Annotated in this window: 52 protein-coding genes (2 of these 52 cut by a window edge); 31 read left to right on the top strand and 21 right to left on the bottom strand. The window is 54.0% G+C overall.

What is annotated here, in order from left to right:
- Together prlC and FE845_RS09130 are read left to right on the top strand one after the other, a co-directional pair.
- Positions 1-1,087 carry the 3' portion of an oligopeptidase A gene (gene prlC / locus FE845_RS09135; protein WP_200363668.1) on the top strand. Its footprint begins 959 nt before the window's first position, so 1,087 of the gene's 2,046 nt are visible here — the last part of the coding sequence; its start codon lies off the left edge, out of view; its stop codon occupies positions 1,085-1,087.
- 56 nt (positions 1,088-1,143) lie between these two features.
- On the top strand, positions 1,144-1,395 hold the full coding sequence (locus tag FE845_RS09130; RefSeq protein WP_200363666.1) for a YheV family putative zinc ribbon protein: 252 nt from the start codon (positions 1,144-1,146) through the stop codon (positions 1,393-1,395).
- A 169-nt stretch (positions 1,396-1,564) separates the two neighbouring features.
- Here FE845_RS09130 and FE845_RS09125 read toward each other — a convergent pair whose 3' ends face one another.
- From FE845_RS09125 to FE845_RS09090, 8 genes are all read right to left on the bottom strand, one after another.
- On the bottom strand, positions 1,565-2,887 hold the full coding sequence (locus FE845_RS09125) for a Na+/H+ antiporter family protein (RefSeq protein ID WP_200363664.1): 1,323 nt from the start codon (positions 2,885-2,887) through the stop codon (positions 1,565-1,567).
- A 115-nt stretch (positions 2,888-3,002) separates the two neighbouring features.
- Positions 3,003-3,233, bottom strand: coding sequence for a DUF1653 domain-containing protein (locus FE845_RS09120; RefSeq protein ID WP_200363662.1), 231 nt, complete (start codon positions 3,231-3,233; stop codon positions 3,003-3,005).
- Positions 3,234-3,280: 47 nt separating this feature from the next.
- Positions 3,281-3,724, bottom strand: a complete 444-nt coding sequence (locus tag FE845_RS09115; protein WP_200363660.1) for a group I truncated hemoglobin — start codon at positions 3,722-3,724, stop codon at positions 3,281-3,283.
- 2 nt (positions 3,725-3,726) lie between these two features.
- A complete protein-coding gene (locus FE845_RS09110) occupies positions 3,727-4,638 on the bottom strand; it encodes a DUF3034 family protein (protein ID WP_200363658.1) in 912 nt (303 codons plus the stop codon).
- Positions 4,635-6,992, bottom strand: a complete 2,358-nt coding sequence (locus FE845_RS09105; RefSeq protein ID WP_200363656.1) for a putative bifunctional diguanylate cyclase/phosphodiesterase — start codon at positions 6,990-6,992, stop codon at positions 4,635-4,637. The genes FE845_RS09110 and FE845_RS09105 overlap by 4 nt, the downstream gene beginning before the upstream one ends.
- Entirely contained in the window at positions 6,992-7,657 is a 666-nt protein-coding gene (locus FE845_RS09100) for a methylamine utilization protein (protein WP_200363654.1), read from the bottom strand. The genes FE845_RS09105 and FE845_RS09100 overlap by 1 nt, the downstream gene beginning before the upstream one ends.
- A gap of 64 nt (positions 7,658-7,721) precedes the next feature.
- Positions 7,722-8,372, bottom strand: coding sequence for a hypothetical protein (locus FE845_RS09095; RefSeq protein ID WP_200363652.1), 651 nt, complete (start codon positions 8,370-8,372; stop codon positions 7,722-7,724).
- 198 nt (positions 8,373-8,570) lie between these two features.
- Complete coding sequence (locus FE845_RS09090) at positions 8,571-9,899, bottom strand: MATE family efflux transporter (protein ID WP_200363650.1); 1,329 nt, start codon at positions 9,897-9,899, stop codon at positions 8,571-8,573.
- A gap of 206 nt (positions 9,900-10,105) precedes the next feature.
- Here FE845_RS09090 and coxB point away from each other — a divergent pair, with 206 nt between their 5' ends.
- From coxB to FE845_RS09070, 4 genes are read left to right on the top strand one after another with little or no spacing between them, the layout of a single operon-like run.
- Entirely contained in the window at positions 10,106-11,230 is a 1,125-nt protein-coding gene (gene coxB, locus FE845_RS09085; protein ID WP_200363648.1) for a cytochrome c oxidase subunit II, read from the top strand.
- Between the two features lie 57 nt (positions 11,231-11,287).
- A complete protein-coding gene (gene ctaD / locus FE845_RS09080) occupies positions 11,288-12,871 on the top strand; it encodes a cytochrome c oxidase subunit I (protein WP_200363646.1) in 1,584 nt (527 codons plus the stop codon).
- 12 nt (positions 12,872-12,883) lie between these two features.
- Positions 12,884-13,483, top strand: a complete 600-nt coding sequence (locus FE845_RS09075; protein WP_200363644.1) for a cytochrome c oxidase assembly protein — start codon at positions 12,884-12,886, stop codon at positions 13,481-13,483.
- A 16-nt stretch (positions 13,484-13,499) separates the two neighbouring features.
- Positions 13,500-14,387, top strand: coding sequence for a cytochrome c oxidase subunit 3 (locus FE845_RS09070; protein ID WP_200363642.1), 888 nt, complete (start codon positions 13,500-13,502; stop codon positions 14,385-14,387).
- Positions 14,388-14,406: 19 nt separating this feature from the next.
- On the opposite strand, the gene FE845_RS09065 is transcribed toward FE845_RS09070, so the two are convergent.
- Positions 14,407-14,610: a twin transmembrane helix small protein gene (locus FE845_RS09065; protein ID WP_200363640.1), complete on the bottom strand. Its 204-nt coding sequence runs from the start codon at positions 14,608-14,610 to the stop codon at positions 14,407-14,409.
- Positions 14,611-14,663: 53 nt separating this feature from the next.
- On the opposite strand from FE845_RS09065, the gene FE845_RS09060 reads away from it, so the two are divergent.
- From FE845_RS09060 to FE845_RS09040, 5 genes are all read left to right on the top strand, one after another.
- The gene (locus FE845_RS09060; RefSeq protein WP_200363638.1) at positions 14,664-15,401 is read left to right on the top strand and encodes an SURF1 family protein; all 738 of its coding nucleotides are present in this window, start codon (positions 14,664-14,666) and stop codon (positions 15,399-15,401) included.
- The gene (locus FE845_RS09055) at positions 15,382-16,032 is read left to right on the top strand and encodes a hypothetical protein (RefSeq protein ID WP_227714199.1); all 651 of its coding nucleotides are present in this window, start codon (positions 15,382-15,384) and stop codon (positions 16,030-16,032) included. The genes FE845_RS09060 and FE845_RS09055 overlap by 20 nt, the downstream gene beginning before the upstream one ends.
- A gap of 64 nt (positions 16,033-16,096) precedes the next feature.
- Positions 16,097-17,188: a COX15/CtaA family protein gene (locus tag FE845_RS09050; protein ID WP_200363982.1), complete on the top strand. Its 1,092-nt coding sequence runs from the start codon at positions 16,097-16,099 to the stop codon at positions 17,186-17,188.
- The gene (cyoE, locus tag FE845_RS09045; protein ID WP_200363636.1) at positions 17,185-18,105 is read left to right on the top strand and encodes a heme o synthase; all 921 of its coding nucleotides are present in this window, start codon (positions 17,185-17,187) and stop codon (positions 18,103-18,105) included. Before FE845_RS09050 ends, cyoE begins: the two co-directional genes overlap by 4 nt.
- A 142-nt stretch (positions 18,106-18,247) precedes the next feature.
- Positions 18,248-18,907 (top strand): SCO family protein, encoded by a 660-nt coding sequence (locus FE845_RS09040; protein WP_200363634.1) that lies wholly within the window; start codon positions 18,248-18,250, stop codon positions 18,905-18,907.
- A 206-nt stretch (positions 18,908-19,113) separates the two neighbouring features.
- On the opposite strand, the gene FE845_RS09035 is transcribed toward FE845_RS09040, so the two are convergent.
- The gene (locus FE845_RS09035) at positions 19,114-19,995 is read right to left on the bottom strand and encodes a hypothetical protein (RefSeq protein WP_200363632.1); all 882 of its coding nucleotides are present in this window, start codon (positions 19,993-19,995) and stop codon (positions 19,114-19,116) included.
- A gap of 542 nt (positions 19,996-20,537) precedes the next feature.
- On the opposite strand from FE845_RS09035, the gene FE845_RS09030 reads away from it, so the two are divergent.
- The 3 genes from FE845_RS09030 to hrpB all read left to right on the top strand — a co-directional run bounded on the left by FE845_RS09030 (position 20,538) and on the right by hrpB (position 24,719).
- The gene (locus tag FE845_RS09030; protein ID WP_200363630.1) at positions 20,538-20,864 is read left to right on the top strand and encodes an antibiotic biosynthesis monooxygenase family protein; all 327 of its coding nucleotides are present in this window, start codon (positions 20,538-20,540) and stop codon (positions 20,862-20,864) included.
- A gap of 142 nt (positions 20,865-21,006) precedes the next feature.
- Positions 21,007-22,221 (top strand): YbfB/YjiJ family MFS transporter, encoded by a 1,215-nt coding sequence (locus FE845_RS09025; protein WP_200363628.1) that lies wholly within the window; start codon positions 21,007-21,009, stop codon positions 22,219-22,221.
- 8 nt (positions 22,222-22,229) lie between these two features.
- Positions 22,230-24,719 (top strand): ATP-dependent helicase HrpB, encoded by a 2,490-nt coding sequence (hrpB, locus tag FE845_RS09020; protein ID WP_200363980.1) that lies wholly within the window; start codon positions 22,230-22,232, stop codon positions 24,717-24,719.
- A gap of 9 nt (positions 24,720-24,728) precedes the next feature.
- On the opposite strand, the gene FE845_RS09015 is transcribed toward hrpB, so the two are convergent.
- Positions 24,729-25,097 carry a DUF6746 family protein gene (locus FE845_RS09015; RefSeq protein ID WP_200363626.1) on the bottom strand — a complete coding sequence of 123 codons (369 nt, stop codon included), beginning with the start codon at positions 25,095-25,097 and terminating at the stop codon, positions 24,729-24,731.
- A gap of 158 nt (positions 25,098-25,255) precedes the next feature.
- Between FE845_RS09015 and FE845_RS09010 the strand changes: the two genes are divergently transcribed.
- Positions 25,256-26,074 carry an ATP-grasp domain-containing protein gene (locus FE845_RS09010; RefSeq protein ID WP_200363624.1) on the top strand — a complete coding sequence of 273 codons (819 nt, stop codon included), beginning with the start codon at positions 25,256-25,258 and terminating at the stop codon, positions 26,072-26,074.
- A gap of 24 nt (positions 26,075-26,098) precedes the next feature.
- On the opposite strand, the gene FE845_RS09005 is transcribed toward FE845_RS09010, so the two are convergent.
- Complete coding sequence (locus FE845_RS09005) at positions 26,099-28,453, bottom strand: fatty acid cis/trans isomerase (protein ID WP_200363622.1); 2,355 nt, start codon at positions 28,451-28,453, stop codon at positions 26,099-26,101.
- Between the two features lie 249 nt (positions 28,454-28,702).
- Here FE845_RS09005 and FE845_RS09000 point away from each other — a divergent pair, with 249 nt between their 5' ends.
- The gene (locus FE845_RS09000; RefSeq protein WP_200363620.1) at positions 28,703-29,878 is read left to right on the top strand and encodes a type III PLP-dependent enzyme; all 1,176 of its coding nucleotides are present in this window, start codon (positions 28,703-28,705) and stop codon (positions 29,876-29,878) included.
- Positions 29,879-30,021: 143 nt separating this feature from the next.
- On the opposite strand, the gene FE845_RS08995 is transcribed toward FE845_RS09000, so the two are convergent.
- From FE845_RS08995 to FE845_RS08980, 4 genes are read right to left on the bottom strand one after another with little or no spacing between them, the layout of a single operon-like run.
- A complete protein-coding gene (locus FE845_RS08995) occupies positions 30,022-31,212 on the bottom strand; it encodes a CynX/NimT family MFS transporter (RefSeq protein WP_200363618.1) in 1,191 nt (396 codons plus the stop codon).
- Positions 31,213-31,218: 6 nt separating this feature from the next.
- Entirely contained in the window at positions 31,219-31,614 is a 396-nt protein-coding gene (locus FE845_RS08990; RefSeq protein WP_200363616.1) for an ectoine synthase, read from the bottom strand.
- A gap of 50 nt (positions 31,615-31,664) precedes the next feature.
- A complete protein-coding gene (locus FE845_RS08985; RefSeq protein ID WP_200363614.1) occupies positions 31,665-33,095 on the bottom strand; it encodes a GTPase/DUF3482 domain-containing protein in 1,431 nt (476 codons plus the stop codon).
- Positions 33,092-34,504 carry a DUF2868 domain-containing protein gene (locus FE845_RS08980; protein ID WP_200363611.1) on the bottom strand — a complete coding sequence of 471 codons (1,413 nt, stop codon included), beginning with the start codon at positions 34,502-34,504 and terminating at the stop codon, positions 33,092-33,094. Before FE845_RS08980 ends, FE845_RS08985 begins: the two co-directional genes overlap by 4 nt.
- 87 nt (positions 34,505-34,591) lie before the next feature.
- Between FE845_RS08980 and FE845_RS08975 the strand changes: the two genes are divergently transcribed.
- The 9 genes from FE845_RS08975 to FE845_RS08935 all read left to right on the top strand — a co-directional run bounded on the left by FE845_RS08975 (position 34,592) and on the right by FE845_RS08935 (position 47,757).
- On the top strand, positions 34,592-34,951 hold the full coding sequence (locus tag FE845_RS08975) for a DUF6164 family protein (RefSeq protein WP_200363609.1): 360 nt from the start codon (positions 34,592-34,594) through the stop codon (positions 34,949-34,951).
- Positions 34,952-35,244: 293 nt separating this feature from the next.
- Positions 35,245-37,344 (top strand): 3-hydroxybutyrate oligomer hydrolase family protein, encoded by a 2,100-nt coding sequence (locus FE845_RS08970; RefSeq protein WP_200363607.1) that lies wholly within the window; start codon positions 35,245-35,247, stop codon positions 37,342-37,344.
- Positions 37,345-37,479: 135 nt separating this feature from the next.
- The gene (locus tag FE845_RS08965; protein ID WP_200363978.1) at positions 37,480-38,892 is read left to right on the top strand and encodes a sigma-54 interaction domain-containing protein; all 1,413 of its coding nucleotides are present in this window, start codon (positions 37,480-37,482) and stop codon (positions 38,890-38,892) included.
- 328 nt (positions 38,893-39,220) lie between these two features.
- Complete coding sequence (locus tag FE845_RS08960; protein WP_200363605.1) at positions 39,221-40,273, top strand: TRAP transporter substrate-binding protein; 1,053 nt, start codon at positions 39,221-39,223, stop codon at positions 40,271-40,273.
- Between the two features lie 117 nt (positions 40,274-40,390).
- Entirely contained in the window at positions 40,391-41,029 is a 639-nt protein-coding gene (locus FE845_RS08955) for a TRAP transporter small permease subunit (protein WP_200363603.1), read from the top strand.
- Positions 41,029-42,393 carry a TRAP transporter large permease gene (locus FE845_RS08950; RefSeq protein WP_200363601.1) on the top strand — a complete coding sequence of 455 codons (1,365 nt, stop codon included), beginning with the start codon at positions 41,029-41,031 and terminating at the stop codon, positions 42,391-42,393. The genes FE845_RS08955 and FE845_RS08950 overlap by 1 nt, the downstream gene beginning before the upstream one ends.
- 12 nt (positions 42,394-42,405) lie before the next feature.
- Positions 42,406-43,185 (top strand): 3-hydroxybutyrate dehydrogenase, encoded by a 780-nt coding sequence (locus FE845_RS08945; protein ID WP_200363599.1) that lies wholly within the window; start codon positions 42,406-42,408, stop codon positions 43,183-43,185.
- A gap of 16 nt (positions 43,186-43,201) precedes the next feature.
- Entirely contained in the window at positions 43,202-45,193 is a 1,992-nt protein-coding gene (locus FE845_RS08940; protein ID WP_200363597.1) for an acetoacetate--CoA ligase, read from the top strand.
- A gap of 320 nt (positions 45,194-45,513) precedes the next feature.
- A complete protein-coding gene (locus FE845_RS08935; RefSeq protein WP_200363595.1) occupies positions 45,514-47,757 on the top strand; it encodes an NADP-dependent isocitrate dehydrogenase in 2,244 nt (747 codons plus the stop codon).
- Between the two features lie 79 nt (positions 47,758-47,836).
- Here the strand turns inward: FE845_RS08935 and ybaK are convergent, their stop codons facing one another.
- On the bottom strand, positions 47,837-48,307 hold the full coding sequence (gene ybaK / locus FE845_RS08930; protein WP_200363593.1) for a Cys-tRNA(Pro) deacylase: 471 nt from the start codon (positions 48,305-48,307) through the stop codon (positions 47,837-47,839).
- A 112-nt stretch (positions 48,308-48,419) separates the two neighbouring features.
- On the opposite strand from ybaK, the gene FE845_RS08925 reads away from it, so the two are divergent.
- A complete protein-coding gene (locus FE845_RS08925; RefSeq protein ID WP_200363591.1) occupies positions 48,420-49,706 on the top strand; it encodes a serine hydrolase domain-containing protein in 1,287 nt (428 codons plus the stop codon).
- Positions 49,707-49,715: 9 nt separating this feature from the next.
- On the opposite strand, the gene FE845_RS08920 is transcribed toward FE845_RS08925, so the two are convergent.
- A complete protein-coding gene (locus tag FE845_RS08920; protein WP_200363589.1) occupies positions 49,716-50,060 on the bottom strand; it encodes a hypothetical protein in 345 nt (114 codons plus the stop codon).
- Positions 50,061-50,275: 215 nt separating this feature from the next.
- On the opposite strand from FE845_RS08920, the gene FE845_RS08915 reads away from it, so the two are divergent.
- The gene (locus tag FE845_RS08915) at positions 50,276-50,533 is read left to right on the top strand and encodes a hypothetical protein (RefSeq protein ID WP_200363587.1); all 258 of its coding nucleotides are present in this window, start codon (positions 50,276-50,278) and stop codon (positions 50,531-50,533) included.
- Here FE845_RS08915 and FE845_RS08910 read toward each other — a convergent pair.
- Entirely contained in the window at positions 50,527-51,600 is a 1,074-nt protein-coding gene (locus FE845_RS08910) for a hypothetical protein (RefSeq protein WP_200363585.1), read from the bottom strand. The genes FE845_RS08915 and FE845_RS08910 overlap by 7 nt on opposite strands.
- A gap of 164 nt (positions 51,601-51,764) precedes the next feature.
- Here FE845_RS08910 and FE845_RS08905 point away from each other — a divergent pair, with 164 nt between their 5' ends.
- Genes FE845_RS08905 through FE845_RS08895 form a run of 3 tightly spaced genes read left to right on the top strand, consistent with a single transcriptional unit; the run spans position 51,765 to position 56,287 of the window.
- Entirely contained in the window at positions 51,765-55,268 is a 3,504-nt protein-coding gene (locus tag FE845_RS08905; protein ID WP_200363583.1) for a response regulator, read from the top strand.
- Complete coding sequence (locus FE845_RS08900) at positions 55,268-55,819, top strand: hypothetical protein (protein ID WP_200363581.1); 552 nt, start codon at positions 55,268-55,270, stop codon at positions 55,817-55,819. Before FE845_RS08905 ends, FE845_RS08900 begins: the two co-directional genes overlap by 1 nt.
- Positions 55,820-55,873: 54 nt before the next feature.
- Entirely contained in the window at positions 55,874-56,287 is a 414-nt protein-coding gene (locus FE845_RS08895) for a response regulator (protein WP_200363579.1), read from the top strand.
- Positions 56,288-56,313: 26 nt separating this feature from the next.
- On the opposite strand, the gene FE845_RS08890 is transcribed toward FE845_RS08895, so the two are convergent.
- Positions 56,314-56,586: a hypothetical protein gene (locus FE845_RS08890; protein WP_200363577.1), complete on the bottom strand. Its 273-nt coding sequence runs from the start codon at positions 56,584-56,586 to the stop codon at positions 56,314-56,316.
- Positions 56,587-57,015: 429 nt separating this feature from the next.
- On the opposite strand from FE845_RS08890, the gene FE845_RS08885 reads away from it, so the two are divergent.
- A complete protein-coding gene (locus FE845_RS08885) occupies positions 57,016-57,255 on the top strand; it encodes a hypothetical protein (RefSeq protein WP_200363575.1) in 240 nt (79 codons plus the stop codon).
- Here the strand turns inward: FE845_RS08885 and FE845_RS08880 are convergent.
- Positions 57,245-57,671, bottom strand: the 3' portion of a protein-coding gene (locus tag FE845_RS08880) for a hypothetical protein (protein ID WP_200363573.1). Its footprint extends 65 nt past the window's final position; the window shows 427 of its 492 coding nt (coding positions 66-492); its start codon lies off the right edge, out of view; the stop codon is at positions 57,245-57,247. The two genes, FE845_RS08885 and FE845_RS08880, sit on opposite strands and share 11 nt — an antisense overlap.

Below are 57,671 nucleotides of genomic sequence, written 5' to 3'. Positions count from 1 at the left end.
AGACGAACACGGTCTGGATGACCTAAAGGCTTGGGACGTTGGCTATTACAGCGAAAAGCTTCGCCAGCAGCGCTACGACATCTCCCCCGAAACACTCCGCCCCTGGTTCCCGGTGGATAAAGTGGTACCCGGTTTGTTCCGAGTTGCGGAAAAGCTATTCGATATACAAATTGAAGCCAAATCAGATGTAGAAACCTGGCACGAAGACGCCACCGCCTACTGCATCAGTCGCAACGGCGAACCCATTGCTTGGTTCTACTTCGACTTGTTTGCCCGTCAAGGCAAACGTGGTGGCGCCTGGATGGCCGATTGCCGGGTACGCTGGCGCGACCAGCGTGGCACACTGCAACTGCCAGTGGCTTTCCTTACCTGTAACTTCACCCCACCGGTGAATGGTAAACCGTCGCTGCTCACCCACGACGAAGTAACCACCCTGTTCCACGAATTTGGCCACGGCTTGCACCACATGCTCACTCAGGTGGAAGTCATGGACGTGTCCGGCATCAACGGAGTAGCTTGGGATGCGGTAGAGCTGCCCAGTCAGTTCCTGGAAAACTGGTGCTGGAACCCAGAGTCTTTAGCCTTGATTGCCAGCCATCACGAGACCGGGGAGCCCTTACCCGAAGATCTGTTGCAGAAACTGCTGGCGGCAAAAAACTTTCAGGCTGGTATGGCCATGGTGCGACAGCTGGAATTCTCCCTGTTTGATTTCCGCCTGCATGCGGAATTCACCGAAGAGGCACCGACGAATCCCTTGCACATGCACCGCAAAGTGCGTGAAGAGATTGCAGTGGTGGAAGCACCGGAGTTCAACCGCTTCCCGAATGCCTTCTCCCACATCTTCGCTGGCGGTTATGCGGCTGGCTACTACAGCTACAAGTGGGCGGAAGTGTTGGCTGCGGATGCTTTCTCGTTGTTTGAGGAAAACGGCATCTTTGATCAAGAAACCGGCCGGGCGTTCTTGCAGAACATTCTTGAAAAAGGCGGCTCACAGGAGCCAATGGAGCTGTTCAAAGCCTTCCGAGGCCGCGAGCCGCAGGTGGATGCCTTGTTGAAGCAGACCGGCATCACAGAAGAAGCGGCCTGACCCAATCCTCTCCGGTGGTTCTACAGCCACCGGAGGCTTTAATCTGGAGTTACGTTATGGCGACCCCAAAGCGTTTTATAGCCGGTGCGGTTTGTCCCCGTTGCGCGGAGATGGACAAGATTATGATGTTCACCGACGACAACGACGAGCAGATTCGCGAATGTGTAGCTTGCGGTTTTACCGATGCTATGTCGGATACGGAGGTGCCGGCCAATCCTGAACTCGAAACTCGGGTTAACCAGCGTGATAACCACGATGATCACACGGTTAAGCAGGTTGTTTTCTTTAAGGCTGGGAGTGAGGACTAAAGATTTTAGCCTGCTGGTGTGGAGGTGTTCGAGGCCGCGGCGATATATTTTTCTTCTGGGAAAAACAACTCGCTTCGCTCAGACATCTTTTTCCCAGAAGAAAAGACCCACCGTGACCTCGTAGCCCCCAAAACCAGCAGGCTACGAGAAAGGAGGGCTAACTCCAAAATTAAAGAACCATAGCCGCCAACCACCCAAACCCAAGCAACGGCAGGTTGTAGTGCAGGAACGTAGGTACTACAGAATCCCAGATATGGTTGTGCTGACCGTCTACGTTCAGGCCAGCGGTGGGGCCGAGGGTGGAGTCGGAGGCTGGGGAGCCAGCATCACCTAGAGCGCCAGCGGTGCCGACCAAAGCAACGATAGCCAGAGAGCTAAAGCCCATTTCCAGCGCCAGAGGCACGTAGAGGGCCGCGATGATGGGGATGGTGGAAAAGGATGAGCCAATGCCCATGGTGATCATCAAGCCGACCAATAGCATCAGCAGCGCAGCCATGGGCTTGTTGTTGCCGATTACGTCTACAGAGCTTTGCACCAGTGTGGCGATTTCGCCGGTTTCACGCATCACTTCCGCAAAACCCGAAGCGGCGATCATGATGAAGCCGATCATGGCCAGCATTTTCATGCCTTCGGTAAACAGGTCGTCAGCTTCTTTCCACTTAACTACGCCAGAAAGATTGAACAGCAGGAAGCCCGCCAGAGCGCCCAGAATCATGGAACCCAGCCAGAGCTGAACCATGAAGGCGGCAATAATGGCGACAACGGCCATAACCAGTGTGCCAGAGCTGTAAGAGACGTTTACGCGCTCAGTGCGGGTAATGGCTTCTAAATCGTATTCACGCTCGCCACGATAGGTGAAGAATACAGCAATCAGCAGACCGCAGAGCATGCCCAAAGCAGGCAGGGCCATTGCGTGCATTACGCTTAGGCCTTCTGTTTCACCACCATTGGTGCTGATTTTAGCCATTAGAATGTCGTTCAGGTAAATACCGCCGAAGCCGATGGGCAGGAACATATAGGGGGTGATCAAACCGAAGGTGAGCGCGCAGGCCACGAGCCGGCGATCCATCTTCAGTTTGGCCATCACGTACAGCATGGGAGGGACAACCAGCGGGATAAACGCAATGTGAATCGGCAGTATGTTCTGGGATGACAGAGCAATCAGGATCAACACCCCGATGATCATGTAGCGCACACTTTTGGCGGCTGCGCTGTTTTCTTGCTGGCCGACCATAGTGAGCGTTTTATCTGCCAGCGCATGGGCAAGGCCGGATTTACCGATGGCAACGGCGAAAGCACCCAGTGTTGCATAGGAAAGAGCGACGGTAGCCCCGCCGCCGAGGCCGTTGTTAAAGGCTTCGATGGTAGCTTCAAGGGATAGTCCGGCGATTAGGCCACCGGAAACGGCGCCTACGATAAGGGCAACAACAACGTGGATGCGGGCCAAACTCAGCACGAGCATGATCAGCACCGCAGCAACAACGGCATTCATGGGAAAACTCCGAGTACGCGGGGTGGGTTAGTCGACCTTCATGTGAAGGCAGGTATTATGAAAACGCGGTAATGTGCAGTAATTGGCCAGCTGAGTCAAAAGACTTGTGTAACGGTCAGTCCTTATCAATGCGTGCAAAACGTGGAACCTGCTCACCCGCTACGTTTACTGTTTCACGGAACATGCTAAGAGGGCGTACCCACAGGCTGTAATCGCCGTATAGGCAGCGGTAAACCACAAGCTTTTCTTCGGTCTCGCTGTGTCGGGCAATGTCGATTACTTCGTAATCTTTACCCTTGTAATGCCGGTAGCGGCCGGGCCGAATGTCTATTTTTTTCTCAGTCATGTTGGTATCTCGCCTCATGTACGTTCACCCGGCATTATCCCGGGTTTTTAAAGATGCCGTATATCCGGGTACATTGGCAGCAGTTGCTTGATCAGCCTGTTTTGCGCTGCTGTTGGTACCTGATTTTTTTCCATGGCCAGAATAAGGTTTTCTGCCAGCGCATTAAACTGCGTATTTGTAATTCCCATATCTGCGTGTAGTTCACGCATCTCGCGCCCTGAGTAAGTACATGGGCCGCCACTGAGCTGACATAGCTGATCGGTAAGGTTGCGGTGGAACTGCGCCACATTTATACCCTTAAATTGATGGTTAATGCGCTCGTCAGCAACAATCAAGTAAAGAAGGTCTTCTACCACATCTGCGATTCCAGATCGTTCACCGAGCTGTTGGTAAAGGGTGTTGCCAGGTTCGTTGTGAAGGCTTTGGCAGCCACTTAGGACAAGCCCGGCCGCGATCAAAAGTGCCACTACGACGGTCTTTACGCTGCTCATGCTTAAAAACTCCCCTGTAGGGACAGGTAAACACCCTGCTGGTCTTCCAACGTGGCGATATCGCCAAGATTCACGAATGCAGCCGTTACCGCTAGACGGCGATCTGGCACCCAGGCTACGAATACATCCCACCAGTTGTCTTCCCGAGCAAAACTCAGGTTGTCGGGTTTTTGTCGGTACTCGGCACCCAGCAGCCAGTGTCGGTTAATAAAGACGCCAGCACCGGCTTCCGACATCAGCTCGTATCCGTTATTCAAATCACCACCAAAACCTAAGAGGCCACCCTGATTGGCGCGGGTGCCACGCACCGTGGCGTTTACCAACAGGTTGCGGCCGAACACCGCGGCAAAAAACACTTTGGAGCCGGAAAGGTACACATCTGTACCACTGTCATCCCGGGCGCCTATCGCGCTTGGCACGGTGAAATCCCGTTGCCGCTTGTGTTGAATGCCTACAGACCACTGCCCCCAGGGACTATAGAGAGCGTCACCAACCAGCCTTACCTTTACACCAAAAATATCCTGATTGAGTTCATCTTGTTCTAACCCGAAACCGTTTTTAAGGGTGAACACTAAGCTGTCGAGGTCCAGCGTCTGGCGCGCAACGGTTACCTCAACCCGGTTGTTCCAGTTCAAGCCAGCACCGGTAACTGAGAGGGAATAGTCATCCACCTCGGCGCGGCTGAGGGCAAGCGTACCGCCCCACTCCTCATCGCTGGCGTAACTGCCAAGCATGGCCCAGGGCACCAAACCTCCGCCCGCACTGCCTTCTATGGTAGTGACGCCCCCGGTGGCCCAGATGCGGCTGCCGATATCGGCCATCGCGGCCGGCGCTGAAAGAACTCCCAGTGTTAGCAGAAGGATAAACCTCCTGGTCACCAGTGCGTTTATGATTCGTGCGACAAAGGGTGTCATGACAAATGCTCCAGCGAAATGTCGGCCAGCTCCTGCTGACGCTCTTTAATGGTGGCTGCTGTCTGTGCAAGATCTGCTGCAGATACCGGGCGGCTGAGGTAAAAACCCTGACCCACATTGCAGCCCCAGATTTGCAGCAGCTTCCAGGTTTCGAGATTCTCGATCCCTTCTGCGACAACCTTTAGCCCAAGGCCGTGAGCCATGTCGATGGTGGATTTTACAATCAGTTGATCCTGAGGCTCTGTGTTCAGCTTTAACACGAAGGATTTATCGATTTTCAGTTCTTGAACCGGCAGCATGCGCAGTTGAGACAGCGAGGAATAACCGGTACCAAAGTCGTCAACTGAAAGTGTAACGCCGAGATTCCTCAGGCGGTTTAAGGTAGCCATGGCTTCAGCGGGGTCTTCCATCAAGGCACTCTCGGTGACTTCCAGAGTGATGCGGTCCATGCTGTGGTGCCAGTCTTCAAAAGTTCTGGCGACGCGTTCGGCCAGCCCGGGTCTGGTTAAGTCCATTGCAGAAAGATTGATTGCCACGCCTGCATCCAGGCCTTCCCGGAACCAAGCGCGGGCATCACCCGCAACACGCTGCAGTATGTGGTCTGTCAGATCGTGGATTTGCCCGGATTGTTCCGCCAGAAAGATGAACTCCTCCGGTGAGATAAAGCCCAGCTCAGGGTGCACCCAGCGCACCAGAGCTTCCACTTGAAGCAGCTGCCCGCTGTGGCTGTCCAGTTTAGGCTGATAATTCATGTGCAGGCCATTGTTGCGGATGGCGCTGTGAAGATCGGAGATCAGTTTGAGCTCTCGCAGGTGATTTTCGTCACGGCCGGGTTCGTAGCGTGTGATGGTGAGGCGCTGCTGCAAAGCCTGCTCGAACGTTAGGTTCACCCGCCGTCTCAGCTCATTTGAATTTGAGGCATCGGCAGGCAGTTGCATGGATATCAGAGTGGCACGCAATGAAAACGGCGTACGGTCGATACTTAGCGGTGATTCGACGCTGGCATGCAAGCTCTTCGCCTGCTGATCCAAAGTTTCCAAACTGCACGCCGGGAGTAATGCCAGAAACTCGCCGCCGCCGGTTCGTGCTATGTGAAGAGCATCGGGTAGTTCATCACGCAGCCGATACGATAGGCCAAGTAGTACCTTGTCGCCAAACTCAATACCGAGAGTATCGTTGATGTCGGAAAGATCGCTCACGCGCAGCCCAATCAGGCTGCAAGGCTCTCCTGACTTAAAGCGCTCATTCGCCGTGTGCATCAGTGCGTTCCGGTTACCCAGCCCGGTTACCTCATCGTGGGTTGCGGCATAGCGAATTTCTGCCTCGCGCCGTGTGAGCTGGGCCAAGGTGTCCCGTAGCGTGTCCCGTAGCTGTAAGAGTTCACCGCCGGTGCGGATGCTGGGCGCTTGGGGGTTTAGCCCTTGGCCGACAGCACGAGCGTAGTCTGCAAGCTGCAACACCGGTCTCCCCAGATGTCTTGCAATGAGCAATGCCAGCAGTGTCGCAAGTATCATGATTACGGCAACAAGTAGGGCTATCTCCAGAGCGCGTGTGTAGTAGTTCTGTAGACTGGCCTCGCGGCTGATCATCAGAATCGCCTCGAAGACACCTTGCCCAGAGGCGCCAAGGTTGAGCGTACGCGTGAAATAGCGGGCGCTTTCGATAAAGTGGCCGCCACCGGCAGAGCTGATAAGTGCGGGCTCCTCTGCCCTGTCGATGTCTGTTGACGCTGCAAAGCTGGTAAAACCGCTCGAAGCGTCAGTGCTTGTGCGGAAAATAACGGAGCTGCCACTGAGCCTCGCAATAATGTCGGCCAATTCCTGATCCAATTCAAAGCCAGCGACCAGCCATGCCCGCAATCCGGGTGCTTCTACCGGAACCACAAGCACTTCGTAGCCACGTTGATCGACGGTAAGCAATGAGCGGTCAGACCCATCCCTGCGGGCGTTGGATAGTTGCGTGGGGGTAATGCCGGGTAGAGCTTTGGCCAGAGTGGATGCCATAAGCTCGCCTTGTTGGCCCAGCAGTAAAGCAAAATCGGCCCCCGCACGCCCACTGTGGTTTTCCAGTGCGCTGCTAAGTGTGGCCGGATCGCGGCTTGCGATGGCAGAGCGGAAACCGAAATCCCGCACAACCACGCTCAACCGGGAGAGTTCCAGATCCGTGCGGCGCTCGATGACCTCGTTTGTGAGGCGTTCGGCGATGCTGAGTTGTTCCAGTGCCCGGCGTTTCTCGTCCTCAAATAGGTACACCATCAACAGTGCGCCAATTAACAGGCTCACTAACGCAACCAGCGCAACCATGGCCGTGACAAGACGACCGCGAAAACCGATGCGGTTCGCTGTGCGCTCCATCAAAGCTCCTGAAAGCGTTTCTGGAGGTGGTCCAGAGGGCCTTCGTGCCTCGGCTCAGGGTCGAGCTCAATGCTCACAGTGTGCACCGGAGTGTTTTCCAGACTGGCGGAATTTAATTCGCGGACAATGGGTTTGGTGTTATCTGGTAAGCGGGGATGCCAGATATTCAAGCTTAGAGAGTCCGGTTTCGGGGTGGCACCGAAATCCAGTGCAAGCGTGAGCTCTCCCTGTTCATCGGTTTGTCCGATGGCGCGGGTGTCTGCCACTACAATAAATGCCTGCATATGGTCGTGAATGTTACAGCCCAGCTCAACAATGCCTGGCTGGTCAAAGAGTACGGGTGCCTCAGGTTTGCCCGCATAGAGTTCGAGGTTAAAGGTTTTCGCTGGCGAAAATGAATACACGTGGTGCTGGGTATTGTCTTGATTGGGAAAGTCGACGCTGGAGCCAGCAGGCAGAATCAAAACATGGGGGTGAAACATGCGGTCTTTTTGAATCACTTCTGCCCGTATAGGCGCTGCGTGGCTCCCATCATTCAGGTACACCACTGCACCGGTCACCGGGCCTGCGCCGCCCGCAAGCTGTACTCGCATTCTAAGCTCTTCCGCGATCAACGGGGTCGATAGCAGGCAAGCGGCCACCAAACAAAGCGTTTTTACTCTCATGACGAATATGAACCTATTAATTGCGCAGCGCTCCACCCTCTAAATTCCAGCACCCCTAGCCGAATCAGGCCAAGCCGGAGCCCAGAGAAAAGCGGATGTGATTACGGACCAGAAGGTTTTCCCAGTAGCGCCGCATCCAGTCCCAGGCTTCGTTATTGACTTGTTCTACGAAGGGGTCCAGGTTGAGCTCATAGTAATCCGGCGTACCGGCAATTTGCAGCACTGTTATGGTGATGGAATTGTCCAGCTCATTTGCGAAGGGTTCGCCTATCAGCTCGTGAACCAGCAGGTTTGCACGAGTTGCTTCCATATCGACCAGACCGCCGGTTCTGATGGAGTGATTGTTTTCGTGCATTTCTTCCATCAGGCGGTGGCAGAGGTAGGCGCGTATCAACAGGCCGTCCAAACCATCGTAGCGCACAAGCAATGCCGAAGGCTCAGTAAAGTAACCGATGGCCGCTTTCACAAACGGGTCAAACAATTGTGCCGTTCCCGCTTCCCGGGCACAGGCGTCCACGCATTCTATGAGCCGCGGCGCCATTTCTATGTACTCTATGGCGAACTGGAACAGGCACGAAGCTGGCTGGAAGCCCTCGATGGTGACAGCCGAGGGCAGTGCCGCCGCCTTCTCATGCAGCAGTCTCAGAAAGGTTCCTGAGCGAGCCTCCTTGCGTCGCGCGTGGTCAATGATCTCTAGGACTGCCTGTGGAGTCATTTGAGGACATGCCGGTGTTTGAACAAATTGAGGTCGCAAAGCGCCTCCCGTAACGGGCAATAAGTAACTGGGCAGCTAAGCAGCGGGTTACTTCGACTCACCACCGCGAGGAGCCCTTCTTTTCTGACAAGTGTAGACGAGATTTTGTGGGCTGCGATTTCTGGACTGTCAGATATTGTTAACGATTGCCCTTCTGAGCTATTGGTTGCTGAACCACCGATCGTTACGGGTATGTGACCAGCATAACCAACCCATACTCGCTGCGCGGGCTAACATGAGGCAGATGAGGGAAAACCAGAGCCCGTGATTGCCCCAGCTTGTGGTTAACCACCACACAGGGGCGAAAACCCCCAAGGCGGAAAACAACATGGTGTTTTGCATCTCCCGGGTACGGGTAGCGCCGATAAATATACCGTCGAATAGAAACCCCCATACGGATGCAAAAGGCAACAACCAGAGCCAGGGTAAGTATTGCCAAGCGGTGGTACGCACCTCTTCAATGCCAGTCAGCAGTGCAATTAAGCCACGGCCACCGGCAACGAACAGAATGGTCAGTAGCAGTGACCCCCATAAAGACCAGCGCAGAGCGCAGCGGAACACCACCAGAAAGCGCCTTTTGCTGTTTTTGCCCACAGACTCACCAATCAACGCTTCTGCCGCATTGGCAAACCCGTCCAGAGCGTTGGAAATCAAAAGCAGGAAGGTAATCAGCACTGCGTTGGCCGCCAAAATGGTATCGCCCTGACGAGCCCCTTGAGCGGTAAAAAATGCCAATACCAGTAGCAGAGCTATGGTGCGAACCATGATGTAGCGGTTCACTTGGAGGATGGCCAGATAGTCTGCGAGGGTTCCGAGCAGTGCCCGGGTGAGCTTTTGCCCATCAGGCATGCGTTGCAGCACGATCATAAAACCGATGATAGCGGCACCGTACTCGGCGATTACCGTGGCAATGGCCACGCCCCGGCTATTCCAGCCCAACACCGTTACGAAAAACACATCCAGCACGATATTCAGCCCATTGGCCACGATCAGCATGATCATCGGCCCACGGGCGAACTGGGTACCAATCAGCCAGCCCACAAGCGTGTACTGGCACAGCACCGCCGGGGCGCTCCAGATTCTTATGGCCGCGTACTCGGCAGCAAGCTCGGTTACGCCCGGGCTGGGATTCATCAGCTCCAGCCCGATTCGAATCAGCGGCTGATGGCATAGAATCAGCAGCAGGCCAATGCCGATAGCCAAGATTACCGAACGAAGAAGCAGTGCCACCTGACTGAAACTGTCACGCTTGCCCCAGGCCTGAGCCGCGAGCCCGGTTGTGCCCATGCGCATAAAGCCGAAGGTCCAGTACAGAATACTGAAGAGGTTGGCGCCAACCGCCACGGCGCCAAGATACTCCGGAGTTTCCAAGTGCCCAAGCACTGCCGTATCCACCAGTCCCAACAATGGAACCGTGAGATTAGTGAGCATTAATGGCCATGCCAGCGCCCATAAACGGCGGTCTGTTACCGATAGCTTAATTGCCATATTCGATCTGCTTCTTAAAAGAACGTGCTTAGTCGTTTTGGGTTTAATTGGTTTTTAGTCTTTTTTTGATCTGTGTCTATACTCGATTGTGATGTATCCAATAAGCAGGCTTTCACTCTGCGATTTTCTGGCGAATGCGAGCGCCGGTTAACGAGTAGAGGGATTACGCAAAATCCGACAAGAATAACACTCTGTGGAGACACAGTATGCGCGTGCACGCTCAGCGGGTAGGTGCCCTTTTAGGCGGTCTATCGTTTCCCGCGTTGTCCATGGCGGACTGGACGGTAAACATGACCCCGGGGGTAACCGGTACCAGTAACGATATATTTGACCTTCACATGACCATTTTCTGGATCTGCGTCGTTATAGGCGTCGTGGTATTCGGGATAATGTTCTGGTCTATCTTCGCCCACCGCAAGTCTCAGGGCGCAAAACCGGCCAACTTCCATGAAAACACGCTGGTTGAGGTTCTTTGGACGCTCATTCCGCTTGTCATTCTCATTGTTATGGCAATTCCTGCCACAACAACCCTGATCGACATGTACGACACCACCGAGTCGGATGTCGACATCAAGGTGACCGGTTATCAGTGGAAATGGCAGTACGAGTATATCAACGAAGACTTTGGTTACTTCTCCAACCTGACGACACCGAAAGATCAAATCAATAACCGGCAGGCCAAAGGTGAAAACTACCTGCTGGAAGTGGATAACCCGATGATTATCCCGGTGGGCAAGAAGGTTCGCTTTTTGTTGACGGCCAATGACGTTATTCACTCCTGGTGGGTGCCGGATTTTGGCGTCAAGAAAGACGCCATTCCAGGCTTCATCAACGAAGCCTGGACTCGGGTAGACAAGCCAGGCACCTATCGCGGCCAGTGCACAGAGCTGTGCGGCAAGGACCACGGCTTTATGCCGGTGGTAGTGAAAGCCGTGCCGGAAGATGAATACAACACCTGGGTTGCCGATCAGAAAGCGGCAGCCGAGAAAGAACGTGAGTTGACCCAGAAAGACTGGACCATGGAAGAGCTGATGGAGCGGGGCGAAAAGGCTTACGCCACCGCCTGCGCAGCCTGTCACCAGGTGGATGGCAGCGGTGCTCCACCGGCATTCCCCGCTCTGAAAGGCAGCGCAATTGCGACCGGCGATATGGCCGCGCACATCGATGTTGTCGTCAACGGTGTGTCCGGTACGGCCATGCAGGCCTTTGGCGGACAACTGAACGAAGCGGATCTTGCAGCCATCATTACCTACGAGCGTAACGCTTGGGGTAACAAGATGGGTGACATGGTCACGCCGAAAGAAATCTTCGATTACAAGAACCAACAGTAATCAACGCCAGATAACAGATATCACCAGCCACAAACATTGGCGGTAACGGGGGTTTTCATGAGTGCGGTTGCAGGTACCCACGCACAAGATCATCATCACGGCCCAGCTCGCGGCATCAGCCGCTGGTTGTTGACCACGAACCACAAAGACATCGGGTCTATGTACCTGATATTCAGCTTCACCATGTTCCTCTTAGGGGGAACCATGGCGATGGTCATTCGGGCAGAGCTGTTTCAGCCCGGGCTGCAAATTGTTCAGCCGGAATTTTTCAACCAAATGACCACCATGCATGGCCTGATTATGGTCTTTGGTGCGGTTATGCCTGCGTTTGTTGGCTTGGCGAACTGGATGGTACCGCTGATGATTGGCGCGCCGGATATGGCATTGCCACGGATGAACAACTGGAGCTTTTGGCTGCTGCCCTGTGCCTTTCTGATTCTGGTTTCCACCCTGTTTATGGAAGGCGGTGCGCCTAACTTCGGCTGGACCTTCTATGCCCCGCTTTCCACCACCTACGGGCCACCCAGTACAACCTTCTTTATCTTCGCCATCCACATTATGGGCGTATCGTCGATCATGGGCGCGATTAACGTGATCGCTACGGTACTCAATATGCGGGCACCGGGCATGACGCTCATGAAAATGCCCATGTTTGTATGGACTTGGTTGATCACTGCGTTCTTGCTGATTGCGGTCATGCCCGTGCTAGCGGGCGTAGTTACCATGATGCTGATGGACATCAACTTCGGCACCAGCTTCTTTAATGCAGCAGGTGGCGGCGACCCGGTTCTGTTCCAGCACGTGTTCTGGTTCTTCGGGCATCCCGAGGTGTATATCATGATCCTCCCGGCCTTCGGGGCGATTTCTCATATCATTCCTGCATTTTCCCGCAAGAAGCTGTTTGGTTATGCCTCAATGGTGTATGCGGTGGGTGCCATTGCTCTGCTTTCGTTCTTGGTATGGGCGCACCACATGTTCACCGTAGGCGTGCCAGTGGCCGGGCAACTGTTCTTTATGTACGCCACCTTGCTCATTGCGGTACCAACGGGCGTTAAGGTTTTCAACTGGGTGGCTACCATGTTCCGGGGTTCACTCACGTTTGAAGCACCCATGCTGTTTGCCATCGCCTTTGTGATTCTGTTTACCATCGGCGGCTTTTCCGGATTGATGTTGGCGATTGCACCGGCGGACTTCCAATACCACGACACTTACTTTGTAGTGGCCCACTTCCACTATGTTCTGGTGCCTGGGGCCATATTCGGCATCTTCGCGTCGGCGTACTTCTGGCTGCCCAAGTGGACTGGCCACATGTATGACGAAACCTTAGCCAAAACCCATTTCTGGCTATCGTTTGTGGGTATGAATTTGGCCTTCTTCCCCATGCACTTTTTGGGGCTTGCAGGAATGCCGCGCCGGATTCCGGATTACGCCCTGCAGTTTGCCGATTTCAACATGGTGTCGAGCGTCGGTGCCTTTATGTTCGGCGCGACCCAGTTGTTGTTCCTGCTCATTGTGGTGAAGTGTGTGAAAGGCGGCGAAAAAGCGGCTGCCAAGCCTTGGGACGGTGCAGAAGGGCTAGAGTGGACCCTACCGTCACCCGCGCCTTATCACACGTTTTCTACGCCACCGGAAGTGAAATAGAGGTAGGCAAAAATGGCTGAGCAACAGGCAAATAAACCGACGCCCCAACGCAGTAATACACGGGTTATTGGCTGGTGTGTCGCCAGCGTGATCGGCATGTTTGCCTTCGGTTTTGCCATGGTGCCTCTGTACGACGTGTTCTGTGACATTACGGGCATCAATGGCAAAACCAGTGGTCGCTATGAATCAACCGAACGCACCGCTGCAGACATGACACGCACTATCAAGGTGCAATTTCTGGCCCAGAACGGGCCAGGCATGCCTTGGGTATTCCGGCCGGTGGAGCGCAGTGTTGAAGTGCATCCCGGTGAAGCCACAACGGTGAATTTTTATGCGGAAAACCCGACGGACAAGGACATGGTGGGGCAGGCGGTACCCAGCCTGTCACCGTCCGAAGGAACCCTGTATTTCCACAAAACCGAGTGTTTCTGCTTTAACCAGCAGCCGCTATCTGCAGGTGAGAACACCCATATGCCGTTGGTTTTTATTGTGGATCAGGACTTACCCAGCCATATCACCAAGCTAACGCTGTCTTACACACTTTATGATCAAGGCGAGCCGCAGGCGGCTGTAACAAGTACAACGAACACAACAATAATCGATAACGGATAAGCCATCGGAGATTGCTATGGCGGAAAATCAGAGCTATTACGTTCCCGAACAGAGCAAGTGGCCGATTGTGGCCACGGTGGGGCTTGGTGTCATGCTTTACGGCGCGGCCTCGATTATGGTCAGCAGCAACCAGGGCCAAAGCACCAGCGGCGACTGGATGATATTTGCGGTTGGCATTGCGATCATGATTTACATGCTGTTCGGCTGGTTTGGCAGTGTTATCAAAGAGAGCCGAAGCGGGCTCTATAGCCCGCAGATGGATCGCTCGTTTCGCTGGGGTATGAGCTGGTTTATTTTCTCCGAAGTCATGTTTTTTGCGGCATTTTTTGGCGCACTCTTCTACGCCCGGGTGTTTGCTGTGCCCTGGTTGGGCGGTGAGGGTGACCGCGGCAGCTCCAACATGCTTTGGGAGGGTTTCCAAGCTACTTGGCCGTTGATCAACAACCCCGACCCTGAAGCCTATCCAGCACCAAAGTCTGTTATCGGCGCTTGGGGATTACCGCTGTTGAACACCATCCTGCTGGTTACCTCCTCGTTCACCGTAACGGTAGCCCACCACGCGCTCAAAGCGGATAACCGCAAGAAAACAAAGATTTGGCTTAGTGCGACCATCATACTGGCGCTGGTGTTCCTGTTCTTTCAGGCGGAAGAGTACATGCACGCCTATCAGGAGCTTAACCTGACGCTGCAGTCCGGCATCTACGGCAGTACCTTCTTCATGCTAACCGGCTTTCATGGGTTTCATGTGATGCTGGGCACTCTCATGCTGATTATCATGTTGATACGCATACAAAAAGGGCATTTCACAGGCGACAACCACTTCGGCTTTGAAGCGACTGCCTGGTATTGGCACTTTGTGGATGTGGTGTGGCTGGGATTGTTTGTGTTTGTGTACGTTATTTGATGCAACTTAGAGTGTGGGGTCAGGGAGTCGGGTGTAGTGTCAGGCTCCCTTGCCACAGAGACAAAAGAATAACCGTCAAAAGAAGCACGCTTAGCGTTACCCGCACAGCTAGAGAGGTCACCACTCGATTGGTTTTGCCGCCGTCTTTGATGAGAAAGAACAAACCACTGAAAAGACTGAAAATCACGGCGAGCATGAGGAAAACGATAAGGGCTTTGAGCATAAAGACGTCTCTGGTTTTTGTTTTGATTGCTGCCAGATTTACTATAGCAGACCATGACTGAGTCAAAACAACACACGCGAAAATGGCAGCTAAACTGGCGATTAATGGTTTTTACAGGAGCCTTCCTGCCGTTGTTGATAGGGCTGGGTATTTGGCAGCTGAACCGGGCTGCGGAAAAGCAGATTCTAATTGAGCAATGGCAACAAGAAGCCCAAAATCTCGATTGGCCTGAACAGGTTGCCAGCGGGCTGGATAACGGTAGGCCGGTTACGATTACAGGGCTCTTTGGCGAACGCAGTTGGCTTCTGGATAACCGGACCCGTGATGGTATAGCCGGCTACGAAGTGCTAACAGCCTTTTACCCGCTGCAGGGGCCTGCGGTTTTGGTCAACAGAGGTTGGGTGGCGGCGCCACGAACCCGAGACAGGCTGCCCGTTGTTACTCCCCCCGAAGGTGTTTTCAAACTAACCGGTCGGTTAAGCCCTTACCCGGAACCGCCATTGCTGTCTGGGGAATCAGCCGTTTCAGACAGTTGGCCCCGGCGAGTACAGGCACTTCCTGCAGACGTTGCGAGAATGGAAGTTTCGGGGTTGCCTAGCGCAATTATTCGGCTTAGCGGCAGCGAACAGCCGGGAGCTTATCGCGCTGATTGGGAACCAGATCTCATGGGACCACAAACCCACTACGGATATGCAACACAATGGTTTGCGCTTGCAGTGGTGCTGACTATATTGAGTGTAGTGGCGAGTTATCGAAAGACAGGAACCAATAATGACAATGACAATGGCTAACCAATTACCACAGCAGGAAGAAACAGAAGGCCCTACACCGGAACAGGTCCGCAGAGGCAGACGCACCGCTATGTTGCTGTTTGCACTTGGATTTGGGCCGATGATTTTGGCCACTATTATGTTTTATACCGGTTGGCTAAACCCGGCAGGCCACACCAATCAGGGTGCGTTGATCAATCCGACGGTGCCTGTTGCCGCGCTTAGTCTAGAGACGCTCTCGGGTGAGCCTCTGGCTGAACGCTTTAGCGCAGGCCAGACCGATCCCCAGTGGCTACTTGTGGTTGCAGCTGGCGAGTGCGATAGCCGTTGTGAAGAACTTCTCTACCTTGCCCGGCAGGCCAATATTGCACTGGGTAAAAATGCTAACCGCGTATCCCGAGCCGCCGTACTGGGTGGTATTTCCGGTGATCTAGCGGCGCGCTGGCCCACCGAATACCGGTTGATGGAGCGTCTGAGACCTGTGCCGGGTACCACGCCGGGCTGGCCTGCTGGCATTAACCCGGAAGCAGAGCCCCGCATCATGTTAATTGATCCCTTTGGTAATGTGATGATGCACTACGGCCCTGAGAACTCTGGTAAGGACATGCTCAAGGATCTCAAACACCTGCTCAAACTGTCACAGGTAGGCTGAGGCTAAGTCCGGAGGAGTTACCTTGAAACACCTGTCTACCGGTAGCGGACAAAAAGCCAAAGCCATGACACATTGGGCGACCTTCTCAGTCGTTCTCGCTGTGGTGGTCATCATGCTGGGTGCCTGGACGCGGTTGGTAGATGCCGGGCTGGGTTGCCCGGATTGGCCTGGGTGTTATGGCTTTCTGTCTGTGCCCCAAAGCGAGTCGCATATAGCCATCGCCAATGCCCGATTCCCAGACACGCCCGTAGATGTAGCCAAAGGCTGGCCGGAAATGATCCACCGCTACGCTGCCGGCACTCTGGGGTTGGTGGTGTTCGGCTTGGCCGCAAGCGCAGTGCGTCAGCGCCGAAGCGGCGTGCCTTTCAAACTGCCCCTGTTTATTGCGGGTTTTATCCTGCTTCAGGGTGCCTTTGGCATGTGGACGGTGACCTTGAAGCTCTGGCCGCAAGTTGTTGCCCTTCATCTTCTTGGAGGCTTTACCACGCTGAGCTTACTGACCCTGCTGGTGCTGAGGTTAAGAAAGTTCTCGGCGGCAGATTCCGGCGTGGCCAAAACAGAGGCAGAAAAACCCTTGAAACCCACTGCGGCAGCTTCCCGACTCGCCAGCCTTCGACCTTGGCTTTATGGCGGCCTGCTGTTGATTGTTCTGCAGATTGCCTTAGGCGCTTGGACGGCTTCCAACTACGCCGCCGTCGCTTGCACTGATCTGCCGACGTGTCAGGGCCAATGGTGGCCGGAGGGCATGGATTTCCAGCACGGCTTTGATATCACCCAACACGTAGGCCCTAACTATCTGGGCGGCCAGCTTACAGCGGATGGGCGCGTTGCCATTCACGTAACCCACAGAGTTGGTGCCTTAGTGGTTCTGGCGTATTTTTCTGTACTGCTTACCCTGATTTGGCGCCGAAGCAAAAACCGAGAACTGCACCGCCCCGTGGTGCTTGTGACCGCAGCGTTGTTAGCCCAGATAACTCTGGGGCTCGCCAATATTGTGTTCCATATTCCCCTGCCGATTGCAGTAGCCCATAACGCCATGGGTGCTGGGCTGCTGTTGTCGGTGATATACCTGATCTGGCGGCACCACCTGCTGCCTCAGACACACGCTGTAAAGGCAACACATACAACAATAATGCATCAGGAGATAACGGCATGAGTGAGCAAGTGGACGTACTGCCGGCCCAGAACACGACCAGTCAATCCACGCGGGCTATATCCTGGCGGGACTATCTGGAGCTGACCAAGCCCAACGTTGTGGCTTTGATGATCCTGACATCGGCCATAGGCATGTTATTGGCCACCTCCGGTTTGCCCAGCTTAAGCGTGCTGGTCTGGGGTAACCTTGGTATAGCCTTCCTTGCGGGTGCCGCCGCCGTGGTCAATCATGTGGTTGATCAAAAGATAGATACCGTAATGGCCCGCACCCGCAAGCGCCCCGTGGCTACTGGTAAAATCTCTCCGGTAGAAGCGATTGGCTTCGCCACATTGCTTGCCAGTATTGGTATGGTGGTGTTGATGTGGCAGGTGAACCATCTAACCGCATGGCTTACCTTGGCTTCATTGGTTGGTTACGCTGGCGTTTATACCCTGTTCCTAAAGCGGGCCACGCCTCAGAACATCACCATTGGTGGGTTAGCGGGCGCCATGCCGCCATTACTAGGATGGACAGCCGTAACCGGTCAGGTAGAGGGTCATGCCCTGTTGCTCGTTCTTATCATTTTCGCTTGGACTCCACCCCACTTCTGGGCCTTGGCCATCCATCGCAAAGAAGAGTATGCGAAAGCAGGCATTCCTATGCTGCCGGTCACCCATGGCAATAAATTCACCGAATTGCACATCCTGCTCTACACCTTGATGTTGCTGGCAGTCAGCCTGCTACCTTTTGTCACAGGGATGTCCGGCTGGATTTATCTGGCGGGCGCCTTGGTTCTCGGCCTGCGCTTCCTTCAGTACGCCATAAAGCTGCTGAAAGGCGACGATCGCCGGGTAGCTCTCAACACCTTCAAATATTCCATCACTTACCTGATGGCGCTGTTTGTGGTACTCCTTGTGGATCATTACGTGTTTTTCTGACTTGGTGCAGACGCGCCAGCAGGAGGGGTGCCTTTTCTTCCGGGAAAAACAACTCGCTGCGCTCAGACATCTTTTTCCCTGCAGAAAAGGCACCCCTCCTACTGTCGCTGCGTTACCGTAGAGTTTTCCATTTGGAGCAATAATGAATCGTTCGCTGAAGGTCACCTTATTTGTACTTCTGCTCTTGGTTGTACTCGTATTTGGCCTGATTATAGGTCGGCAGGTATTTCTGGTGGATAACGGGGAGCCAACGCCTGCTCCGGATCTGGCTGAAATGAACACCTATGTGTATGACCAGCCTCGACCATTGGCCGAATTCACGCTCACCAACGAAAACGGCGAAACCGTTACCCGTCAAAGTCTTCAGGGTAAGTGGACCTTTGCCTTTGTCGGCTACACCAACTGCCCGGATATCTGCCCGGCCGCAATGGCGAACCTGCGCCGAACCGATAAGTTACTCTCGAAAGAGCTGCCCCAGCCAGATTACCTGCTGGTTAGCGCAGACCCCGAAAATGACACGCCTGAACAGCTCAAAGCTTACACCGGTTTTTTCGGTGAGAACTTCCACGGCTTGACTGGCGATTTGGAAACACTGCGCGCACTGGCTCAAAGCCTGAGTGCGGTCTTTGTGCATCGTGATGTGGACGGCGAAACCTTGGTCGACCACAGCGGGCATTTTGCGTTGATAAACCCGGATGGCCAGCTAGCCGCATTGATTCAGCCCCCCCACAACCCCGAACATCTCGCAGAGGCTTTTGAGCGCATTTATTTGTGGGCTAAAGCCAATCGGGAAAACACGTAAAAGCGGCACCATGTTCAGGAAGCGAAAAGGATCATTCAGGCTCATTCCTGTGCTCCACAAGAACTATCGAAGTATTTGCCTGCACGCGATAGAGATCGCGTCAGAGCCCTGCGTGTTAATGGATAATGATGTGATTATCGACTTCTCCGATGACAGCTTTCTTCAGCGGTGCGTCATATGCTGAGCTGGTACTCAGTTGCTTTAAGCTATTTTTTGTCATTTCTTTCGAGTACGCTTTGGCTGAATACATAATGTCTCTGAATATATTCCTTTCCCAGACGATATGACACGACCAGCGTACCGTTTATCCACTCCAAGTCATTTAATGCCGGAACAGCATCGTCCAGTAGCCGAATTCGCTGTACTAACTGCATATCATTAACGCTGTAAACACTTAACTCCAGCCAACTTGGCCCGCGAAAGTTCAGTGACTCTAAGGCAACAACCCATTTATCTTCTACCAATAAGACTGAATCTACATCGCGGGGTACCCAGCACCAAATATAGTGGCAGTGAGTTTCAAGGGAGGCTAAGCGCCTCTTCTCACCCGTTTTATAGTCAAACTCATACCAGCCGCCCTTTGGCTTACTAAACAACCCTGAGTCTGAATAGTCGTAATAGATGAGAGAGGCCGTTTTAGCCCGAAATAGAGCTCGATGAGCTGAAAAATAGGAGGATCTATGGGTATTCTCGGCAACAATTATCCCATTTATCCTGTCGACTACCGTTAAATCAAAAAGAATGACAAAATTGCCACTGATGTTAGCCACATATTGGTCTTTCTTAAGCTCAAAGCTTCGCGGCTGTTTGTTAACAGACTCTTGTGGCTCTTCAAATAAAAGGCTTCTAGCGTTTTTACAAATCTGATAAAATAGCAGCGGACCTAATCGCTCAGGGTAGAACGCACACCCCTCCTCATCTTTTCGTACTTCTATCGCAGCAAAGGTTATGTGCGACTGATTAGCGATAGGTAGGAAGTTATCGATCAAGCCCTTATGTTGAAGCTGATTTTCAAGCACAAAGACGGGTACCTGAGCGTTCAGAATGCTGGAAAATAATAACAGGCTGGCAATGCACAACTTCATCATTATTGACAAATCTCCATTTCTTGCCATTCCTATGCACGCAAGGCTATCTGCATCCTTACAAAGATCCGACAGTATAGCGGTTCAGATTAATATGCTATAGAAGTTGAGACTGCCCTGTAGAAAAAAACCAAACGAACCCGGTTTTGATAGGCTGCGGAGTATAAAATCTCCTAACAATCGGTTGCACGGCCCCCGATTGGCCATCGCTTTGCATTGTGTTCACGAAGGATTTCATTCATTGGAAGAAATAGCTGAAGGCTTGGTTAAATCCATACTGCGCTTTGTAGGCCTAGTAGTACGGTCTTTGATTTGGCTTATTTGGGAGCTTTGCTTCTGGGAGCTCGGTTGGTACGTTGGATGGCCTGTATGCCGCGTTCTTAGTTTTGGTTACTTCCCCAAAGAGCCAATCAGTGATCAGAACTACGTCAACACTCTAAGTGGTTTTATAGTTTCGTTAATTGGCTTGGTTGTACTTATATCTGTGGCGGCATTGATTGCGCAGTTAGTGGGGAGCGGGTAAGTGCAAGCACAAAGAGGACGTCATGTCAGGGATCGCTAAAACTCCAAATCCGCCATATTACGCAGTGATTTTCAGCTCTGTTCGCACGGATGGTGACCATGGTTACGGCGCTATGGCTGACAGAATGGTTGAGCTGGCAGCCCAGCAGGAGGGGTTTCTCGGTATCGAGTCCGCCCGTGAGGGTGTGGGTATTACCGTTTCGTACTGGGCCAGCGAGGAAGCGATTCGAAACTGGAAACAAAATGCTGAGCACCTTGAAGCTCAGCGTTTGGGCCATAAAGCTTGGTATTCCGAATTCGAGGTACGAGTAGCAAAGGTAGAGCGGGCTTATGGCATTAAGCAAGCTTAAGGCGGTCAAATGGTAGATTTTATAATTAGCTTTTCCTCTTCAAATTCTCCGGCGAGCCTAGCCTTCTGCTAAGGTCAAACTGACATCGCTGCGGTACTCGCATAAACTGCACGGCTGAAACACACTCGCCGGAACCAACAGCATGTACCAACAGAACTCCACAACCCCGAAAGAACTCTTTGGCGTTCTGGCCGCAGGTGCCATCGTGCTTTTGGTGGTGCACACACTTGGCCGTTTTGTTTACACCCCGCTGTTGCCCTATCTGATCGGCGATGGCCAGCTCACGGCACCAGAAGGTGCAGCCATCGCCACTTGGAACTATTTCGGCTATCTGGTGGGTGCCATGCTGGCGATTCGTTGGCACCGCGTTAGCCATATCCGTATTTTGTTGCCAGCATTTCTTGTGGTGCATGTGTTAACCACGATCTTCGTTACCCAAACAGACAACCTCACCGCCATTTCTACTGCGCGCTGGTTGAACGGCGTGGCCAATGGTGTTGTTTTCGTACAGGCGCCTGCGCTGATTCTTGAATGGTTGGTGTTGCGCAACCGCTCTAGCATGAGTGGGTTGGTCTACATTGGTGTAGGCTTGGGTTTGTTGCTCTCCAGTGGGCTGGTTACCGGCACCGCTGATTGGCTGGAAGGCGCTGAGCGCTGGTGGCCTGTGGCATTGGCATCCATTCCTTTGGCCATTTGGGGCGCTTACCGGTTGATACGCCTAGAGGTGCCAGACCAAGAGTCCGGCAAGAATGGCAAAAGCACAACCAACACCCCGCTTATAGACCGTGCCAGCATCCCACTGTTTCTCTCATACGCAGGTGCCGGGCTGGGGTACATCCTCCCCATGACCTTTCTGCCATTGTTGGCGAAGCTGGAACTGGATGCCGAACATTGGCTGCTGGATGGCGCTTGGCTAATTGTTGCCCTGAGCACCATTCCCGCCGCTTGGGTCTGGAACAAACTCGGAAGCAAAATGGGTGACATTCCTGCACTCAAATTGAACTTCCTTATTCAGTTGGTGGGTGTCGTGGCCGCCGTTGTTTTGCCCGGTGCCCTAGGCATATTGTTGTGCGCAGCACTGGTGGGCGGCACTTTCCTTGGTACCGTATTGCTGACCCAGCGCCTCGGTCGCGCCCTGCATCCACATCAAGGCCCCCGTTTGTCAGCGGCCATGGTTGCCCTCTACGGTTTCACCCAAATGGTCGGCCCCTGGCTCACCAAACAATGGCTCGATGCGGGTGGCACGTTGGTATCTGCCTTCGGAATCGGCGTAGGTGCGCTGGTCTTCGGCCTGATCTTCATCTTCTTTGTGCCCCGCCCCGAAGCCTGGCACGCAAGAACGATTCAGCACGATTGAAGCCAAACGTGCTCCCGATAGACAACATTCTCCCAGAGTTGAAACATACTCTAGAGCAGACCACCACGGCCCTTCTGCAAGCACCCCCTGGTGCAGGTAAGACGACGAGAGTGCCCCTCGCATTGCTGGGCGCTCCATGGTTGCATGGTAGAAAGATCCTGATGTTGGAGCCAAGGCGGCTGGCAGCCCGCTCGGCTGCAAGGTTTATGGCGTCGCAGTTGGGTGAAAAGCCCGGGCGAACCATCGGTTACCGCACTCGGCTGGACACCAAAGTGTCTGGCACTACGCGTATTGAAGTCGTCACCGAGGGTATTCTCACCCGGCTGATCCAGAGCGATCCTATGCTGGAAGGCTACGCCGCTGTGTTGTTCGATGAATTTCATGAGCGTTCCCTTCAGGCGGATCTCGGTCTTGCATTGGTGCGTGAAACACAAGAAGCGCTGCGAGAAGATCTAAGGGTGCTGGTGATGTCTGCGACCTTAGATACTGCGCACATTGCCCGCCTGCTTGGAGATGTACCTGTTTTAAGCAGCAAAGGGCGAGCCTTCCCGGTGGACGTAGTGTATCGCCCTGCGCCTGCCACCCATCGCAACCCGAGGTTGGTGGATCACACAGTGGCGGTCGTCATCGAAGCCTTGGCGCAGCAGCCGGGATCAATCCTGGTATTCTTGCCGGGCGCAGGCGAGATTCACCGGGTGGCCCAGCGTTTATCCGGGCAGGTGGCTTCGGATGTGGTCATTGCGCCCTTGTTTGGCAACCTCAAAGCCGCAGAGCAGGATCAGGCCATTGCGCCCGCCGCTGCAGGCACCCGCAAAGTGGTCTTGGCAACCGCTATTGCCGAAACCAGCTTGACCATCGACGGCGTGCGCGTGGTGGTGGATAGCGGTCAGCAACGTAGGGCCGTGTTTGACCCGAACAGCGGCATGACGCGTTTAATAACCGGCCGTGTGTCCAAGGCTTCCGCTGAGCAGCGCAAAGGCCGCGCAGGCCGTGTGGAACCGGGCGTATGTTATCGGTTGTGGAGTGAGTCTGAGCAATTCGGGTTAGCGGAGTTTACGCCACCGGAGATTCGCGAAGCCGATCTCGCGCCTTTAGCGCTTGAGCTGGCGCAATGGGGTGCCCGAACGCCGGATAACTTGGTGTGGATAGATCCGCCACCGCCTGCCCATTGGCAGCAGGCCGTGGAACTGCTGCAGTGGCTGGATATGCTGGACGATGAAGGCGCGATTACCGAACACGGTAAGTCAGCCCGAGCCCTTGGCATCCATCCACGGCTTGCTCACATGGTCCTATTGGGCAGGTCGCTTGAATTGGGCCGATTGGCGGCTGAGCTTGCTGCGTTGCTGGAAGACAGGGACATATTGGGGCCGGGCGCCGGGGCTGATATGCATGAGCGCATTCGAGCCCTTCGTGGCGAGCGCGGATCGCAACGTATAGATCCACACCGTCTTCAGGCGCTGCGCCAACAGGCTAAACGTCTATCCGTGCCCCAGGCGAATGGCAACAGTGAACCCGAAACCATGCCCACGGCCACAGACGTTGGGCGTTTGTTGGCACTCGCTTATCCGGATCGCATTGGTAAACGTCGCCCCGGAGATACACCGCGCTATCAACTCAGCAACGGGAAAGGGGCCCTCTTGCGGGATGACGACGGGCTTGCGCGGCACGATTGGCTGGTGGCCGCAGACCTAGACGGCAAGGCGCGAGAAGCAAGGATCTATTTGGCTGCGCCAGTGGACTTACCCACTTTGGAAACGGATCTGGCCGCCCGTATAAGAGAGCAAGACGAAGCAGAATGGGATGATAAACGCGGCACAGTCATTGCGCGAAAAACTCGGCGGTTAGGGGCACTGATTTTAGTAGAGAAACCACTAACCAAGCCGTCACCCGAGTTGATTCAGCAGGGCATACTCGCAGCGGTGCGGCGTAAAGGTTTGGATAGCCTACCGTGGACGCCTGCGGCCAAGCAGTGGCGGGCAAGAGTATCGCTGCTGGCAAAGCACTACCCTGAGCAATGGCCGGATGTAAGTGACAAGGCTTTGGCAGAGTCGCTGGAACAATGGTTGGCCCCCTTTCTGGCAGGCATTCATCGCTGGTCCGATTTGGCGCGCCTGAACATGCAAAACGCCCTGAACAGCCTGTTGGATTATCCGCAACAGCAGCAACTGGCTGAGCTTGCGCCAACCAGTCTGACCATCCCCACTGGCAGCTCCGTTACACTGGATTATTGCGTTGAGAATGGCCCGGTTTTAGCGGCCAAGTTGCAGGCGTTGTTTGGTTGGACGAAAACGCCCGAAGTGGCCGGGGGCAAGGTGCCGGTATTGATACACCTGTTGTCTCCAGCCCAAAGGCCGCTGGCGGTCACCGCTGATCTGGCCAGCTTTTGGATTAACGTGTATCCGCAGGTGCGCAAAGATACCCGCGGCCGTTATCCTAAACACCCCTGGCCAGAAGATCCGCTAACCGCTGTTGCCCAGCAGGGCGTCAAAAGAAAGTAACGCCAGTTACTAGTTTACAAGCTTTCGGCTGTTGCTGAGGTATTGCTTGCCAGCAGAGCGCACGGTATCGGGATCGGCGTGCTCAGAGGCTTTGTGAACTTTCTCAAGGGTATCCTCAAGGGCATCAATCTCGTCATCCAGTTTTTGTAGCGCGTTTTCCAGAGTGTATGTCAGTTGATGTACTTCGTTCATAGATTCCGGAGTGAGCTCTCCAGCCAGCACATTTTCGAGCTTGTTGTTGTATTCGGAGAAGTTGGCAACGGCTTGCTCTAGGGTGTGGGATGGCTGGCCCTTGAAGTGATCACTGTCGCTTGCAAATGCAGGTACAGCGATCAGCAAGGAGGCGGCTACAGCGGTAAACTGGCGAAGAATGGTCATGGTGTGCTCCGTAATAAGTTAATTCAAAATGTAATGCGAATTATTATCAGGTGCGTTTTTAAAAACCATGACCACCGTCAATTCGAATCACAAAAAATACTTGCGCATGGGTTAAAACTGCTTAAAACTTACCCACTTTGATCAGCGCGACCCCGCCCATGAATTTCGTATCGTTTAATGTTTTTCGCACCCTTGGCTTCCCGAATACCACCGTATTGAAGCCGGAAAACTACTTGCGTCACAAGGAACTGCTGCGCGACGCAGATTGGGTGTTGTTCCCGGAATACTGGCAACTCAACGCGCTAGTGCATGGTTTGAAATGCCGGGTTTTCCCCAGTGTTGCCAGTTACCTCATTGGCCACGATAAAGTGGAAATGACCCGGGCGTTTGAAGCGGTTGCGCCGGAGCACATCCCCTGGACAATTATTGAAGCCAACGGCCCCGAGGAACGTGAGCACATCTGGAGTGTGATGGTGCTGCCCTTCGTGGCGAAGCTGCCGAAGGCTAGTATGGGCGAAGGTGTGTGGCTGATTGAAACCCGAGACGACTGGCGCAAATATTGCGAGCGCACGGATGTTCTATATGTTCAGGAATACCTACCTCTGGACCGCGACGCGCGCATAGTGGTGGTGGGCGATAAAGTTGTCACAGCCTACTGGCGTACTCAAGCCGATCAGGGCTTTTATAACAACGTGTCCAAGGGTGGCAAGATTGACAACAGCCCGGTGCCCACAGTGATGACCGATCTGGCGCTTCGGCTGGCGCGGGATCTGGGCGTGGACCATGCAGGGTTTGATATTGCTCTGGTGGAGGGGTATCCCTTCGTGCTGGAGTTCAATCGCTTGTTTGGTAATCAGGGGCTGGGCCAAGGCAGCGACCTGAAGGATGCTATTCTGGAGTACTTGCAACAAGAGTCCGAGCCCCGCGACCCCGGAGGCTCCACCACCCCCGAGCCCTCCCGCCCAATGGCGGTGTGAACCCGAAGGTGGCACGCAGAAGGATTAAAGATTCTTGTAACGGTTGATATCGAACACACCCGCCTGCAAGGCCTGATGCTCGCGCTGCCAGGCGGTAATATCGTGCAGAATCTCCCAGAACTGCCTGTGGGTGCGTCGAACGCCCCATACACCCACTATAGCCTCAAAGGCTTTCGGCTCTTCTGCTTTCAGGGCTTTCATTCTGTCTTTAAACAGCCCGAGTTGCGACGCGGGAATGTCGAACATGAAGTTTGGGTAGCTGCCAATGATGCCCGGATAAATGGTTAGCTTGTCGTTCTCCGGCTGGTAGCGTAAGTCCTCTCCTAGCAGAAAAGCGACGTTGCTGTGGGCGCGGTCGCGGATAACCGTGTACACCGTTCGCTTGCCTTCTTCATTATAAACCCGCAAGAAAGTGACGTTCGGCAGGTAGTTGATGGCAGGGAGGAATTCCGCCCGGGTAGCGGCCAGTTCTGACAGCACCTGATCCGCCTCGCGAATCCATTCGGGCTCGTCTTTGCGACCACAATCACTGCCGCCACAGCGGTTGATGGGATCGTCCCGCTCTGCATTCAGTTCGTGGAATTTCAGCAGCAGGCGCGCACCCAATTCTTCATTGAATGCCGATGTGGAAAAGGGCACCTGTGACGGAGCCGTGTCGTCCATGTCGGCATAGCTGTAATCCAGCTTGAACTCGCCGGCACCTTGATACCAATGGTGCAAAACCTTATTGCGTTCACCGGGCGGCAATAGCCGGAGATAGTTCTGCTCGCCGCCGTTACGGATCAGGTCAAAGTAGAGTCGCGTCTGGGCCTGATGGGCCACGTTGCCGAACACGTCAAAATTCACTACCAGTTCGTAGTAGGTGCGCTCAAACAGAGGGTAATCCATCCACCAGCTGGTGAGCGGTACCTGACCAATAAGGCCGCGCTGCACAGAGGCATTATCGTGATGGCGGAAGACGGTCAGCAGTGCATTGGTGTTATTACCGTCGCCGTCCCAAATATGATCGAGCGATGCCCCTTTAGGATAGGCCTCGCGATAGGCTTTATTTCTATATTCGTTGTAGCGGTTACGTTTACCTTTATAGCGGCTCCAGTTGTCCTTAATGTCCAGCAGGGCACTGTCTTGGCCCGGTAGTGACAATAATGGGTTCACCTTATCGCGGTAATCGGCATTGGTTACATAAAGATCGTTTTCTGGATCTTGGTAGGCCACCCAGAACTGATCGCGAATTACGTCAGTAGCGATTTGACCACGACATACCGGCCCTCTAATAAAAGTACGGGTAAAGTACTCGGCGTTATCCAACATGAATTGGTAGCGGGCCTTTGCAGGGATGGCGGCAAAGGTGACAAAGGGGTTGGCGCGGTTTTCACGGCTGTAGTCCGGCAGGGTTTCCACTTGCCAGTCGCCAGTTTCAAACAACTCGCGGGTGCGTGTGAACTGTTTTTCTCCAAACTCGAAGGTGATATGACGCTTGTGCACAATGCTGCCAGCGACCGGGCGCAGGCGGTAGTACACCTGGCCTTCGGGGTCGTCGTTGGGGCGACGGGTTGCCACCATGTCGATGGGCGTGCCCGGCATCGTGTAGGAGCGCACAATTTCGAAGAAGCGGGTATCGGCGCCCTTGTCTTCAAAATATAGGTGCGCGAGGTAGAGGTGTTCGTATAGCCAGCGACTGATCAGTTGTTGGCGCGGGTTATGATCGTTCAGCCAGCTCTCCCAGAGCTTTATTTGGTTCTGCTCGGTGTCATTTACCTTGGTAACCAGCGGGCTGATGGCACCACCTTGATTGAGCCAGCCGGTTAAGGTTGCATACTCATCGTCGGTGAGGCCGGTTACAGCCAGCGGCATGCCCTCGTAGGGATGGTCGCTGGCGTAGTCGGAAAAGTTTTCATTGCTGACACACTGGTTGGTTCGAGACAGCCCCAGTTCTATGTCTTCAGGCAGTTTGCTGTTCGGGGCGAATTCATACTCTTTGCCCAAACGAATCATGTTTTCAAATAAGCTGCGAGTTTGGTCGCCTCTGGCCAGTACCGAGTAAAAGCCTAACTCTCGCCATTGTTGTTCGGTTTGGGCGTCTATTCCCAAGCGGGTGGTTTTTTGGGTTTCGAAGCGTGCGCCATCGTAAACCGCGTCTTTGTGGGCACCGCGAATCAAGCCGTCGGAGTATTCCATTTTGAGCTGGCAGGGCGCATCAAAACAGCTGTGGCAGGCTAGGCATTTTGCTTCTACGATAGGACGTACATCATCGTTAAAACTGACCGGTTGTTGAACCGCGGTGGGTAGCGCTTGTTTGAATGTAGGCGGCGTGGTGTTTTCGGCACAGCCTGCCAGAAACAGCAGGGTCAGGAGTGTTGCTGCAATGAGTCTCGTCACTGGGGGTTCCTGTGGTACGTGTTTGTTATGACTGAAGTATAGAGGGTTGAGTTGTTGATCGCTAAGGCCTTTTTATTGGGGACCGCGGCTCCGAGGACTATCGGCAATTTGTGGGGGCTTCTGTTTTATGGGTAGATTTGCTGATATATGTGGGGCAAAGAAAGCCTGATTATCGCGATTATTGTCGGGGCCAAGCTTGGTACCCGTTATTAAACATTGCTTTATTACCCCTGAGGGGAAACACCATCCATGACCGAGTCAGCCAACGCTAACATCGACGATTACTACACTGCCGAGACCTTTGCCCGGATCAAGGCATTTGCGGATACCAAGGAAACACCGTTCGTGGTGATTGATACCGCCACGATTGATCGTCAGTACGACGAGCTGGTGGACGGTTTTCCTTATGCCAATGTGTATTACGCAGTGAAGGCCAACCCGGCTCCGCAGGTTCTGACTATGCTGCGGGACAAGGGTGCGAGCTTTGATATCGCGTCGGTGTATGAGTTGGAAAAGGTGATGGCTCTTGGTGTGACCGGCGACCGCATCAGCTACGGCAACACCATCAAAAAGGCGCGGGATATTCGTACCTTTTATGAGAAGGGTGTGCGCATGTTCGCCACGGATTCCGAGGCGGATTTGCGTAACATTGCCAAGGCGGCACCTGGTGCGAAGATCTACGTTCGGGTTTTGACCGACGGCACACAAACAGCGGATTGGCCTCTCTCCCGCAAGTTTGGCTGCGAGAATGATATGGCCATGGATCTGCTGATTCTGGCCCGCGATCTTGGCTTGGTGCCTTACGGTGTGTCCTTCCACGTGGGCTCACAGCAGCGCGAGATCGGCGCGTGGGATTCGGCTTTGAACAAGGTGAAGGTCATTTTCGAGCGCTTGAAAGAAGAAGACGGCATCGAGTTGAAAATGATCAACATGGGCGGTGGTTTCCCGGCGAATTACATCAACCGTACCAACGAGTTGGCTGTTTACGCGTCTGAAATCACCCGCTTCCTGAAGGAAGATTTTGGCGACGATCTGCCTGAAATCATTATCGAACCAGGTCGTTCTTTGATTTCCAACGCTGGTGTTTTGGTGAGTGAGGTCGTTCTGATCGCTCGCAAATCCCGCACAGCGTTGCACCGCTGGGTGTTCACCGACGTGGGTAAGTTCAGTGGTCTTATTGAAACTCTGGATGAGGCAATCAAATTCCCCATCTGGACGGACAAGAAGGGTGAAGGCGAAGACTGTGTTATTGCTGGTCCAACGTGTGACAGTGCGGACATCATGTATGAGCACCACAAGTATCCGCTACCACTGAACTTGGCTATTGGCGACCGTATGTACTGGCTGTCCACAGGCGCCTACACAACAACTTATAGTGCCGTGGAATTCAATGGGTTCCCTCCGCTAAAGGATTACTACATCTAAAGACTGAGGGCCTGCTTCATTGGGGGTGGGCCGCGGAGCGGGGTGTCTTTTCTTCTGGGAAAAACAACTCGCTTCGCTCAGACATCTTTTTCCCGGCAGAAAAGACACCCCGCTCCGCGGCCTTCGGCCATTGGTAGGATGCTTTACTGCCTTTGCAGGTTTAGGTTGATTGCCAGTGGGGAGACTAGGACTCCGTAGGCGATCATTACTGCTATAGCGTGTCGGATGTCGCCAGTCCAGTCTGAGAGTAAACCGCCCAGCATGGGTACGGTGAAGGCCATTGTGTAGCCCACCAGAAAGTTTCCTGCGGATAGCCTGCCGGTTTCGCTGGCTGGCACCAGCAGTGGTGGTAGTGCCACCATCATGATTAACAGTATGCCAGCGGTGAAGCTCATGAATGTCGCGCTGGCGATTGCCCACCATCCTGAAAACATTAATAACCCGATTGTTCCCAGTAAGCTGAGTATCAGCATGATGAGCAGTGGGGCTTTTCTTCCTACCCAGTAGCGCGCCATTTTCAACATCAACAGAGAAGCCACCACCTGAGCGAAGTTGTACCAGAACAATGCTTCGGTGAGGTTTTCGAATTCGCCTCTTTGTTCCAGTAAGGCCGCGAGGTAGGCGTTTACGCCGAAAAACAGAGAGCCAGAAACGCCGAGCAACAGGCCGAGTTTCAACGTAAGCGGGTTTTTCCAGTCGGGTAGCCAGGCGGCTTTGCGGGTGGGTCTCGCCAGATCGCGCTTGGGCAGGAACAGGGCTGCAGCGACCAGCAGTGCGGGTAATGACCATACCAGCATGGTAGCGCGCCAACTGTCGTCCAGTAGCGGCATGATGACCGGCAGGGTGATGCCTGCGCCGATGAATTCGCCCATCAGCATGCCGTTCATGTAAATGGCCGAGCCGAGCGCCAGGTTTTTGGGTTCCAGCCAGCGTGGAAGCAGTGCCGGTAGTGCGGGCTGCATCATGGCTATGCCTACACCCATAACGGCGCTAGTGAGCATCAGAGTGATGGTGTCTGGTGCCAGCCCACGGCCTGCAGAGCCGATGACCATAACGAGCATGGCCAGTGCCAGAGTGTTGCGTGGACCCATTCGGGATATGGACAGGGAGCCCGGCATGGCGCCAATGGCCAGCATGAGAATGGGCAGGGTCGTCAGCGCGCCAGTGAGGGTCTGGGAGAGTGCCAGTTCGTCACCGATGAACGGTGCTAGCGGTGGCGCAACCAGTATCGGTATGCGCAAGTAAACTCCGGCCAGCCAAAGTAATATCGCCACCGGCAGCAGGCTTGCTGTCGATGGCGATGTGGATGACGCCGGGTGTTCAGTTACAGACAAGGAAGATCAGTCTTCGCTGGTGTCCGGCAGATAAGCGCCGTCCTCGTCGTGTACTTCCTGGCCCGTAACCGGCGGGTTGAAGGCGCAGATCAAGCGCATGTCTTCAGTACCACCGCGCAGGGTGTGTTGATCATGCTTGTCGAGAGCGTAGAGGGTGCCGTCGGAGATTTCGTGGGTTTCACCGGTGGCTTTGTCTGTAATGGTGCCATTACCGGCTACGCAATAAACGGCTTCCAGATGATGCTTGTACCACAGGTTAAGCTCGGCACCTGCTGGGATGATCGTTTCGTGGAAAGAGAAGCCCATACCGTCTTTTTTCAACAACATACGACGGCTTGTCCAGCCGGGGCCATGCACTTCACGTTCGGTACCGATGATGTCCTGAACTCGTACAATTTTCATGAGCATTCCTCGTTTTGTGATGGAATAGCCGTACAGTATAAACATTCCTTTCAGGTCCGGTTCAACCGCCAGTTGTCATAAATTGCCATGCATTGTTCTATGGCACTGTGAAACCTGTGTCGCTGGTTTTCGTCCAAGGGCTGCTGTTTCCGGCACTTATCGAGGGTTTTCTGAATGGTTTGACGGCTCGTTTTATCGAGGTTGTCTAGCCAGTGATGATCTGCAGGTTGCAGGTCGAGCAGTTCTCTACCTGCATGGTTACGATGGCTAATATGCCACCAATGATCCACGGCCCGTCCTAACACTACGTAGCCAAACTGGCTGTCTTGCACGGGGCCGAAGGTAGCTGTCTTCAGGCCGTCTTGAAGCAAACCAATATTTAAAACAGGCAGAGTGAATCGGCCTCCGTACATGTAGCTGCCCGCTGCGCCGATCAGGCCACCCACCAGAGCACCGGCGCCCAGAGACGAGCCCAGAGTAAGTGCATCCAGCCCTGCACCGCTAACGGCGCCTGCACCAAAACCGGCGGTAGCCAGATAGCGTCGACTTACGGCCCAGTGTTTGCGGCTGTCTTCCGAGAACAGGTCGTGATCACTGTGCCATTCAAGCTCGGCTTCCTGCCGACGGATACTTTGATGTTGATACAGGTGCTCTATCTCCACCCGTAGGGTCTGCTCCCGTTGCCGTTGGTGCTGGTACCAGCGTTGTCGGAGCTGATCCGCTAGGGTGCTGTCGCTGGTGCCTGCGGCTTGGTCCAGCGTGAGCGTGCGTTTTTCCTGAAACGACATCATATCTTTCAAGGCTTTGGCAATGATGCCAGCAGCTTGATGCTGGCGCTGTTCGCGTTGGGCCGATAGGTAGTGGGTTGCTTGATCCAGAGGCTTTTCCCAGTCGGGCTCAAGCTGCCCGAAAGCTCGTAACAAACTTAAGTGTTGCTCGAACGGGGCGCGAACTGCGTCGAATTTGCGCACAACTTGAAAGAACTGTCCGAGCGCGGCCTGCCAGGTGTCGCTGTAATCATCGGGCCCGATGCTATTGATCAGCGCCAGACTGGGCTGGCCAGTCCAGCGTAGGATGGTCATTTCTGCTTCATGCTCGGCACTGTATGGCGCGGAGCCATCAACCACGTAGATGATCCCCGCCCCCTCAATCAACGGTGCCAGCAGCTCACATTCGTCTGTAAAGCGGCCATCACCCTGATGCTGTTGAACAAAGGCTCGCACTGTTTCGCTGTGATCAGATGCTGACACGCTGTGGGCTTCAAGCCATTCCAACACCCGTCGGGGGCGCTGAAAACCGGGCGTATCAACCAGTGTATAAAGAACTCTGCCATCTACGCTTAATGGGTAGGACTGGCGCTTACGTGTCGTGCCCGGCTCTAGAGCAATGGCTATGGCATCGTTCTGCGACAGGGTTGCCACCACGCTGGATTTGCCTTTGTTGGGGTGGCCTACAACAGCAAAAATAGGTGCGGTACTCATTGCATAATTCCCCCGTTCACATCCGGAAGGGTTCCGTGCGTTGGTATCAGGCTAACCGTTACAAACTCCGGCCCTATCCGCTTGGCAAATCTCAGCCATTGCTGCACCTGATGAGCATCCGGTTCACGCTCAATGCGGGTGGCCAATGGCACTAAGGCAATCTGCGATGCTTCAGGCCAGAGTTCCCGCGCAGACGTCAGAAAATCTTCCAGCTCTCCCGTAGGAGGCTCCCAGCTGCGTGTTATCAGAAGGACGGATTCGCTAAGCGTCTGTGTCAGTTGTTTGGCCACCTGCTCTAGAACCTGCCGGTCCTGTGCGAGCGTCATCCGCCCGCCCGCTTTGGCAATCAGGCTCTTGCCTGCACTGAGTGCATCCGGTAACTCCGGGTCGCCCGCGCCTGCCCAGCACAGGGCAATACTGGCCTCAGGCAAAGGCTTTAGTTTGAGATGCGTTTCGGTGTCCGGCAAATCCGAGGCATCATTATGGTCGTTGCCCGTATCCAGAGCAGGCGTTTCCATACGATACATCAAGGCTCGCATAGCCGGGTGGTTAGCCAACAGATACCGAGCTTTGCGCCGGATTAGAACGTTCGCCAATAGGGCAAGAACAAGTCGCGGCAACAGCGCCCAAGTTGTCCATAGCATAGCGATAAAGGGCCACCATTGACCCCAGCGTGCCGGGTTCGTGCTGCCCGCAACTGCGTTGGCACGAAAGAACCGTGTGGCTTCCACCAGTGCAAGGTCTGGTGCAGCGGCTGGCCATACCCAGGCCCAAGGCGCTGCAACCGTCGCAATGAGGCTGTGATAGCGGCTGGCATCGGTCTCAAGAGTGGTGCTCCACCCAAAAGCAAGATCTTGCAGTACCACCATAACCAGCAAGGTCGCCAGACCGGCCAGAGCAAAACACAGCCCGCCCAGCTGAGCGGCTCTTGCGATAAGTACCGGCTGTAGTTTTACAGGCACCTCAGAATCGGGGCTGTTGCGAAAGCGTCGGAGCAGTGTTCCCCAAGGCTGCCAGCCAACCAGAGACTGCGCCGTAGTTAGCAGCGCCAGCAAAAGCTGGAAGGCCACAAAGGCCAAAAAAACCGTAATGTTGACGCGTTGGCCACCGTCGTAAAACAGCAAACCGAGCATAGTCAGTAAACCAAACAGGGTGCCCGCAGCCATAAAACCACTGTTTATCCGACGCCAGAAACCCAAGGTGTGCTCCGCTGGCGATGCGCTCGCCCCCGGGCCGCTCAGATGGTTGATGTGGGCCAGCCAGCGCTTCGGTGTGGGCGTAACCTGTTGCTGCTCGCAGGACAGTGCAAACTTGCGATCCCGCCGGTGTAAAAATGCCGGGGCCTGGCCTTTATCTCTTTGGGCGCAGTTGTCGAAATCCAGCAGTAAGCGGAGGGGGTGATCAGTCATGAAGGGTTCCGGTGGTGAATTCGGTCTTTGGGTCTATGGTGTTAGGATATCGGTATTACCCTGTCCGATACCAGATAACGAGCCTTCATGCCCCACCACCTGATGAATTTGCGCCACGTGCCGGATGACGAAGCCGACGAAATACGGGCGTTATTTGACGCCCACGATGTGCGCTTTTACGAGACGCCGCCAAGCCGTTGGGGTATCAGTATGGGTGGTTTTTGGGTGCACGACACAGACGAAGCGAACCGGGCGAAAGCCTTGCTGCACGAGTATCAGCGCCAGCGCATGGAAAGCCAACGTGAGGCCTATGAGGCTCGGCGACTGAGTGGCGAGAGCGGTGGCGTTTGGCAAATGTTTCGACACAAGCCTGTTCGCACTCTGGCTGCTTGCGTGGCCATACTGGTGATTATGGGGCTGAGTCTGCTGCCGTTTATCCGAATTTGACGGCGGGCTGCAGGTATGTCGCTTTAATCGGCTGTCCGCCAATCACGACGCTGTCCGGTATTCAGGACAGCTCGGCTGTACCAGTGCCTATAACTGGGTGGTTCCGTGCAAGCCCCGGTGAGACCGGCTCCAAGCTTGTCCGGAAATCTGGACAATTACCGGCGCAGGACAAAGGAGAATTCGGAAAAGTCAATTAAAACAATTGGATAAAATTGTGGCATAGGATGCGCATAACAATGGTCTCGGGTCGTGGTCCCGGCCCGTTCTAAACAACAACAAAATAAGGAACGACCATGAAACGCATCATGATCAGTGCGCTGATCGGCGCTACAGGCTTTGGCCTAAGTGCCTGCAATGACAGCAGCAACGATAATCCACCTGTCGCAAACCCGATTCCCGGATTTATTCAGGGCGATATTCAGCATACCCAATACGATGGTGTGACAGATGACCTGCTAACGGCAGGTATGGGTGCCACAGGATTAGGCAGCCCTACTGCGCCCACGTTCTCCGATGCTCTCAACCCCTCGCCTAGTGAGTTGCGCAGGCTTGCCATCTACAACAATTACCGTGCCTTGGTCGATACATCGGCTGGTGGAGGCTATGGCGAGTTCTTTGGCCCCAGCGTAGGCATTGGCACCGAAGGAATGATCTCTGGGCATGAGTACATCGCCTTCATGACAGCTCCGGGTAGCGACGTGTCCGTTACGGTTATGGCCCAGATACCTGACAGCTTTGATCAAAATAGCCCGTGTATGATTACCGCGCCATCATCCGGTTCCAGAGGTGTTTACGGGGCGATTGGTACAGCCGGAGAATGGGGCCTGAAAAAAGGCTGCGCGGTGGTTTACACCGATAAAGGCAGCGGCACGGGTTCGCACAACCTTGAGAGCAACACCGCTCAGCGTATGGATGGCACCCTCACTGCGGGAGATGAGCCAGTGCAGTTCCGCGCAGATCTGACCGATGCGGAACGCGGAGATTTCAGTGCTCTGTGGCCTGATCGTTTGGCCTGGAAACATGCGCACTCGAAAGCCAATCCGGAAGCGGATTGGGGGCAGCATGTGCTGCAATCAATTGAATTCGGGTTCTGGGCGCTCAATAAGCAGTTCGGCAGCGACAGCAATGCGATTACGCCTCTGAATACTTTGGTTATCGCGTCCAGCGTTTCCAACGGTGGCGGTTCTTCCGTTCGCGCTGCCGAACAGGACATCAACGGGTTGATCGATGGCGTAGCGGTGTCCGAACCCAATGTAAATCCGGTTGTGGATACAGGTTTCACCATTGTTCAAGGTTCCGGCACTGCGGTTGCTGAGAACAGCCGCAGCCTGCTCGAATACACCACAGCGCTTGCGGTGTATCAAGGCTGTGCAAATCAGGCGCCAGCCATCCGCGATAGCGCGCCACTGAACGCGCTTAACGTGGCTCAAGTGCGCGAGAATATCTGCAACTCGCTGTTTAACAAAGGCCTTGTAACAGGTGCTGACACTGACGCGCGTGCGATCGATGCGCAGCGTATTCTGAACCAGAACTTCGGCATCCAGCCTGAGCAGAATCTGCTTGCGCCAGTGCATTTTGCCTCCAAAGTGGCCCAGAGCATTGCCATGACCTACGCCAATGCCTATGGTCGTGCGGGTGTGGAAAACCGAGTGTGCGGGCTCAGTTTTGCCGCAACAGACTCTGCGGGCGCGGTGACGCCTTTCACAAATGCCGGAGAGGCTGCGGCCTTTGCAACCAGTAATGGTATTCCACCCACCGCAGGCGTCGATATTATCTACGATGACGCTGAGGGCCAGCCCACGGCGCTTCCCACAAGTGTGTCTCCAAGCAGTAGTCAGGTCGATTATGGTTTGGACGCTTTGTTGTGCTTGCACAGCTTGGCTTTGGGCCGTGACGCCATCACAGGAGATGCTTTGACGGGTGCTGATGCCACATTGGCTTCAGCAATCGCTGAAGGCATTGACGATATCAGGGCTACAGGAAACCTAAGTGGTAAGCCTGCAGTGTTTGTGACGGGGCGAGCGGATGCGATTTTGCCCATCAATCATACATCCCGGCCCTACTACGGACTTAACCAACGGGTTGAGGGTGCTGCCAGTGAGCTTCGTTATTACGAAGTAATCAACGCTCACCACCTCGACATTCTGAACCAGTTCGCAGGTATTGGTGACCGCTATGTGCCTTTGCATCATTACTATTTTCAGGCTCTGGATCTGGTATGGGAGCGTTTGACCAACGGCACCGAACTACCGCCGAGTCAGGTCGTCCGGACCACGCCGCGGGGAGATATCGCAACACCTCTGGCCGCGAGCAACCTTCCTGAAATTGCAGCACAACCGGCGGATGGAGATTTAATTCTCTTGGTTGGTAGCGAGTTACGCATCCCGGACTGACCGCGTTTTTGTGATCGCGCGCCCTCTCATTTGCTCACGCTGCTGAGAGGGCCATATACTTCCGACGGAACACCCGGCTTGCCGGGTGTCAGGGCTTTCAACATGAATGATACTGGACCCGGCGGTACGCGCTACATGACACAGTTGTTTGGTGAAAAGAACAAAACCGGGCTGACTCGGGATCTTATCGAAGCACTATTCCCCATGTTCGAGGAAGCCAGTGCCGGGGCGATCGCCGTTGACCGTGAGGCCCGTATCACCTGGCTGAACAACAGCTATTCACAATTACTGGGCCTGAAAGACTCGGCGAGTGCCATTGGCCGCCCGGTGCGTCAGGTGATTCCCGGAACCCGTATGCCCGAAGTGGTGGAAACCGGCAACCCCTTGTTATTGGACATCATGGAGCATCAACAGCAACAGTTGGTGGTTACCCGGTTGCCTTTCTACGACGAAGATGGGCAGATAGAGGGTGCTGTAGCGTTTGTGCTCTACGATGATTTGCAACCGCTAACGCCTCTGGTCAGCAAGTATCGACGCTTGCATCAGGATCTCGCTGCGGCGCGCAAAGCGCTGGCCAAAAAGGAAAGAAGTACACGATACAGCCTCGGCGATTTCATTGGGGCCAGCCCCGGAGCCCTTGAAGTGAAACGTCGCGCCCGCTTGGCTGCCGGTCGTGAGATGTCCGTGCTTTTACTGGGCGAAACCGGCACTGGTAAAGAGGTGCTGGCTCAGGCAATCCATGCTGTCTCCAGACGCGCAGAAAAGCCCTTTGTGGGCGTAAACGTGGCGGCCATTCCGGACAATCTTCTCGAAGCTGAGTTCTTCGGTGTCGCCCCAGGTGCTTTCACCGGTGCAGACCGCAAGCATCGCGAAGGCAAATTCCAACTCGCTAACGGCGGTACCTTGTTTCTGGATGAGGTCGGCGACATGCCTCTGCCGTTGCAGGCCAAACTGTTACGGGCCTTGCAGGAGGGGGAGGTTGAACCGCTTGGCTCCAACAAGGTTGCATCGGTGGATGTCCGCATTATCGCGGCAACCAGTCGCAACCTTGAAGCCATGATTGCCGACGGCACTTTCCGCTCAGATCTATACTACCGGCTCAACGTTCTCGAAATTCCCATACCTCCCTTGAGAGAGCGGTTGGCAGACATTGGCCTGCTCTGTGAAACCTTGCTCTGGGAGATTAGCGAAGGGCTGGACATGCGCGCGGAAATAACCGATGCCGGCGTTGCGGCTTTGGCCAGTTACGATTGGCCCGGTAACATCCGCGAGCTACGTAATGTGCTTGAGCGCGCCCTGACCATGAGTGAGGAAGGCGGTGTTCTAGATGCTGACGCCATGTTCAAGGTTTTGCCGCGGGTTGGGGTTCGCCCGGCCTTGCGGGTTTCGTCGCGTCCCATCAGGCCATTAGCTGAAACTCTGGCCGAGGCGGAAGCTCAGGCGGTTGAAGAGGCACTGGTCGCAAGCAGGGGTAACCGTACCAGGGCCGCCCGGCTCTTGGGCATTTCCCGGTCCGTGCTGTATGAGAAGCTCGCCAAGATGTCCTGAATTCCGGACAGGTGTCTTGATATCTGTACAAGTACCTACGACTATCGAATTATACTGTCCGAATATCAGGACACTTCACGGCTTCAGAAGTTTTGAGTTTTTCTTATCTGATTGATTAATATAACAAAAAAATTATTGGCACAGTCTCTGCTGTTTCTTGGATGCAGGACGTCAGAACAACGCAGAAAACAAGACTGACGCTTTCGTAGGACTCAAAATACACAAATGTCTGTCTCGTTTCCTGCGATGTCTGACTACGCTCAGATCAGGCTTGTCAGGAAAATCATCCTGCCAGCCAACTACAACAACAATGCTAGGAGACTCGCCAATGAAACTTCTCAAGGCCATCACCGGAATTGCCGGTGCGATTGCCCTGACAACAGGATCGGTATACGCAGACGATTTGCGTTGGAAAATGCCGGTTGCCTTCTCCACCAATCTCCCCGGATTGGGGTCGCCAGCGGCCTGGGTTGCCGAAAATCTTAACGCAGCTTCTGGCGGTAGTATTCAGGTTCGTGTCTACGAGCCGGGTAAGCTGGTTCCGGCGTTCGATATTCTCCAGTCTGTCTCTGATGGCAAGGTTTCTGCGGGTTACACCTGGATCGGTTACGACCAAGGTAAGGTTCCGGCGATTCCACTGTTTGCGGCTGTGCCTTTTGGTATGAAGCCTTGGGCTTATACCGGCTGGTACTACTATGGTGGCGGTCATGAAATGCTGCAGGAAGTGTATGCCAACAAAGGCTTCGACGTACATGCGCAGCTTTGCGGCATAATCGGGCCCGAAACAGCTGGCTGGTACAAAGACAAAATTGACACTCTGGAAGACTACAAAGGTTTGAAAATTCGCTTTGCGGGTCTAGGTGGCAAGGTTCTGGAAAAACTGGGGGCTTCGGTCACCATGATGCCCGGCGGTGAGCTATTTCAGGCGCTGGAAAAAGGCACCATCGATGCAACCGAATTTTCCATGCCTGCTATTGACCAGATTCTCGGATTCGATCAGGTGGTCAAATACAACCTCTTCCCCGGTTGGCATCAGCAGTTCACTGCTCAGTACATGTTGATCAATAAGGACGAGTGGAACAACGCAACCGACGCTCAAAAAGCGCTGGTTGAAGCCTCTTGTACCGCCGCAACAACGCTGGCTCTGGCCGAGGGCGAGTACAAGAACGGTAAGGTGCTGGCTGGCTTCCAAGCCAAAGGTGTAAATGCTGACCAGATTCCCCGCGACGTTCTGCAGAAGCTAAAGTCGGTTACTGAAGAGGTTTTGAAAGAAGAAGCCTCCAAAGATGCGGACTTCAAGCGCGTTTACGAAAGCCAGAACGAGTTCATGGAGACCTACAAGGTGTGGGATTCGCGCGCCTACGTACCAACGGATCTTTAAAGTCCGGGGCTGATCTGAGGCACCGGAAAAATACCGGTGCTCTCTAACCAAGTCTGGATGGCCCTTCGGGGTCATCCTTGTTTCGCAGCATAGGTTTTCTGAGCGGGGATTTATTCTATGACGGTGTCTGATAAAGACTCACCGCAAAACTCGCGGGCACAGGTGCCCGACGCCGGTGAATTTCTTCACCATCACACAGTGTTGCCAACAACCCGTGTTAGCCAGTGGGTCGATCGTGCAATCGCTGCAATAGGCAAGGGTGCTTCTTGGCTCTGGGTGGTGCTAACCGGCGTAATCATCTGGGCGGTGGTTGGTCGCTATGCCTTCGAGCATGGCTCGGTGACACTGGAGGAGGTCCAGTGGCACTTGGCTGGTATCGGTTGGCTTCTGGGGCTGGCTTATACCCTGGTTGTTGATGATCACGTGCGAGTGGATGTGCTTCATGAACGCATGACCTTGAGAGCCCAAGGCTGGGTTGAACTGTTTGGCCTGCTATTCCTGCTATTACCGTTTCTCGGGTTGGCGGTTTACGAGATGATCCCCTACGCATTCAGTTCCTGGCAGCAGGGCGAGACCAGTCAGGCGCCTGCCGGGCTTCCTTACCGCTGGGTTCTCAAAGGCGTTGTGGCACTGTCTTTTATTCTTCTGGCGATTGCCGCGCTATCGCGCTTGCTAAAAGTTACCGCGCTGCTTTTTGGTTTTCCGAAGCCCATCTCTGTCGATACCAGCAATAACAAGAAAGAGGATGTGTCCTGATGGAGCTTGAAACCTTATTTGTGATTGGTATGTTCCTGACGTTCGGGGCCTTATTGATGACCGGTTTTCCGGTTGCCTGGGTGTTGGGTGGTACTGCCGTTATCTGGACGGTTATCGGTGTGGTGGCCGTTGAGAATTTTGGCGCCAATCTGTGGTTCGATTATGTGTCATCCATGGGACTAATGCCCGAGCGCGTGTGGAAAGTTGTTAACAGTGAAACTCTGGTAGCGCTGCCCATGTTTATCTTTATGGGCATCATGCTCGATCAGTCTGGTGTTGCTGAGCGACTGATGAATAGCATGGTAAAGCTGTTTGGTGCTGTGCGTGGCGGCTATGCGGTAACGGTCATTATTATTGGCGTACTGCTGGCAGCGACCACCGGCATTATTGGTGCGTCCGTGGTGCTGCTGGGCATGCTTTCCTTGCCCGTGATGATGGAAAACAAGTATGACAAAGGGTTTGCAGTTGGCACAGCCTGCGCCACGGGCACCCTTGGGATCCTGATTCCTCCTTCCATAATGTTGGTGCTGATGGCTGACCGACTGGCGGTTCCCGAAGCCTCCGTGGGTGATTTGTTTATGGGTGCCTTCCTGCCCGGTTTGCTATTGGGTGCCATGTACGTTGCCTATGCCATGATCCGGCCGCTGTTGCAGCCGCACATCGCGCCAGTGCCGGAAGGCACGGAGAAAGTATCCTGGAGCATAGTTTGGGACGTCGCCAAGGCAGTTTTGCCGACAGCTGCGCTGATTCTCGGTGTGCTCGGTTCTATTTTTGCTGGCATAGCCACGCCCACGGAAGCGTCCGGTGTCGGCGCCTTGGGTGCTCTATTGCTGGCTGTGATGGCACGGCGGTTGAACATGAAGGTTCTGCGCTCATCAATACAGCAAACCACACGAACGTCTGCGTTTATCTTTGCTATTTTTCTCGGCGCAACGGCTTTCTCTGTGGTGTTGCGCGGCCTTGGTGGCGATGAAGTAATCAAAGATGCACTGTTGGGCCTACCATTCGGGCCCTACGGCGTGGTGTTGACCATTCTGTTTGCAGTGTTCTTGCTTGGTTTCTTCCTCGACTGGGTTGAAATTACACTGATTATTCTTCCGCTGGTGGCACCGGTTGTACAACATCTCGGATTTGACTTGGTGTGGTTTACCATCCTCTTTGCCATGTGCCTGCAAACGTCGTTTTTGACGCCACCGGTAGGCTTTGCTCTGTTTTACATCAAAGGTGTAGCGCCGCCGGAAATCACGGTGATCGACATCTATAAGGGCGTTATACCCTTCATTGTTATTCAGCTGATCGCACTGGCCATTGTATTCCTAGTGCCCGAGATCGCGACCTGGCTGCCCGGCGTGGCTTACGACTAAGGAGAGACAACGATGCGATTAGAAAACCAAATAGCCCTGATTACAGGAGCCGGGCGCGGTATAGGCCGTGCAATCGCAGAACACTATGGCCGCGAAGGCGCCCGTGTAGCTGTAGCCGACCTTACTCTGGAAAGCGCCCAAGAGGCTGTTGATGCCATAGAAAAAGCGGGCGGCACTGCAATGGCTCTGGCCATGGATGTGACTGATGAGGCTGCCGTCGATGCCGGTGTTGCCACCCTTGTGGAAGCATGGGGCGGCTTGGACATCGCCGTGGCCAATGCCGGTATTCAGCATATAGATCCGGTACATAAACTGGCGTATGCGGACTGGCGCCGGGTCATCAACGTGCACCTTGATGGCGCCTTTCTGGTAACCCGTGCTGCGCTCAGACAGATGTACGCAGGTGGTGGAGGTACTATGCTGTATATGGGGTCTGTGCATTCACTGGAGGCCTCACCCCTGAAGTCGCCTTATGTGGCTGCAAAGCATGGCATGCTGGGTTTGTGTCGCGCGGTTGCCAAAGAAGGCGCGGAGCACGGCGTGCGCAGTAATATTATCTGCCCGGGCTTTGTAAGAACGCCGCTCGTTGACAAACAGATTCCGGAACAGGCAAAGGAGCTTGGTATTTCTGAAGAGGAAGTCATCAGCAAGGTTATGTTGAAGAACACAGTGGACGGCAAGTTCACTACCTTGGAAGATGTTTCCGAAATGGCCGTGCATCTTGCGGCCTTTCCTTCGGCCGCACTCACTGGCCAATCTATCGTTGTCAGCCACGGCTGGCACATGCAGTAAGTAACAGGAGCGACGGATGAGCCTTACAGAACAATCGCCCGTAGTCTGGACCCCCTCCGAAGACGCGGTAGAGACAACCCAAATGGGCCGTTTCAAAACTTGGCTGGGCAGTCAGGGTTACGGCCCTTTTGCGGATTATCACGCGCTGCACCAGTGGTCCGTTGAAGATCTCGAAACCTTCTGGGGGAAAGTATGGGATTACTGTGGCCTGATCTGTGAAACACCGGCCAATAAAGTGCTGGGCAAGCGGGACATGCCCGGCGCCGAGTGGTTCCCGGGTATGAAGTTGAACTTTGCCGCTAACCTGTTGCGATCGGCGGAGGGCGAACATGCCAGCAACGAAGCCGTCGTGGCTTACTGCGAAACGCGCCCGGTTCTGCGCCGCACCTACAGTGAACTGAAAGCCGACGTAGGTGCCTTGGAGGCCTTCCTGCGCAGCAAAGGTATCGAAAAAGGCGACAGAGTGGCCGGTGTTGTTACCAACGGCTACGAAGCGCTCGTTGGCATGCTGGCAGCAACCAGCCTTGGTGCCATCTGGAGTTCTGCCTCGCCGGACTTTGGTATTGGTGCCATTCTTGACCGCTTTGGCCAGATTGAGCCCTCGGCTTTAATTGTGGTAAACGGCTACGGCTATGGCGGTAAAACCTTCGCCCGCCAGAAGGATTTTGCAGAACTGATTGCTGGCTTGCCAACACTTAAATGCGTTGTCAGCGTTGAACAACTCCCGGGCGAAACGGCAGTTCCCGGTGAACTGGTGACCCCCTGGGACGAAGCTCTTGCCTCTGGCGCTGGGCAGGCGCCCTCATTCACGCCGGTCGATCCAGGCCACCCGGTTTACATCCTGTATTCCTCCGGCACTACCGGCAAGCCCAAGTGCATCGTACACGGCACCGCAGGTCTGCTGATTAATCATGCCAAAGAACTCATGCTGCATGGCGACGTAGGCCCGGAAGACCGGTTCCTCTACTTCACCACCTGCGGCTGGATGATGTGGAACTGGCAAGCCTCTGCTCTGCTGACCGGCGCTGCCGTCATCACCGTAGACGGCTCACCCGGCTATCCCAGCCTAAGCTTTCTGTGGGACACAGTAGCCGAAGAGCGAGTAACCCACTTCGGCACTAGCGCAAGGTTCATTGCAGGCTGCCGCAAGGCGGAAATGGCCCCGACTGACACACTTGATCTGAGCAAACTGAGAGTTGTGTTCTCAACCGGTTCACCCCTGCTCCCGGAAGACTACGACTGGGTCTACAGCCAAGGTGCACCTAAAGCCCTGCTCGGCTCTATTGCTGGTGGAACCGACATCTGCGGCTGCTTCGTAGGCTCCACCCCACTGCTGCCCGTGCGCCGTGGTGAAATCCAGTGTCGTTTTCTGGGTGTGGATGCCGTTGCTTACGGCGACGACGGCCACCCGGTTGACCAAGGCCGCGGCGAACTCGTCTGCCGCCAGCCCTTGCCTTCCATGCCCGTTGCCTTCTGGGACGATGCTGATGGCGAGCGCTACCGCGCCGCCTACTTCGACACCTTCCCCGGCGTATGGGCACACGGTGACTTTATAGAATTCACCGAACATGGTGGCGCCATCATCTACGGCCGCTCCGACGCCACCCTCAACCCCGGCGGCGTAAGAATCGGCACCGCCGAGATTTACCGTCAGGTAGAAACCGAAGCGGCCATCAAAGACAGCCTCGTAGTAGGCCGCCAGATTGATGGCGACGTAGAAGTTGTTTTGTTCGTAGTACCAGCAGATGGCCAAACACTCACCGATGAATTACTAAAACAGCTAAAAACCCGAATCCGCCAGGGCGCCAGTCCACGGCACGTTCCTAAGCACATCGTTCAGGTGCCAGACATCCCCTACACCCGCAGCGGCAAAAAAGTCGAACTGGCCGTCGCCCGCCTGATCAACGGCTCCACCAAAGCCGACAACCGCGATGCTCTGGGCAACCCGGAAGCTCTGGACCAGATACGCGAGCGGCTTGCTGAGGAGAATTTGTTACCCCAAGATTAAGGGGCGGAGCCCAAGCGTCACATGGATGTGCCGCAAGGAGCGTGTTTTGGGAGGCATTAACCCCAGCGCGCTACTCCCGAGTTAATCGCTCAAATGTTAGAAAGTTTCGTAAAATCCCACCTTTTGTTCGCCCAGTTACCGAAGATCAAGGGTTTTTAGTCCGTTCTTATACTAAGATCGTAACCAGAGATTACAAAAAAATGCTATCTTAGTAGGTCTATCAAAAGTTTAAAAATCAGTCATTGCATAGACCTACCGTTCACAAGACGGAAGATCCAGCCATGACCGTCCTGAACCCACCTATTAGCCTGAGGACGAAAATGACATCATCCAAAGCAAAGATTGTCTACACACTGACCGACGAAGCACCAGCCCTCGCCACTCGGTCACTTTTACCCATACTGGAAACCTACGCCAAACCAGCTGGTATCGAATTTGAAACCAGCGACATATCCCTTGCGGCGCGTATATTGGCTATCTTTCCGGATCACCTTGAGGAAAGCCAGCGCGTACCCGACGCCCTGTCAGAGTTGGGCGAGTACACCAAAGACCCTGATGCCAACATCATCAAGCTGCCAAACATCTCTGCTTCCATACCGCAGTTGCGCGCAGCGATCAAAGAGCTGAACGATCAGGGCTATAAGGTTCCCGAGTACAAGGAAAACCCGCAAACCGACGAAGAAAAAGAGATCACAGCCCGCTACGCCAAAGTACTTGGCAGCGCCGTGAATCCGGTTTTGCGAGAAGGTAACTCCGATCGTCGCGCACCCACTGCGGTGAAAGCGTTTGCCCGTAAATACCCCCACACAATGGGTGAGTGGAGCCCGGCTTCACGTACTCACGTGGCGCATATGCGCGGGGGCGACTTTTACTCCAACGAGCAGTCCATCACTCTCGACAAGGCTACCAACGCCCGCATCGTTTTCGAGAACAAAAAAGGTGAGCAAACTGTCCTCAAGTCCGACTTGCCACTGCAGGAAGGCGAAGTGCTTGATGGCATGTTCATGAGCAAGAATGCGCTCTGCAAATTTTTTGAAGAAGCCATCGAAGACTGCGAAAAAACCGGGGTAATGTTCTCCCTGCACGTAAAAGCTACCATGATGAAAATCTCCCACCCGATCGTGTTTGGTCACGCGGTGAAGATTTACTACAAGGAGCTTTTCGATAAGTATGGCGAGCTGTTTGACGAAATTGGTGTAAATCCGAACAACGGCCTTTCCTCTGTACTTGAGAAAATCAAGCAGTTGCCCGAGTCGAAGCAGGAAGAGATTCAGGAAACCCTGCACAAGACCTACGAGCACCGCCCGGAAATCGCCATGGTGGATTCCGTAAAAGGCGTGACCAACCTGCACGTACCGAGCGACGTGATTGTTGATGCCTCCATGCCCGCGATGATTCGTAACTCCGGCAAGATGTGGGCCCGCGATGGCAAGCTCAAGGACACCAAGGCGGTGATGCCTGAGTCCACCTACGCCACGATTTACCAGGAAATGATCAACTTCTGCAAAACCCACGGTGCTTTTGATCCCACCACCATGGGAACCGTGCCGAACGTAGGCCTGATGGCGCAGAAGGCAGAAGAATACGGCTCCCACGACAAGACCTTTGAAATCAAGGAAGACGGCATTGTGCGTGTTGTCGCTGAAGACGGCACCGTGCTGACTGAGCACAATGTAGAAAAAGGTGATATCTGGCGCGCTTGCCAAACCAAAGACCTGCCAATCCGCGACTGGGTCAAGCTGGCCGTTAGCCGTGCCCGCGCCACCGGCATGCCAGCCGTGTTCTGGCTTGACGACGAACGCCCGCATGATGCCGAGCTGATCAAGAAGGTAAACACGTACCTGAAAGATCACGACACCGAAGGCCTGCACATTCGCCTCGAGTCTCCTGTGCGGGCCATTCGCTGGACAATGGAGCGCCTGATTCGCGGTCTGGATACGATTTCTGTAACCGGCAACGTACTGCGTGACTATCTCACCGACCTCTTCCCGATTCTGGAGCTGGGCACCAGCGCCAAGATGCTGTCGATTGTGCCTCTGCTAAATGGTGGTGGCCTCTACGAAACCGGCGCTGGCGGCTCTGCACCCAAGCACGTACAGCAGTTGTTGCAGGAAGATCACCTACGCTGGGATTCTCTGGGTGAATTTCTGGCCATTGCCGTATCACTGGATGAGTTGGGCGAGAAGCACGATAACAACCGTGCGCGCCTGCTGGGCCAGACGTTGGATAAAGCTACCGAGCGCCTGCTGGAAAACAACCAGTCGCCGTCACGGGTCACCGGTGAGCTGGATAACCGTGGCAGCCATTTCCACTTGGCGCGTTACTGGGCAGAAGAGCTGGCTAATCAGGACAGCGACAAGGAGTTGAAAGAGTTCTTCACCAATATGTCGAAGCAGCTGGAAGAAAATAAGGACAAGATTCTGGAAGAAATGAGTGTTATCCAGGGTCATCCGGCGGATATCGGCGGTTACTACCATCCACCTGCAGAAAAGGTGGAAGCTGTAATGCAGCCGAGTGAAACCTTCAACCGGATTCTGAAGGATGCCCGCGCATCGGTGAAGTAATCCAAGAAGGCGCCCGGCATTACGTCTGAGCGCCCGAGATAAAAACCCGGAAAGCCCTTACTCGGCTCTCCGGGTTTTTTTATGATTGCTGCAGCGGTACCAGCGTTCCATTGGTCAGTCTGGCCAAGTCACCAGGTGAGAGTTCTATCTCCAACCCGCGTCGGCCAGCGCTCACATAAACGGTTTCAAAGCTTTCAGCAGAGGCATCAATGAAGGTTTTTAAACGGTTCTTTTGGCCTAGTGGGCTAACACCTCCCAATACATAGCCGGTGCGGCGCTGGACTTCTTGTGGGTCGGCCATGACCGCTTTTTTGCCGCCGGCTGCCTTCGCGATCAGCTTCATACTTAGCATGCCTGTAACCGGAACCACGCCCACTGCCAAGGTTTTGCTATCCACAGCGACCACCAGCGTTTTGAATATTCGTGCCGGATCCACGCCGAGCTTATCTGCAGCTTCGTTGCCGTATCCTGCGCTGCCCGGGTCGTGGTCATATTCATGAATAGTGTGGAAAATGCCAGCTTTACTCGCCGCATCGATACCGGGCGTCATAGTTTGCTCCTGAAATCGTTGGTTTTTCTAATGCTCAACAGTCTATGATAACTTGAGATTTGAGCAGCTCTAAGATTGAATAAAAACTGTCACCAATATCAAGGCGTACCTGATGAACCCAATAGCCCGTCGTGCACTGCACAGTTGCAAGGTTCCCAAGGATTTATCTAGCGTTACCCATCGCGATACAGCTGGTGAAAAACCGGAAGCTGTTGGTGTTGATACCCGCACCGTAAACGCTATATGGAAAAGCGTTGAAGCCTTGTATCGCACCGGTGTCCACCCAGGCATCCAGATATCCGTTCGCCACAGGGGTGAACAGATACTGCACAGGGCAATTGGCCATGCCAGTGGTAACGGCCCCCACGATACGGCGGGCACGCCCACTGTTGCCATGACCACAGACACGCCTATTTGCTACTTTTCTGCCTCCAAAGCGGTTACCGCGTTGCTCATGCACATGCTGGTCGAGCAGGGGCTGGTTAACCTGATGGACCCCGTGTCTTATTATTGCCCGGAGTTTGCACAAAACGGCAAACGTACCATCACGGTGCATCAAATCCTGTCCCACAGGGGCGGCATTCCTTCCATTCCGAAAGAGACACCCATAGAGGTTCTGTGGGATCAGGAAGAGATCTGGCGGTTGCTCTGTGAGTCCAGAGCCATTGCTGTAGACGGTGCCAAGGTTGCGTACCATGCAATCACCGGCGGCTATGTGCTGCAGCGGGTGCTCGAAAGGGTAACCGGCGACACCATTGAAAACTATCTGGACAAGCACATTCGCCAGCCCATGGGTATGAAGTGGTTCACTTACGGGATTCAGCCAGAGAATTTGCATGAGTTGGCCACCAACTACGCAACCGGCCCGACACCGCGGTTTCCCGTGTCCTGGATCGTAAACCGCGCACTAGGTGGCGATATCTCGACAGTAGAAGAGGTAACCAATAATCCTCTGTTTCAGGAAGCGGTGATCCCTGCGGGTAATCTGTGTGGCACAGCTGAAGAAATGGGGCGTTTCTTCCAGATGATGCTGAATGGCGGTACCTGGAACGGTAAGCGAATTTGCAGCGAACTCACTGTACGACGAGCCATCCAGCAATATGGCTCGCTACAAATTGACCGTACCATGTTGATGCCGATGCGTTTCAGCGCTGGCTTGATGCTCGGCGGCAACCCCGTTGGTTTGTGGGGGCAAAAAAGCCGCTATGCATTCGGGCATGTTGGCCTCATCAACAAGTTTTGCTGGGCGGATGCCGCACGGGATATTTCCGTAAGCCTTCTCAATACCGGAATTCCTATCGTTGGGCACCACATTCCGGCATTGGCTAAATTTATTTATACCATCGGCCGCGAGTTTCCACTGCGCCCTGAAAATGAGCGTCCTGTAGTTGCTGCCTGAGGCAGCGACTTACAGGGTTCGAAGTTGGTCTTCGAGAATGCCGAGCACCGATGACAATATGTCGCGAAAGTCAGTCAGCGTCTGCGTGCGCTGAATGACTTCCTCGCGGCTTTCGTCCAATCTTTCCAGTTTGGGCACAACCCGCCGAATGCCTTCAGTGATCACTTCATAAGGATAATGGTGGTCCTGAATGCTGAGCTTGTTTATCTCAGAGACCTCCTGATTAAAGATGCTAATAATGTCGTACAGCAGGTCTTTATGGGCAATGCTGGAGGCTTCCCAGTAGGCGTCGTCTAGTAATTCGAGCAGAGAAAGATATTCCCTTAGGGTATCCGCAACGGATGTCTGGCTCATAAACAATCCTGATCGCTATAAAAACAGTAACGGGAACTATAGCAGTGGATTCGTCAGGATTCTCGGGTGTGAGGCCATTGTATGGCCGCTGCTATGAAGAAGCCGAGAGCGACGATAAGAGTGAAGCTGTGTTCATTTTGTTGCACTTTGTCAGACAGTTGTGCAAACTACATTTTGATCAAGGAATAACTGCAACTCAATGGACGAGATACGCAATGGATAACGTCGAAAAGCCCCGCAATGAACAGCCTCCGGCAACCAGACAGGTTCGTCTGGACCATCACGACAGTGTACGAAATCACGTGCATCAGAGAGTGAGCACCGAAGTGGAGCGATTAGAGCGTCGAATTGAGGCTTTACGCTTGGCCAAAGCGCCCCATGTAGCCGTTATGATTTCAGCTTACGAGCGCATGATTGACCATAAAAAAGGCTTTCTTCAGAACTGGGAACTGGATGAGTGGCGCCATTACTGACGCGCTGGAGACCCTGTGGCAGCCCAGCTTATGATAGCTTCGCTATCTGGCAGATTGTCGCAATAGGCTGGGTTTGGGCTAGTTTGGTTAGGGTTTTCAGTGGTCGGAGTTTCAAGCGCTGCTGGTTCGCCGTTGGATGTAAAAATCCTTACGGTTGACGTCACATAGTTGAGGTCAACTCTCAGGCAGTCAGGGCTCAAGTCGCTCAGGTTTACGCCGTCATAGCGATTCAGGTCCAAGACCCGGATGTCAGCACTTTTGATGAAAAGCGTGTCGGTTTTATTCCGAATGAATTCTTGCCTCAGTTCGATGCTCCCAAAATTGCGGCTAACATAGTCTGCGGTAGCAAACTCGGGCTTATTGTAGCCGCTGGTGACAAAGCTGTTGGCATCAAAACGGCTTCCGGCTAGGACGCTAACCAATTCTGGCTGTGCACCAATGTCTTCTGGTTCCACGCTCCGGCTTACATACTGGATGGTACGGTAAACCTTTTCTTCCAAGCTATTGCCTTCAGCGTTAGCGGGTAGATATCTCCAGTCCAATGTTGGGTAAACCCATAGTTTTTCGTTCAGCGCCAAATCTCTCAGTGCGGCATCCTGCTCCGTAAACCGAATAAGTGCACCATTTCCTCGAGTGTTGTAGGTGCCAGCCTCTCCATCAGCAATGCGTTGGCTAATGTACTTCCGGCCTTCCCGGAAATTCGTGCTTTGGTTCGATGCAATGATTTGATTGATCAGGTCGAGAGGGTTGCGTACTTTTCTATAGTTATTGCCATCTTCAGTACGGGTGGCTCGAATAAACCTGTCAATATGGCTGCGAATCTCGTTAGCCGTCTCGCGGTTATCGGCATTATCGTCACTGCCGCTGGGTTGAATACCCTGATAGAAATCCCAAAACCGAGTGTGTTTAAGGTTGTCGGGTGCTGCTTCGGTATTTTCAATATCAAATGTTGAAAAGCCCAAGTCTACGTTAGTGGCAGGGTTGAATGCGCTTGGGCCAGTATCCTCCATCCCGCACCCGCTTAGGAGTGTGAGTGAGATGGCGGCAAAAAAGTAAGAGTGTCTCATTTCAGAAGGCCCTGAGGTGCGAAATCAACCATAAACGACTAAAGTAATTACCCGCGGGGCGCTATGCCCCGATCCGACTGCTGACAATAAACTATAAGACAGGCACCTGCCCTCGCGGAGATCACATTTTGCAGCAACGGTGTAAACCGGCGTCAGGCAAAGCCATGCAATGGTTGTTTGCCGCGATAGTTATGATCGCTACTCTAGCGCCCGGACTGGCAGGTGCTCAAGAGCAGTGTGTGAATGGCCAGCTTGTTCTAAAAAGCAATACGGACAGCATTCGCGATTTTGGCGGCTGCATTTCCTATCTTGAGGATGCCGGTCAGCTCTATCTTTTGCCAGACATTCTTACCATGGAGCCTGAGCGGTTTACCCAACATGAAAGTGGTGTGCTGAACTTTGGCTACACAGAGTCGGCATACTGGACTCGTTTTGATGTGCGCGCAGATGCCGGGGAGACTGATTCAGAGTGGATTTTGGAGCTTGCGCTGCCGCTTGTGGACGAAGTTGTATTGTACTTGGTGCGCGATGGCGAATTGATCGATCAGCGAAAGGCAGGCTATCACGACAACTGGGCAGAACGTGATCTAGCCGTACCCAACCCAACATTCCGGCTTGATCTGGAGCCAGATAGCGTTACTTCAGTGTACTTGCGCATTATCAATACCAACACCTTTCGTTTGCCCATTAGCCTTTGGAGCCCTGACAGTTACATCGAAAAAGTGTCGGTGGACGAAATAATTCGTGGTGCGCTGCTCGGAAGCCTGCTGGCCATTTTGGCGTATAACCTGTTTGTAGCAGTGTCGGTTCGCGAGCGCAGTAACATCTATTACGTGCTTTATCTGGTCTCGGCGGCCGTATTTATTGCAACCGAACAGGTTCACGGCATCCAGCTTTTAGACAGTCGCCCGGCGCTGTTCAATAAAGAATATCTGCATTTTCAGATTATCATGACCTGGTTCTGGGGCCTATTAATGGCCAGAGCGCTGTTGGAAACTCGCACCCGGTCAATAGATCTGGACCGGGTTCTAATCATGTGCCTGTATTCAGTCATTCTTACCTTTGTGTTGTCTGTATTCGTTCCTTACCACACGGCCATGGAATGGATTGTTATTGGTTCGATGTTGCTTTGCCTTATTTTGATCGTGGTCAGCTATCTGTCCTGGCGCTATTACAATCCGGCCGCGCGCTCATACTTTTTTGCCTGGACGCTAGCGCTCATTGGCTTTAGTATCTATGCCCTCACGGTTATGGGCTACTTGCCGCTGAATGCGTTCACTGGTTACGCTCCCCAAATCGGGCTTACGGCGCAGATTATTCTGTTCTCTTTCGCTTTGGCCGATCGCATAAAACAGGTTCAAGGTCAGGCATTAAACTGGAGCCGGCGAGCACTGGCTAACCTTCAGCGCTATCAATCACTCTTTGATAACGCGATTGAGGGCGTATTCCAGATGTCGGCCGGGCGCCAGTTTGTAACGGCTAATCCCGCCATGGCGCGTTTAATGGGCTATGGCAGTAGCCGGGAGCTGTTGCAAAGCAATCCGGATGTACTGGAGGCATGTATTGCTGATGACCGGCTGCGGGAATTGGTGGTTGAGCAGTTGGAGGCTAGGGGCACAGTAAAGGGCGTAGAAGCCCGATACCTAACCCGGTCAGGGGAAGAGCGCTGGGCGATTATCTCCCTTCACACCGCCTACGATACGGAAGGTGAACCCACGCATCTTGAAGGAACGTGTGTGGACTCTACGGAAAGCCACCGACGCCAACGTATTGAGCGCGAGCGAGAACAGGAGCGGCTAGAGAAAGAGTTGGCCCGAAACTCTGCAGAAGCCAAGAGTCAGTTCCTTGCCAATATGAGCCATGAGATTCGCACACCCTTAGCCGCCATCATCGGCTACGGCGAAACGCTGATGGACCCGGATCTTGATGAGCAGGAGAAGCGCAGCAGCGCTGAAACTGTCGTTCGGAGCGGGCGGCACTTGCTGGAGCTGGTGAACGACATTCTCGACCATTCCAAAATTGATGCGAACAAGCTCGATGTGGATATCGTTTCAGTAAATCTCCCCGAGCTTTTGGATGAAATCCGTGCCTTTTTTGCACCGCGAGCCCGGGAAAAAGGATTGGATTTCAACATCGTTTCTGAATTTCCCTTGCCCGAGCAAATTCAAACAGACCCAACCCGTTTGCGTCAGATCATCATCAATTTGTGTGGAAATGCCCTCAAATTTACAGAAAAAGGGTCTATCTCCCTTTCGATTCGGTGTGATCGCGAAGACGAAACTCTGGTTGCGAGGGTTGTGGATACAGGAATTGGCATGAAACCGGAGCAGTTAGGTCGTCTGTTCGATCCTTTTGCGCAGGGCAGTGCAGCCATTTCCCGACAGTATGGCGGCACCGGCCTTGGCCTCAGTATTTCCCGCCGGCTGGCCGAGATGCTTGGTGGCAGCATCCATGTCAGCAGCACATACGGAGAAGGCAGCGAGTTTGAGCTATCTATTCGCACTGGGCCTCTGGAACAGGTCCACTTTCTGCGCGACGCTTCCGAGCTAAGCCAGCGCCGTCGAAGTATTCCAATGACGGTAGCGCCGCGTCTTTCGGGGCGTATACTTTGTGCGGAAGACAACGACGTAAACCGTCGTCTGGTTTCACTGCTGGTAGGTCGCACTGGCGCTGAACTGGTTCACGTAGGTAACGGCGCGGAAGCTCTGGAAATGGCTATCCGGGAATCATTTGATCTGATTCTTATGGATATCCAGATGCCGGTTATGAATGGCCGGGATGCTACCGCAGCCTTGCGTGAGGCAGGGGTGAATACACCGGTAATTGCGTTGACAGCGAATGTGATGACCGAAGATATTGCCGATTACCGGTTGGCGGGCTGCAACGAGCATCTGGCAAAGCCCATCGACAAGCAACGCTTCTATGAAGTGTTGGCGCGTTATCTGGAGGTTCAGGCTGACCGCTCAGGAGTGCCAACGCAGCAATACTATGGCCGTGTGCTGGTGGCTGAAGACCACGTCGAGAACCGACAGTTGGTGGAACGTATGTTGAGCCGTTTGGGTTTGGAGGTGATGTCCGTTACCGCAGGCGACGAAGCCGTACGCAAGGCCCTTTCGGAGCCTGTGCAATTGGTGCTGATGGATAGGCACATGCCTGTCATGGGCGGAGTGGAGGCAACCCGGCTGCTCCGGCAGGCGGGCTTTAGACGCCCGATTATTGCGTTTACCGCTGGCGACCAGCAAGAAACCGACGCACTGCGTGAGGCAGGTTGTGACGGGGTACTGGAGAAGCCGATAGATGAGTACCGCCTACAAGCGCTGCTGAGTCGATTTTTGGATTCTGCGCCAGCGCGTGAGCAAGAGGATGCAGAAGAAGACGAGGCCATCAGTCGCCTGACAACCCAATTTCTGTCAGGGTTGGATGAGCGCAGACAGCGAATGAGCCAAGCGATAGCAGGCAAAGACAAAGCCGTGCTTGAATTTGAAGCGCATCAAATAAAAGGGTCAGCTGGGGCTGTGGGTTACCCTGAGATGACCCGCCAGGCCGGTATTGTAGAGGGGCTGTTAAAGGCGGCAGATCCGCAATGGCACCTGATACGCAGCGAGTTTGCAGTATTGGATGGGATGATCGAGCGTGAACTACCACAGAATGAAACAGGATTGAGCTAATGAGTGAGCGTCAACTGCACCGTGAACAGCATTCAATGAGCATGATGTATGGCACCTATGCCGATATCTTGTTCGTGCTTTTTCCGTTCCTTGTCATCGGTATGCAGCGTCTTTGGGATGGCCGCCTTTATGAAATGCTGATGCATGCAGATCTGAGCATAGCGGCAGCGATACTTGCAGGGTTGGCCATCGGCAAGTTCGTGCTGGGGCTAGTGACCAACCGGGACCTTGGACGCTACAAGGAGCGTATTGTATTCTTCATAGCTCTAACGCTATTTGTGGTGCTAGGGCCGGCCATCATCCTTATACTAAGTATTATGGGCGGTGCGGAAGTTCCGGGGTTTGTGGCCTTTGTGCAGCCAACTTTGCTGATTATCGCAATTTCCCTCTATTCGACAGCTGTCGGCATAAGCAATATTTTAACCCGCGACGACGATCACGAAGGCTATGCGGCGAGTGCGGATGAGCACTCAGATGGATATGCCAGCGTGAATCGGGTCGGGCATGCACCTTTAGATCTGCCCCGGAACACAGGCACAGATTCTTGGTAGTGGCTGCTCTGTAGGAACACCAAGCAACCTACGCCCGGCGAAAAGGAGATAAAAATGGATAAGTTGACGGTACTGGTTGTGGAAGACGAGCCTGTGATGCGTGAGCGACTGGTCGACATGCTCTATAAAGCTGGGGCTACCAGCGTAACGGATTGCGAGAGCGCTGCCTTGGGCCGTAAGGCTTTCGACGATGGCAAATTCGACATCATACTTCTGGATCTTGGCTTGCCGGACGGTGATGGTCATGAATTGATGAAGGAGTTTAAAAAGGCGCGGGAGGGCCAGCACATTGTCTTGGTTACTGCAGATGACTCCATAGAGAGTATACAGCGGGCAATCAGCGCCGGAGCGAACGGCTATGTTGTTAAGCCTTACTCCCAAGAAAAAATTCACGATGTGATCAGTAACTATGCGGTGGTACACGGTGGTGATGCGGCCATTATGCAGGGTCTGAACCGGCACCACTGAACCGGTTCAGACCTCGTTCTTCCGTGTTACGCCACCTGACGAGCAATCCAGGAGTTGTGGCGGGTAGCCAGCGCACGAACATAGCGGGCTTCCGCGCTGCCCAAAGTGGCCAGCACACCATTGAAGATCCAGCCCCTCTCGTACAATCCAAGTACTCTCTGTTCGTCATCTAGATTAACGCGCTGGTTCAGCTTTTTGCAGATGGCATCCAGCAACGGCAGTTGTTCCGGGCGGCGTATGGCCCCAGACCGGTTATTCATAGGCTGATTAGCGGCACGGGTTGTATGTGGTCTTCTCATGCTGATCTCCTTGTCGTTTTGCGACGGCAAAAACAAAACCCCGGAGCTGTGAGCAACCGGGGTTTGGCGGAGACGCTGACCCGGTCGCTGCAAAGGCTCCCGGGAACTGACCGAAAGCCGTTAGATATCGTTTACCAACGCACGCACAGAGTGCCTTTTGAGGCAGTCTGCTGCGGCATTCATCATAAGCTGTGGATTCATTCGGTTCATATTCGGCGTTTCTGGTGTATTTGATTCAATAGTGTATCCGTTAAGCTAGTGTTTGCAATAGCTCAAAGCTTCGGCAAACCCTTACAGGCGCAGGCTATCGGGGGTAGTGGTAAGTCCGTAGCCACTAATTCGTACAGATACTTCGGGCTGGATGGGGGATAATTTGCACACTAACTAAACACCCACGTTGATAAATAGTAGAGGTTGAAACCTAAGAAAATGTCCGACGAATCCGGATCTGCCCGTAACAAGTTCCGTTTCCATTTTGTCGTAGAAATTGTATTAGTAGCCGCATTGGCCCTATATATGGTGTTAGCCAAGGGGCAGGTTGTGGGCGATGATCTTGCCTTCACCGTTGCCGGAGCTGGTTTGATGGCGCTGGTTACTTACTGGACGCTATCCACCCTGAGGGGCGGCCTGGAAATAATGGCCCTGAGAGCGCGGCCACTCAAACACTGACGTATTCCCATGTTTTTTGCAGGATCAGCGCGTCGTTTGCAGCCCGGTGAACGGGCAGGCCAAGGTTCGAAATAACCTTCTGGCGCGCAGACGGCCATTGTTCTACCTGCTGGGGACTGAGCAGCGCCGAAATAGATTCCAGGTGAAATCCGGGCTCCACATTGGCGGCCCGGAATAGCCGGTAGAGCCAGAAACTGTCAAATGTCCAGGCGTCACAGAACACCTGCCCAGACAGCAATCGGTTCAGACGCTGGGCCACCTCGGTTACATCCTTCCCCTCTGTTAAAAGACTGGTTCTGGAAATACCATGGACCTGTTCTGAGCTCTCTGACCAGTCCTTCCAAAGCGCATGGGGCGCGATCAGCCAGCTGTGCAGGGTGCTATCGGGCATGCAAACGCCCACCTCAATGGGGTAA

It is taken from the genome of Marinobacter sp. 1-4A, assembly GCF_016597725.1.
Taxonomy (GTDB): Bacteria; Pseudomonadota; Gammaproteobacteria; order Pseudomonadales; family Oleiphilaceae; genus Marinobacter.
Note: the sequence above shows the minus strand (reverse complement) of the source record. Positions and strands in the feature narration are given on the sequence as shown.

What these genes read in the sequence shown, in the direction of transcription:
- FE845_RS08910 (WP_200363585.1), bottom strand. Translation starts at nt 51,600, where the DNA reads ATGAGACACTCTTACTTTTTTGCCGCCATCTCACTCACACTCCTAAGC.
- FE845_RS08905 (WP_200363583.1), top strand. Translation starts at nt 51,765, where the DNA reads ATGCAATGGTTGTTTGCCGCGATAGTTATGATCGCTACTCTAGCGCCC.
- FE845_RS08975 (WP_200363609.1), top strand. Translation starts at nt 34,592, where the DNA reads ATGCCCCACCACCTGATGAATTTGCGCCACGTGCCGGATGACGAAGCC.
- FE845_RS08980 (WP_200363611.1), bottom strand. Translation starts at nt 34,504, where the DNA reads ATGACTGATCACCCCCTCCGCTTACTGCTGGATTTCGACAACTGCGCC.
- coxB (WP_200363648.1), top strand. Translation starts at nt 10,106, where the DNA reads ATGCGCGTGCACGCTCAGCGGGTAGGTGCCCTTTTAGGCGGTCTATCG.
- FE845_RS09120 (WP_200363662.1), bottom strand. Translation starts at nt 3,233, where the DNA reads ATGACTGAGAAAAAAATAGACATTCGGCCCGGCCGCTACCGGCATTAC.
- FE845_RS08915 (WP_200363587.1), top strand. Translation starts at nt 50,276, where the DNA reads ATGGATAACGTCGAAAAGCCCCGCAATGAACAGCCTCCGGCAACCAGA.
- FE845_RS08890 (WP_200363577.1), bottom strand. Translation starts at nt 56,586, where the DNA reads ATGAGAAGACCACATACAACCCGTGCCGCTAATCAGCCTATGAATAAC.
- FE845_RS09095 (WP_200363652.1), bottom strand. Translation starts at nt 8,372, where the DNA reads ATGACTCCACAGGCAGTCCTAGAGATCATTGACCACGCGCGACGCAAG.
- ybaK (WP_200363593.1), bottom strand. Translation starts at nt 48,307, where the DNA reads ATGACGCCCGGTATCGATGCGGCGAGTAAAGCTGGCATTTTCCACACT.
- FE845_RS08900 (WP_200363581.1), top strand. Translation starts at nt 55,268, where the DNA reads ATGAGTGAGCGTCAACTGCACCGTGAACAGCATTCAATGAGCATGATG.
- FE845_RS08965 (WP_200363978.1), top strand. Translation starts at nt 37,480, where the DNA reads ATGACACAGTTGTTTGGTGAAAAGAACAAAACCGGGCTGACTCGGGAT.
- FE845_RS08950 (WP_200363601.1), top strand. Translation starts at nt 41,029, where the DNA reads ATGGAGCTTGAAACCTTATTTGTGATTGGTATGTTCCTGACGTTCGGG.
- FE845_RS08945 (WP_200363599.1), top strand. Translation starts at nt 42,406, where the DNA reads ATGCGATTAGAAAACCAAATAGCCCTGATTACAGGAGCCGGGCGCGGT.
- FE845_RS09100 (WP_200363654.1), bottom strand. Translation starts at nt 7,657, where the DNA reads ATGAGAGTAAAAACGCTTTGTTTGGTGGCCGCTTGCCTGCTATCGACC.
- FE845_RS09075 (WP_200363644.1), top strand. Translation starts at nt 12,884, where the DNA reads ATGGCTGAGCAACAGGCAAATAAACCGACGCCCCAACGCAGTAATACA.
- FE845_RS08935 (WP_200363595.1), top strand. Translation starts at nt 45,514, where the DNA reads ATGACATCATCCAAAGCAAAGATTGTCTACACACTGACCGACGAAGCA.
- FE845_RS09115 (WP_200363660.1), bottom strand. Translation starts at nt 3,724, where the DNA reads ATGAGCAGCGTAAAGACCGTCGTAGTGGCACTTTTGATCGCGGCCGGG.
- FE845_RS09015 (WP_200363626.1), bottom strand. Translation starts at nt 25,097, where the DNA reads ATGACCATTCTTCGCCAGTTTACCGCTGTAGCCGCCTCCTTGCTGATC.
- FE845_RS09050 (WP_200363982.1), top strand. Translation starts at nt 16,097, where the DNA reads ATGACACATTGGGCGACCTTCTCAGTCGTTCTCGCTGTGGTGGTCATC.
- FE845_RS09070 (WP_200363642.1), top strand. Translation starts at nt 13,500, where the DNA reads ATGGCGGAAAATCAGAGCTATTACGTTCCCGAACAGAGCAAGTGGCCG.
- FE845_RS08885 (WP_200363575.1), top strand. Translation starts at nt 57,016, where the DNA reads ATGTCCGACGAATCCGGATCTGCCCGTAACAAGTTCCGTTTCCATTTT.
- FE845_RS09065 (WP_200363640.1), bottom strand. Translation starts at nt 14,610, where the DNA reads ATGCTCAAAGCCCTTATCGTTTTCCTCATGCTCGCCGTGATTTTCAGT.
- FE845_RS09105 (WP_200363656.1), bottom strand. Translation starts at nt 6,992, where the DNA reads ATGGAGCGCACAGCGAACCGCATCGGTTTTCGCGGTCGTCTTGTCACG.
- FE845_RS09060 (WP_200363638.1), top strand. Translation starts at nt 14,664, where the DNA reads ATGACTGAGTCAAAACAACACACGCGAAAATGGCAGCTAAACTGGCGA.
- FE845_RS09000 (WP_200363620.1), top strand. Translation starts at nt 28,703, where the DNA reads ATGACCGAGTCAGCCAACGCTAACATCGACGATTACTACACTGCCGAG.
- FE845_RS09010 (WP_200363624.1), top strand. Translation starts at nt 25,256, where the DNA reads ATGAATTTCGTATCGTTTAATGTTTTTCGCACCCTTGGCTTCCCGAAT.
- FE845_RS08925 (WP_200363591.1), top strand. Translation starts at nt 48,420, where the DNA reads ATGAACCCAATAGCCCGTCGTGCACTGCACAGTTGCAAGGTTCCCAAG.
- FE845_RS09030 (WP_200363630.1), top strand. Translation starts at nt 20,538, where the DNA reads ATGTCAGGGATCGCTAAAACTCCAAATCCGCCATATTACGCAGTGATT.
- FE845_RS09055 (WP_227714199.1), top strand. Translation starts at nt 15,382, where the DNA reads ATGACAATGACAATGGCTAACCAATTACCACAGCAGGAAGAAACAGAA.
- FE845_RS08960 (WP_200363605.1), top strand. Translation starts at nt 39,221, where the DNA reads ATGAAACTTCTCAAGGCCATCACCGGAATTGCCGGTGCGATTGCCCTG.
- FE845_RS09125 (WP_200363664.1), bottom strand. Translation starts at nt 2,887, where the DNA reads ATGAATGCCGTTGTTGCTGCGGTGCTGATCATGCTCGTGCTGAGTTTG.
- FE845_RS08990 (WP_200363616.1), bottom strand. Translation starts at nt 31,614, where the DNA reads ATGAAAATTGTACGAGTTCAGGACATCATCGGTACCGAACGTGAAGTG.
- FE845_RS08970 (WP_200363607.1), top strand. Translation starts at nt 35,245, where the DNA reads ATGAAACGCATCATGATCAGTGCGCTGATCGGCGCTACAGGCTTTGGC.
- FE845_RS08985 (WP_200363614.1), bottom strand. Translation starts at nt 33,095, where the DNA reads ATGAGTACCGCACCTATTTTTGCTGTTGTAGGCCACCCCAACAAAGGC.
- cyoE (WP_200363636.1), top strand. Translation starts at nt 17,185, where the DNA reads ATGAGTGAGCAAGTGGACGTACTGCCGGCCCAGAACACGACCAGTCAA.
- FE845_RS09035 (WP_200363632.1), bottom strand. Translation starts at nt 19,995, where the DNA reads ATGATGAAGTTGTGCATTGCCAGCCTGTTATTATTTTCCAGCATTCTG.
- FE845_RS09040 (WP_200363634.1), top strand. Translation starts at nt 18,248, where the DNA reads ATGAATCGTTCGCTGAAGGTCACCTTATTTGTACTTCTGCTCTTGGTT.
- FE845_RS09110 (WP_200363658.1), bottom strand. Translation starts at nt 4,638, where the DNA reads ATGACACCCTTTGTCGCACGAATCATAAACGCACTGGTGACCAGGAGG.
- FE845_RS09090 (WP_200363650.1), bottom strand. Translation starts at nt 9,899, where the DNA reads ATGGCAATTAAGCTATCGGTAACAGACCGCCGTTTATGGGCGCTGGCA.
- ctaD (WP_200363646.1), top strand. Translation starts at nt 11,288, where the DNA reads ATGAGTGCGGTTGCAGGTACCCACGCACAAGATCATCATCACGGCCCA.
- FE845_RS09025 (WP_200363628.1), top strand. Translation starts at nt 21,007, where the DNA reads ATGTACCAACAGAACTCCACAACCCCGAAAGAACTCTTTGGCGTTCTG.
- FE845_RS08955 (WP_200363603.1), top strand. Translation starts at nt 40,391, where the DNA reads ATGACGGTGTCTGATAAAGACTCACCGCAAAACTCGCGGGCACAGGTG.
- FE845_RS08940 (WP_200363597.1), top strand. Translation starts at nt 43,202, where the DNA reads ATGAGCCTTACAGAACAATCGCCCGTAGTCTGGACCCCCTCCGAAGAC.
- FE845_RS08895 (WP_200363579.1), top strand. Translation starts at nt 55,874, where the DNA reads ATGGATAAGTTGACGGTACTGGTTGTGGAAGACGAGCCTGTGATGCGT.
- FE845_RS09130 (WP_200363666.1), top strand. Translation starts at nt 1,144, where the DNA reads ATGGCGACCCCAAAGCGTTTTATAGCCGGTGCGGTTTGTCCCCGTTGC.
- FE845_RS08920 (WP_200363589.1), bottom strand. Translation starts at nt 50,060, where the DNA reads ATGAGCCAGACATCCGTTGCGGATACCCTAAGGGAATATCTTTCTCTG.